The following is a 57,372-nucleotide window of genomic DNA, read 5'->3' as shown; positions in this document are numbered from 1 at the left end:
GTGGAGCTTAGTGAAAAAACTATGGATCAAATAGCTAAAAAACTTCACAAATTAAATTTAGCAGAAAAAAAGAAAATCAGAGATAATGCATATCACAATACTAAAATGCTACTGACTAATTACCATGTTTTGAAAGCGCATTGTGATGTCGTCAATGAACAATTGATTGAAGAGGTAGGTAGTATTTGGAGTGATGATAGATTTGAATTGAGTAGTCTTTTAGAACATAAAGCTAAAACTGCAAAATTGATGATTCATGTAGATCGCTCACTTGAAAAATTTAAAGAACTTGATCCTGCTGGTTACGATATATTAAAAATGAAATATCTGAATAAACTAAGAGTTAGTGATATGGAAATAGCCGTAGAGTATGGCGTTGATAGAAGTGTAATTAGCAAAAGATTTGATAAACATATTAAAAAATTATCAATAATTTTATTTGGTATGGAAGTGATTGTATCTGAAATGTAATGCACATTTCATGCCCCCGTGGTGCACATTTTCCATGTTATTATGATAGCGTGAAATAAGTAGGTCATCCGCAAACGAAAGAACACTCCAATTTTCTGATGCATGAATCTTCCTTTTAACGTACTAGCGGATGATCACTTATTTACGGCACTCACAGGCTAACAACTAAAAAATTAAAAATAAGGATGGTGAATACTCTCCCTCATAGAGTTTATTTCATTCTTGCTTGTGGGTGTTTTACATATTCCGGGTGCATATAGTCATCGCTTATGCGGTGGCTTTTTATATTGCAAGAAAAGGGGAATGTTATGTTTAGTTGGATTCTAAAGTTTTTGGATAGACAGTGGATTTCTAGAACTATGGCAGGTTTTGGTAAGGTTAAAAGTAAGTAACCGTCATTCTTGGCAGTTGTTTTAGTTTAGTTAGAAAGGTGGTGATGGAAAATGAGTGGATTAAATCTAAGACAACAGGCTTTTGCTGATGAGTACATCATCACAGGGAATGCCTATCAATCAGCTTTGAAAGCTGGATACAAAGAAAACTACGCGAAGAATGCTCAAGAGAAATTGGTGGAAAAAGGTGGAAAGGTATCTGAGTACATCAAATACAAATTAAAAGAGATTCAAATTGAGCGCCATCTAACGATGGAAGAAGCACTAGCAATCACAGCTTCAATCGCAAAGGGCGAACCTCAGTCGTTCGTCGTTAGGCAAAGAGATCCTGAAACTAAAGAAATAATTTCTGAGGAAATAAGCGAGTATTCAGCAGGATTTAAGGAACGGAACCAGGCACTAGAACACTTTTATAAAATCAATGCAGCATTCGTTGATAAGCAGCAAGTAGAAATTTCAGAAGCCCCGACCTTTGTTGATGATATCAGTGGTGATGATGATGGTTAAAAAACTATCTGATCTGCTGCCTAAACGATTTCATTCAGTTTGGAGAGCGACCCTCAACTCAGATATCCTAAATGTAATCTGCAAAGGTGGTCGTGGGTCAGGTAAGTCATCCGACATCGCTCATATTATTACCCAGTTATTAATGCGCTATGGTGTAAATGCGGTAGGTATTCGTTATGTAGACAATACGCTCGAACAATCGCTCTACGAACAAATGAAGTGGGCAATTGAGCAACAGGGAGTGACACATCTATTCAAATTTAATAAGTCGCCGTTAAGAATCACTTACATCCCTCGTGGCAATTATATGATTTTTAGAGGTGCGCAGAATCCTGAACGGATTAAATCATTGAAGGACGCTAGGTTCCCGTTTGCTATTGGTTGGATTGAGGAATTAGCTGAATTCAAAAATGAAGATGAAGTAACGACTATCACTAACTCTCTACTACGTGGAGAATTAGAGGATGGTCTTTTTTATAAGTTCTTTTACAGTTATAATCCGCCAAAAAGAAAACAATCGTGGGTGAATAAGAAGTATGAGACAAGCTTTCAGCCTGACAATACATTCGTTCATCATTCTACGTATAGAGATAACCCTTATATATCTAAAGAGTTTCTCAGCGAAGTAGATGCGACTAGAGAACGAAATCCTAGACGTGCTGAATGGGAATATGACGGCAAGGCAATTGGTTCAGGAGTGGTACCGTTTGACAATTTACAAGTAGAAGCAGGATCAATCACAGATGAGATGGCCGCTAACTTTGATAATATCCGAAACGCTGTCGATTTTGGGTATGCAACGGACCCGCTGGCTTTTGTCCGTTGGCATTATGACAAGAAAAAGAATGGCATCTATGCGATTGATGAGATATACGGCGTTAAAATCAGTAACCGAGAGTTTGCTAAGAAATTAAATGATAAAGGTTACCAGTCAGACAGGATGTTTGCCGATTCAGCTGAGCCTAAATCTATCGCGGAGCTAGCAAATGAACACGGTATTAAAAAGATAACTGGCGTAAAAAAAGGACCCGACTCAGTGGAATACGGTGAAGAATGGTTGGATGATTTAGATTTCATCTGTATCGATCCATTACGGACGCCGAATATTGCACGAGAGTTTGAAAACATCGATTATCAGACAGACAAAGACGGCAATCCTAAACCTCGACTTGAGGATAAGGACAATCACACTATCGATGCTACACGTTATGCGTTTAGTGAGGATATGAAAAAACAACCAGAACCGATAAACGTTAAGAAAACAATAGATACATTCAAGAAATTAGGATTAGGTAGGTGATAAAATGGAAAAGAAGCTTTTAAACGGTTCAAGGTTTGATGAAGAAGCAAACAAAGTCTATCGGTTACCAGTAAATAAATTGCCAAAAAGAATGATGGCAACGACGGATGGATATGTAGAAGAAGTGATTGACTTTGAAAATGAAGATATGCTCGATATGATCGTTAAGTTCATCCGTCACCACAAAGAAAAGCAAGTTCCAAGGTTACAGGAGTTAAAGCGGTATTCGTTAGCACAAAATAATATTAAATTTACTGAGGATAAAAGTGCAGATCGAGCAGACAATAAGATTGCTAACGATTGGGCAAGTTTTATTGTTAATTTTAAAAAAGGCGTGTTACTAGGAAATCCTTTAAAATACAGCGGCGAGAAAACAATCGCTAACAAAATTAATGAGTTTGCTAGTCAGTCGAATGAAGATTATCACAATCAATTGATGATGGATGACTTACTTGTATTAGGTCGAGCTTATGAGTACGTCGGTCGTGATGAATACGGAAAAGAAACCCTGATTAAGTTTAATCCAGAAGGAACGTTTATCATCTATGATACAACTAAAAATGCAAATTCTATCTGCGGAGTTAATCATTACGACGTAGAGTATAAAGACGAAACGACAAGCTACATCGATATTTATGCTAACGATGGATTTCTTTATCAGTTTGAAACTAAAGACCAAGATTACGACAATCTAACTCTTTATGATCACGATCAAACCTATTTTAATACCGTTCAAATTAACGAATGGGTAAATAATGAGGAACGATTGGGAGACTTTGAAAAAGTTTTGGATAATATTGATGCTTATGATTTGTCTCAATCATCTATGGCCAACTTTCAACAGGATTCATCAGAGGCTTATTTGGTAATAAAAGGCAATCCAGAAACGGCAGCAGATGAAGAGGGAGAAAATACTAAGCTAGAAGTCCTTAATGCGATGATAAAGGCAAGAGTATTAGTTTTGGGAGATAAAAAGCATTATGGCGAGGGACAAACAGGGAGTGAACCAGATGCTTACTATCTAAAAAAAGAATACGATACAGCTGGAACAGAAGCGTATAATGACAGATTAGTATCTGACATGTTGCGCTTTACATCGTTAATTGACTTCACAGACGAAAATATGGGTGGCAATCAATCTGGTATTGGGTTTAGGTTTAAAGGCTGGGGAAATGATAACGATCGCAAGAACAAAGAACGCATGATTAAAAAAGCTATTATGCGGCGGCTAAGATTGCTGACTCATTCCTGGTCACTAAAAGACAATTTGAATAAACCGCAAGACTTTGCTGACAAAGTAAAGTCTATTTTTATGTCTGCAGATAAGAAACAAGAGTCACTGTATGACAAAGTAAATGAGATTGAAATCCTATTTACTCCTAATGTTCCACAATCTGATGAGGAGATCATGAAAGTTATTGCTGGCATGGTCGGGATTGTATCAGATGAAACATTGTGTGAAATGGCTGCTAAATTGACTGGAGTTCCAGCAGAAACAGAAATTAAACGAATCAAGAAAGAAACTGATGATAGTGTTAATCGGGTCTATGATGGAGAACCTGAAAAAGAGGTTGATGTGAACGATGACGAAGAACAACCAGATTAATTATTGGAAAGATCGAGAAGAAAAAAATATTAATGCTCGTAAAAAAACTGATAAACAAATTGCGAAAGAGATTGAAAACCTATATGCTGATACACTTACAGAAATACAAAAGGAAATTGATGGTTTTTTAGGAAGGTATGCGAGCAAAGAAGGCATATCAATGCAAGATGCTAGAAAAAGAGTTTCTGAAATGGATGTCAAAGCATTTGAAACAAAGGCTAAGAAGTATGTCAAGGAAAAAGACTTCTCGCCTCAAGCGAATCGAGAATTGAAAATTTATAACCTTAAAATGAAACTGAATCGCTTAGAGCTCTTGCGCTCTAACTTATTACTGGAATTAACAGCCTCTAGTGATACGTTGCAGAAAATATTTGAAGAATACCTATCATCGGAAGCAAGAAGCGAATTTGACAGACAATCAGGGATTCTGGGAAATGTCACTGGAGACTACAAAAGCAAAATTGATTCCATAGTCAATGGGTCATACAAAAACGCATACTTTAGTGATCGTATTTGGGGAATTATCCAAGTTGATTTGAGAACGACCTTAGAAAAACTTTTGTTAAAAGCAATTGTACAAGGTTCAAACCCTCGTGAAATAGCTAGGCAATTGAGGAAACCTTTTGATGTTGCTAAAAATCAAGCAGAGCGTTTGGCTCGAACTGAATTAGCAAGAGTCCAATCCGAAGTGCAGAAACAATCCTATACGTCTAACAAGATAGATAAGTTCGTTTTTATTAGGGAAGCAACAGCTTGTCCAATTTGTAAAGCTGTATCAACAGAACCGATATCTATTGATAAGTTTGAAGTTGGAGTGAACGTGGCACCAATACATCCTAATTGCCGATGTAGCACAGCGCCGTATTTTAATCGGGATGAATTCGAGAAGTATTTGGAGGGTAAAGGATTATGATGAACCTTTCAGCTGCAAGACAAGAAAAAGAACGAGGTGTGTCAGTAGAAGCTATCGTTGAAGATTTACAAACAGTTGAACTTGAGCAGATAGCTGTTGTAGGAATTAATAAAAACGATGAACTGGTGATTGGTTACTCTCTAGACAATAGATTAGAACAAATAGGTATTCTCGACGCACTAAAATCTAAGTTAATTGATGGAATACATTATGAACAAGATTAAGTCTGCCTGATCAGTAGGTTTTTTATTGTAAGAAAAGAAAGAAGGAAATTTAAATGAAATTCGAACAGATTTTGCCATTCTTAAAAGAAGGAAAAAAAGTATTCCGCACAGGTTGGAACGGAAGAGGAATGTTTATAGTTCGCCAAAAAGGGTATCCAGAAGGTATCTCTTGTAACAGGCAGACTGCTGAAGCTTGGGATTTATCAGAAGGTGATTTATTTAAAGTCAATCCGTATTTACAAATCAAAAATGCCGATGGAACTCATGCGATGTGGGTGCCAAGTATTGGAGATATATTTGCAGAAGATTGGGAAATCAAATCTTAGTAATTTAACTTTTGTTATGTCCAAGCATTGATGACATTAAAAGCTATGGAAGTGCAAGCATTTATCCACGTTAAAAGATATGGGAAAGGAACGATTATCATGAAAAGAAAGAAATTAGGAATGAACTTGCAGTTTTTTGCGGAAGATACAGGATCTAACGGTGGTGGTGATAATCCGGATAACACCAATAACGGCGAAATTGTTGAAAAAGCAAAAGATGAGCAAGAGACGAACGAATCTGATAAAAAATATTCGGATGAGGACGTCAACAAAATCATTGATGCTAAATTTGCTAAATGGAAGGCAGAACAGCAAAAAGAACAGGATGAGGCAAAGAAATTAGCTGAAATGGACGACAAAGAAAAAACGGATTACGAGAAACAGAAATTGCAAGAAGAAGTCGATAATCTAAGAAGAGAGAAGACACTAGCAGAAATGGCAAAAACAGCTACTTCTATGCTTGCTGACAAAGGTGTTCAAGCTAGCGAGGGTATTCTTTCGTTTGTTGTCAAAGAAAGCGCAGAAGCCACATCAGAGAGCGTAAAAGCGTTTGTTGAATTAATCGATGCAGAACGAGAAGTCATTAAAGCGGACTTTGAAAAACGTTTAGGGTCTAAATTGCCGATGGATGGGACGAGTAATATGTCTGATGTTGGAGGATATGGGAAAAAGTTAGCTCAAAAAACAAATAATGACACAACAAAGCAAACTTATTTTAAAAATTAGGAGGCAGAATGATGGAAAAAAGAATATTTGGAACAAAAAGACAGATTTTGGCAGATGTAAACAATACAAAAAGTTTATCTGTCGTAGTGGGCTCTAAAGATGTTACAGAATTGAACGCCGTAGGGAAAAAATATATCCCTGCGGGTACTCCAGTAGGAGGTGGTGATCCTTTTGGTGATGAGCAAGCAGTAGTTACAGTTACTAATACAGCAGAAAGTGCAGCGAATGCAAAAGGAGTATTGTTGCACGATGTAGTTTTCGATAATGATTCTTCTACAGCAAATGGTACTTTACTTTACTTCGGAACTGTAAATGAATATCGCTTAGAAGACGGGTTAACAGTAGTAGAAGAAGCAAAAGCGGCGTTAAATGGAAAAGTATACTTTGTTAAACGTAATAAATAAGGGGGAATTATAAAATGAAAGTAAAAATCCATGAAGAGACACTAATGAAAATGAATTTACAAATGTTTGCTACTTTTAATATTTTTGATCTTGTGCAAGCGCCGAATGTAGCAACATATTGGGCTGAAAAAGTTAATGCAGCTCAACCGTATTTAGGAGAAGAACTTTTCCCAGCGGATAAACAACTAGGTATGAAGCTAGCTTGGTTGAAAGGTAAAACAGGTTCGCCAGTAGCATTGAGACCATCAGCGTTTGATGCGGACGTTATTCCGCGAGGTCGTGAAGGATTCCAAGAATTAATCGAAAAAATGATTTTCTTCAAAGAATCGTATTATATCGATGAAGAGTTACGTCAAGAATTAAATATGGTGAATCAAACAAATAATGCTGCTTATCGTGATGTATTATTAAACCGAGTATTCGATGATATAGCTGACTTGTTACGAGGTGCAGCTGTACGTCGAGAAATTATGCGTATGCAGATGTTGACAACTGGGTCTATCAAAATTGATGAGAATGGGCAATCATATGACATTGATTATGAAATTCCAGATGAACACAAAGGGAATGCCGCGGTAGCTTGGTCTGATTCTGAAAAATCTGATCCAGTAGAAGATATCGAGAAAGCTATCGCAGTAATGCAAGAAGATGGAGTTAGCCCTGCAAGAGCGATTATGAATAGCAAAACTTTCCGCAGTTTACGCCAGAATGCTTCTATCAAGGCTACTATCTTAGGTAACAATGCCAACGCTCAAGCAGCTAAACTATCCAAACAATCTCTATTAGATTATATCTCAGAAGAACTGAACCTTGAAATTGTTATTTACGATAAAGTTTACACTACAGAATCAGGAACGCATAAGTTTGTACCTGATGAAACATTTGTGCTATTACCTGCTCAAACTTTAGGGAAAACTTGGTTTGGTACAACGCCTGAAGAATCTGACTTAATGGCTGGAACTAGCTCGACAGTATCAATTGTAGATACAGGAGTTGCGATTACAACGATGAAGAAATCAGATCCTGTTAATGTAGAAACTAAAGTGTCTATGATTTCTTTACCATCATTCGAGCAAGCTTCATCAGTTTTCATTTTGAATACTAATATCGCTGGAAATGACATAAAAAAGAACGCTAGAACAAAAGGTTAGTCAATGACTAGCCTTTTTATTTTTGAAAGGAGGCAGTCATGAGTGATCAAGATATTTTAGAAGAAGTCAAACGAACCCTTGAAATTGTAGATACTGATTTAGATAGTCAGCTGACGGATTTTATAAAGCGAACAAATCAGCAATTGAATGTCCGTTTAGGCTTCTTAGAAGCTGTTCCTGACGTTTTATCTTATATCGTAGTTGAATGTACTATTAAACGATTCAACCGCAAAGGGAATGAAGGAATGAACTCCTACGGCCAAGAAGGAGAAACAATTAACTACGGAAAACTTTTGGATGAATTTCAAGACGATATCGATGCTTGGAAATCAAAAGAAGAAGCCAAAAAAAATGTCTCTCCCAGAAAGGGAGTGGCACGATTTATATGAGATATGATGAAAAAGTTGAGTTCCGCATAGAGAAAAAAGAGTATGATTTGAAGCAAGGTAAAGAAATTACAAGAGTTACTGAGTTTAAAGAGAGACGAGCCAATGTTACTGATGCATCACAAGAGGTTATGCAGGTTGCTTTTGGGGATTGGAGAAAAGGTACTAAGGTCATTCGACTACTAAGTCAAATACCTTTTAATCCTACACATGTGATCTATCAGAACAGAAAGTATAAAGTAGCCATGAAGAGACAACCGAGTCGCAAATCTGCTTTTGTTGTGGAAGAGGTGAGTAGCTAGTGGGCAAATCAAAGACTATCATCGGAGCCGCAGAGTTCAAAAAAGCTCTTAAAAGAAATGCAACGTTAGATGATTTGAAAAATGTTGTGAGAATGAATGGTACTGAATTGACTCGTGAAGCCGAGGTGAACGCTCCAGTCGATACTTCAACGCTTGAAAGGTCGATAACTCAAACCATCAAGGACAATGGTCTAACTAGCGTTACCGAGCCGCATACTGAATACGATGGATACGTTGAGTGGGGAACTCGTTACATGAAAGCTCAACCATACATTGGACCAGCTTTTAAACAGCAAATTAAGAAATACAAAAGCGATATGCAGAGGTTAGTCAAATGAATGATCAATATATTTTTGATAAGGCATATACACTAATTCAACAACTTGGGATTGACATATACACATACAAACAGATGAATGATGTAGACTATCCGTTTATAGAGATGAGTAATACTGACACTGACCGTTTAATCACGAAGAGTGGGAGTATTCAAACGATTAGTTTATCTATAGATATTTGGGGGCTAGCCTCTGAAAGAAAAAATATAACGACAATAAAATCTATGATTATTGATATATTGATTCGTAATTTTCAAGTTAAAGAATCAGAAATAGAAGATCGAATACTAACAGATACAAGCACAACTGATACCCTGTTGCATGGGGTTTTAGTTGTGCCTATTTATTTAAATTAGGGGGAATTTCAATGGCAACAGCAATTAAAGGTATTAATGTATTTTTACTATTTAGAAAATTAGTAGAAGCTGAAACGGTCGAAGCGAAACGTTTAGCTTTTCAAACGGAACATAGTCGTACCATCGAAGGTGATTCCAGTAATACAATCACCAAAGACGGTAATGTGAACGTCCCAGGAGTTGCGACAGTCGAAATGGATGTTACTTCGGTTTTGGCGGAAGGAGACACCTTGCAAGACGAATTAGAGAAGGCTGTAATCGATGGAAGTCTATACGAAATTTGGGAAATCACTAAAACGGAGACGACTGACGAGGACCTGACGAAAGCGGCCGAAACAAAAAAATATCCAGCGACATATTACCAAGGATACATTACTTCGACTGAATCGACATTCGGTGCTGAAGATTTAACAGAATTATCTATTGGATTAGCAATCAATGGTACTGGAGCAAAAGGAATGGCTACCGTTACTGATGAACAATCACAAGTTATTCAATACTCATTCCGTGATACAGGTAAATATGTTCCTGAAACTGGCGGGGAAGCTAAAACGGAAAAAAAATAAATTAAGGAATGGGGCAGAAATTATCTGCTCCATTTTATTTAGGAGGAATACACATGGAATTAAAAATCAATGGACAAGACACTGAGATTGTTTTCGGGTTAGCGTTTAATCGTGAGATAGACATGATTTACAGAATTGAGGGACAAGGTTTAACTTTTGGGGCTGGACTAGATACGTTATTACCTCAATTGTATTCTGAAAGTGCTACAGCACTTCAAGAAGTAATTTATCACGGAACAGCACACATCAAAAAAGGACGTCCTAGTGGCCATCAGGTCGATAAATTCATCGAAGAATCAGAGAATATGGATGAACTATTCAAGCAAGTTTTAACAGAGCTAGGAGAATCTAATGTAGCAAAAAAGAAACTAGCGATGTGGAAGAAACAACTTCAAATAAACGATTAACACATGACGAAATTGTTTTAAATATTATCAGATACTTAAACATTCTTGATTTCGACAGAATCAACAGAATGACTGTATGGGAATATTCAATCCTCATGGAAGGCAAGAAACTACAGAAAATGGACGAAATGGAAAATCTCCATCTATTAGCCTATAAGATTCAAGTGGCTAAAAACACTAAAAAGCAAGGGGATAAATTAGTTCCAGCTTATCCTACATTTTACGACTTTTATGATAAGAAGCTAATAGAAACTGGCGTATCTAGTAAATCTTTAGATGTTGATGAATCTGAAATAGAAATGTACAAGCTCCTATCTAAAATGTGAGGAAGGAGGTAAATAATGTCTCAATCATACAGTATACAAGCTGTTTTATCTGCGGTAGATAAAGATTTCACTAGTAAAATGAACAACGCTGTTGGTACAACAGACAAACTAGACGATGGAATGAAAAAAACAAACACTAGCATCTTGGATATTGCCAAAGGTGTTGGTGTTTTTAAATTGGTAGATATTGGTGTATCTGCTATCACCAATTCTTTAGGTGGTGCCATAAAAAGATTTGACACGCTGAATCAATATCCAACTGTTCTACAATCCTTGGGAGCAAGCGCAGAAGAAGCAGATAGTGGGATGCAGATTCTTTCAGATGGCATAGATGGCTTACCATCGACTTTAGATGAAGTAACAGGAACAGCTCAACAAATGTTTTTGGTTTTTCGTGATGCGGACAAGGCTTCTGAAAGTACAATCGCATTGAATAATGCGTTACTGGCTAGCGGATCTAGTGGAGATAAGGCAGCTCGAGGAACAGAGCAATACTTAAAAATGTTGCGTTCAGGGAAAGTTGACATGGATGTTTGGGGTACACTCCAGGACACTATGGGAATTGGACTAGATAAGACAGCTAAATCTATGCTCGGAGCTGGAGCTTCTACTCAGGACCTTTATAAAGCATTACAAAGTGGAGAAATAAGTGTTACTCAATTTAACGATGAAATAATTAAATTGAATGGTGGTGTTGGCGGATTTGCTGAGCTGGCTAGAGCTAACTCAAAAGGTATTGGAACATCTTTTAAAAACATGGGAAATGCTGTTACAAAAGGTGTAGCTAATGTTATCAAAGCGCTCGATCAATTTGTAAAAGATGCTGGTATTAACGCAGACGGTATTATGGGTATTTTTGACAAAATGAAAGAGGGTATAAATACCTCGTTTAAATTCGTTATTAGCTCGATTGAAGTTGTAACTCCCTATTTTGCGCAATTTATTAAAGTAATAGGTAGTTTAAAACCTTTGTTACCACCACTGACAGTAGCAATAACTGGCGTAGGAACGGCTATCGGTACGATGAAAGTGATCAACACTATTACACCGATGATAACAAAAATGAGCGAATCCGTAAAAATTGCTTCGAATGTATTTCAAACGTACACCGTTGCAACAAAAGCAGGGATGGCATCGACTAAAGCATACCAAGCTGCAACAGTCGGTGGTAACTTAGCGATAAAAACTAGCACAGTATTATTCGGGGCTCTTACAGGTAAAATAAGTCTTGCTACTGGGGCTCAAATGTTGGCAACTAAAGCAACCATCGGTTTCAAAGCGGCTGCTAGCGGATTGTACGCCGCATTAGGACCAGTTGGAATTGCAATGGGAATTGTTGCTGCTGCAGGAGCTGCACTAGTCTGGATGAATAACGAAAATACTAAAGCATCAAAAGAATTAAAGCAAGCGCAAGTTGACATGAAAGAATCTTTAGAAGAGTCCGTTACATCTTACGACAAAGGCATAGAGAAAACCAAAGCCCAAAGCGAAATGAATCGTCAGTTGAAAGACGAAGTTGTAGATTTAGCTGTACAAGAAAACAAATCTGCTGAAACAAAAGAACTTTTGAAAACGAAAGTTGACGAATTAAACAGCAAGGTTCAAGGGCTTGGCTTAGCCTACAATGAAGAAGCTGACGGCATTACAATGAGCAATGAACAACTGGAAAAGCGTCTTGAACTGCAAGAAAAACAAGAAATGGGTAATGCTGCGGAAGAACGTTTGATAGAGTTACAGCAAAAAAGAGTTGAAGCTACAGAAAACTTGAAAAAAGCTGAGGAAGCGAAACAGGAAGTAGATAATAAGTTCATCACTTGGGGCAATGAAATTAAAAACACGGAAGAAGCTTTGACTACTGCCAAAGAGAACCGGAATAATATTGAAGAGCAAATTGCACAAGCGACTATCACAAGAGACAATGGACTGAAGGCAAGCGCTGAAGAATTAAGCTATGTGCAAGCTCAAATGGTTGAACAACAAAAGGTGAGTTATACCGACCTAACAGAATCTCAAAAGACTGCATTTGATGCGATGCAAACACAATATGATGCATTGAGGGAGAAGACTACTAGTGCATTTGATGCCATTGAGCAAAAGCAAGCTATAAGCTTAGAGCAGATGATAGAAAACTTGAATAAAAATGCCGAAGCTGTGCAACAGTGGTCGTCCAACGTTGCAATTTTAGCTGAACGAGGTGTTGATCAAGGGTTGATTGCTCAATTGGAGAAAATGGGTCCTGCAGGAGCTCAACAGGCAGCAGAGTTGGTTAATCGTAGTGATGAGGAATTAAAAACACTTAGCGATACTTATTCTAATAGTGTCAAAGCTGCTAATGATGCGATGGTAAGAACTGCTGGAGAAGGATCGCAACCCTTTGTAGATGAGATGAGTAAAACAGTTGATAAAGCATCAATTGGAGCTAAACAAAAGTTTGAAACAAGTGATTTATTCACATTAGGTGGAAGGATTACAGGAACTCTAAAAGATGACATTGAAAAAAATTCTACCCAAGTCGAGGAAGCTTCGAAAGGCCTAGTTAATAAAGCTGTAAGCCCATTAAAAGACTTGCAACCAAAACTTTATCAATCTGGAAAAGAAGCCCCTAATGGGTTAGCACAAGGAATAAGCGAAAATACTGATGTTGCCGGCAAAGCTTCCGAGAAGATGGGGAACACAGTAGATGAGCAATTAAGAAGTTCGCTTGGAATCCATTCCCCTTCACGGGTGATGGCAGATAACGGAAAATTTATTACAACAGGTTTAGCACAGGGGATTGAAAACGGTCAAAATGAGCCAATTCGCAATATTAGGACTATTGCGGATCGCCTTAAAAATGAATTAAACGGATTGCCTAATGAAATGAATACGATTGGTAATTATGCGATGGCAGGCTTTGCAGATGGAATAAATCAAGGTGGAGAACAGGCAATAGAGAATGCAAATAGAATTGCAAATGATGTTGCAAACACAATGAGATCAGCATTAGATATCCATTCCCCTTCTCGAGTAATGATGAAAATCGGAGGTTTTGTTGGAGAAGGTTTAGCTATTGGAATGGAAAAGAGCGCTAAGTTAGTAGGAAAAGCAAGTATCTTACTTTCGGATGCATCTATGAATATATCATCTGGAGCTATCGGACAACAAACTAGCCAACTTACCGGAGAAAGTAGTCAGAGTTTAAATATAACAGTCGAATCGATTTTAGATGGAAAAATTTTAGCAAGAGAAACTGCATATTTTATGGCAGCAGAATTACAGGGTATTAGCAATAAAAAGAACGCAGCGTTAGGGAGGAGGATTTGATGTATAACTTTGTTGATACTATCGAAATCCCTAATATAAATGATATTCCAAAGGAAGCGATGAATTTTAATGGGAAATTTTTAGAAGAGATAATCCCTGGTTATCGCACATTATCAGTTTCTGGGCGAGAGCTCGCTACTACAGAAATCCAAAGCTATCAGCTAGGAATAAGAGACGGGAAAAGACAGGTTTACTCTCGCATACCAGAGAGAGAGCTTACAATTAAATATGCTCTGATTGCTAATACTGAATCTGACTTTCGTGACTTATTCAATCGACTGAACATCACATTATTTAGTGAAAAAGATGTTGAAATTTGGTTTAACGATGAACCTGAAATGTTATGGAGTGGTAGTAAATCTAAAGTATCAAGTGTACCAGATGGTACTAATAAAATCATAAGCACGTTTTCTATCACTCTTAATGACCCGTATAAATATACTAGGTCAGATGCAACAAGTGTCACATGGGGCTCTGAAACCATCACGTTTAAAGCTAACTATTTAATGGGGAACACTGGGTCTGGTGCTGTCGACATGCCTATTGTTATTGAAGGCGGGGCTTATTGGGGATCAACTATGATAACATTCCAAAATAGTTCTTATCTGATGGGGGATGACGGAACAGAATCTAAACCTATTGAAATTTATCCAACGGTTGAGGGACTAAAAGTTAAACCCGAAATACTATTAAAAGGTACTGGACGTGACGTGTGGATCAAAACTCGCAACGACACCATAAATTTAGGTGATTTCGATGATGCTGATATTTTTATTGATACGAAAAAATTTAATATTACAAAAAATGGTAACCCGATGATTAGACCAATGAATGATTTTTATATTTACCCGAACGAACCTTTGTTTGTCCAAGCGAAGGATAGTGACTTTACTCTTACTATAAGGTATTCAAATAGATTTTTATAAGGAGGTTATCACCTTGCTAATGTCAATGGACTTAAATCGGGAGTACACAGCTATTTTAGATAATGCTTACAATGTCAGCTACGAAAAAATTGAAAATCAGATAGGTAATATTGAATTCACGATGCCATTAGATGATCCAAAGAATGATTCGTTGCAAGAATTATTATGGGTAGAACTAACCGATAATGAAGATGAATACATTGGTCTATATCGAGTGATGCCGTCAACAATTCAAAAAGATGCCAGTAACAATAAAATAATCTATACTGCAACTCACGCCCTAGGGACACTACTCGACAGTGTCCTTTTTGGCTACCATGAATTAGTGAATCGCAAAACTGTTGATGTGATTAATTATGTTTTAGGGAAGCAAACAACAAAGCATTGGGTGCTGAAGAATTGTGAGTTTACACGGTATTTCAGCTATGCGTGGGAGAATGAAAATGGATTAGCGGATGCTTTGTTTTCTATTCCTGCTGCATTTGACGAAGACTATGTTTGGGAATGGGACACACAAGTTTATCCATTTGAACTATCACTTGTTAGACCACAAACAGAAGTAGTTGCTCGAATTCAAGAAGGGTACAATATGCAAGGTTTTGAGATCGAAAAAGATCCGAATAATCTTGTCAACCGGGTTTATCCTTTAGGATCGGGCGAAGGAATTAACCAGATAAATATAAAATCAGTCAATAATGGTATTTCATATGTTGAAGACAAGGATTCCATAGAAAAATATGGCTTAGTCGAATATGTTTGGGTGGACCAACGATTTACTATTCCACAGGCTTTGAAAGATAATGCTCTCAACATGTTGGAAAAATGGTCGATTCCTAAAGTCAGTTGGTCCGTAAACGCTGCTGACTTAACAAAACTAACAGATGACCCACTAATCGTAGACAAACTCCGTAAGGGTGGAGTTACAATGATTAATACAAATGATTTTGGCTCCGTTAACTTAAGAATTAAGAAAGAAGCTAAAAGTGATGTGTTCGGCGCCCCGCAAAATTTGCAATTAGATTTGGGCAATCTTAAAGATGATATCACGACTACGATGTCGGATTTAGGGCGTAAACAACAGATCAATGAGACATACTCACAAGGTGCTACAAACATTTTAAATTATAGCTATCAAGATAATTGCGAGTCAGCATATCCAGCGATTATAGAGTTTTACTTGGATGACGATGTATTTCATGTGAACACGGTTGAATTGACGTTTAAAACGAAAAGATATCGAGGATACACTAAAGCAGTCAAAGGCGGAGGGGCAAGAGTACAGTCTACTTCTGCTGGTGGTGCTAGCACTCAAACGAGTACTGCTGGTGGCGGGAGCATAGCCACAAGTGGAGCTGGTGGCGGTAGCGTGGCGACTAGCTCTGTAAATGGCCAGAGCACTCAGACAAGCAGCGCTGGAGGTAACCATAGGCATTTGATGTTCGCAAGAAGTTCCACGGCTGGACCAATCTCAGAAAATACATTGAGGTATGAGGCAGCAAGAGGTCAAATAGTAGAATTCAGGGGTATCAACGGTAATTTGTATACAAGAGAAGAGAGCGGTAATCATTCCCATAACGTAACTACTCCAGCCCACTCGCATAACGTAAGTATTCCAGCACATACTCACAATGTAAGCATTCCAAGCCATACTCACAATGTAACTATTCCAGCACATACGCATCAAGTCACGTTACCAGACCATACACATCCTCTCGAATGGGGGATATACGAAGCTCCGAATAGTGCAAGCAGTGTTGATATCATTGTAGATGGGAAAACACTTACGCAACATGAGACAAGCCAACAACGACTTAATTTAGTGGACCATCTACGAAAAACAACCTCTGGGAAAATATCCAGAGGTAATCATACAATACAGATTAAACCAAACAGACTTGCGAGAATCGAAGCGCAAGTTATTTGTCGTGTATTTATTCAATCACAACTAGGAGGTCAATTTTAATGAAAGCTTTAGTAGTTACTTTGAAGAATGGTGTTCATGTACAGATGTATTTTGAAAAAGAATCAGAAGCAAAGGAAGTCCGGAACAAAATATTTAAAAGTAAAAGCGAGTTTTGTGAAATGATCGATACTGCAACTGTAAGAGTGAGTGAGGTTGCTCTGATCGAAATCGTTAATGCTGAATTGGAGGGAATAGAATGAAAATTAAAGTGAAAAAAATAGATGGAGAAGCATTTACTGCAGAAACAAATAAAACTTTAGATGAGATTTTTGAAGAACTGTCTAACACTTCGGAAAATAGCTTTATCTTACTTGGGGAACACATCGAACAAAAAATGACAATCCAATCAATTGAAAAAGAATAGAGGTGATTTAAATGGCAGTTGAACAAATCAAAGAAACAGACACACTAAACCAAGGACGCGTAAAAATTAATGCTGTTTTAGATCAATCAAACGCATCATCAGAAAAGGTAGATGCTTACAAGACTGAACTGACAGAAGGTGTAAAACAAGCAAAAGAGATAGCTGAGAATGCTGGTAATCAAGCTAAGGAAATAGCCGAAGAAGCTGGAGAAAACGCCAATAAAAAAGCGGACCAAGCAATTGCTGATTCAAAAACAGCCGTTGATACGTCAAATCGGGCAATTGGTACTGCCAATCAAAACAAACAAGATTTCGATGCGCTAAGAAATGAATTTGAGGACGTAGTTGCTGAATCTGGGGATAGCACTCCAGAAATTGTACAGGCAAGAACTGACACACAAGGAATCAAACAAACCACGTTACAAGCTCGATTAATCAAAGATTTTGGGGATCGATTGACTTCAGCTGATGCCGTACAAATGTTTAGCGGTCCAATAAATACTTCTAAAACTATGGATTTTTCTGGTAAAACTACTGGCAATAAATCTAGCAATCCCCATGTTGCTTACGCAGATAACTCTTCAACGAGTTTAAAAACACCTACTGCTAGTTGGACAGAAATGAATCAGGAAGAATACAACAAAGTAGCTGGTCGTGATGATACGGGTGTTTCTACTGAATCGATGAGAAATGGTATTGTTCCGCAACAGAGATACGAGTTTGACATATTAGAAACGGTTAAGCAATTGGCACCAAATATATTTGATGGTTTAGACATTGGCGAATCAGTTAAATTCGTGAAAGATAATTTTATCTCCTTTAGCTTAAATACAAGAAGCAAAGCCAGCTCCTCTGGTAACAAAGTTTTAAAAGTAGCTACCTATTTAGAATCAGCCAATACCTATACTACACAAATCCAACAAAACGCAGCTGATTATACTGATTTTAAGATTGACATCAATGATAGTAACTTTATCAGTAGTGATGGGAAATTGAATGTCCTGGTTTACACAGATAGTGCCAATGGTGTTACTGCATCTTTAGTTGATACGGATTATATAGGTACACAATTAACGATTTCTTTGAATCCTTTGACTGTGCTAGAAACGTCTGGATTCGTGAAAAAAAGTTATGTTGAATCAGAGGTATCGAATCTGGCTACTAAAACCGAATTAGATGAACATACAGAAAACGATGATAATCCGCATAATGTGTCAAAATCTCAAATAGGATTAGGCCTGGTTGAAAATTACAGTGTAGCTACACAAGAAGAAGCTGAAATTGGGGAAGTATCCAACAAATATATGACGCCAGTTCGCGTTTTCCAAGCAATTTCAGAGTGGATTAAAGGAAAATTTGTTGGAAAAGTAGGAGATGAAGATGTTGGCGGTGTTAAAAACTTTACTAGCATTCCTCAAATTAACAATATTCCAATTGCAGTCGATAGAGGGGTAGCCTATAAAGAAATAACACTCAATACGTCAACAAATGCAAATATAAAAAGTGGCTTTATTAGACTTTGGCGTGTAGGTAACCTAGTAAATGTCGGTGTCTATCTAAGTTTATCTGGTCCAGTCAGATGGGCAAACCTTGCACCTTTCCCAAAAGGGTTTGTTCCGCAAAGTCCCGGAAGTTTTGGTGTTCCGTTAGGATCGAATGGCGGAGAACAACTTGCAGCTACACTTTATGGCGGATCTGGGAACTTCAGACTTTTAACTGCCGGTTCGTTACCTTCTTCTGGATATGATTTTCAAGGTACGGGAATTTATTACACAGAATCAGACTTTCCCAGTTAAGCCTCTGGATGTACCAGAGGTCTTTTATAAGTCTGCACTGGATGAATTAAAAAATAAAATTAATCCCAATTTAATTTCCATCGGTTATCAGACGGACAATCACTATGATTTGTGGTATTGGGTGCAACATGTGGCAGACGGAATATCTAAGGTAAATAATTTAGCCTATTTACAAGATTCTGTCGATGTCATAATCGCCGGAGGGGACAATGTACAAAGTGGGAGAATTGGAAAAGAACTAAACGTGACTATCATGAATCAATGGTTGTCTTTCTTTTTCGCTGGCAATCAAGCTGACCGCTTTGCATTAAGAGGGAATCACGATGATGGCTCGCAAAAACCTAGTGATTTTAACAAAGTAAAACCAGCTTTAAGTGATGTTATCACTGCGGATGATTTTAAATCCATGTATAGAACAAAAGCATGTAATTACGGTGAAGTGAGAGATGGAGATAGTCTATATGGCTACAAAGATTATACAAAACACAAAATCAGAATTATATTTTTAGACTCGATTGATAATCCAACAATAGTTGATTCTACAGGCAAACTGAAATATTACGGTATGGGCACCATGGGATTTAGAGAAAGGCAGCTAAAATGGATAGCACAAGAAGCGCTAGGTAATTGCCCAGATGATTATCATGTAGTGATGCTTAGTCACGTCCCAATTGATGGTTCTCAAAATGAGGCGAACTCAATAAATCATAAGAGTTTGATAAAAATAATTAAAGCGTTTAATGATCGAACATCAGTAAAACTTGTAAGTGATAGTACTAGTGTTTACCAAGAAGATTTCGGCGTAAATTTTGCGGTAGACTTTTCGAATCGCAAAACGAGTAATTTTGTAGGATACATTGCCGGACACAATCATACAGAAAAAATGACTTTAGTTGAGGGGTTTAATGTAATCATTTGTCGCCAAGCTGTTTTCGAAGATTGGCAACCAGAAACGTCATTGGGCACAGCCAAAGAAGATGCTTTACAAGTGATACAGATTGATACAAATAATCGAAAAATTATTATTTTAGGATGCGGAAGAGCGACAAACAGAGAATTTAGTTACTAAGAGAGTAGGTGGACAAATGAATGATGTGAAACTCGAAGAATTACAGGACATTTTCGATGATCGCTATATAAAAAAAGAAGATTTAGAAAAGCAGGTAAATGAAGTTGCCAGTAAAAAGTACGCAAGTAAACAAGATTTATTAGAAGCAATTGGAAAAATTGAAGCAATGCAAGTTGAACAGACAAGGAACACTGAAATGCTAAACAAAATCTATGAGATTGTTATCTCGATACAAGAAGACCAAAGCCAACAAAAAGCAAAGCTTGCTCTTTTAGCAACGGACGTAGAGATTGCAAAGAAGGTTTTGTTTAGACAAGTTTGGGAATCGTTACCTCGCATTGTGAGGGTCTTTGTGATATCGATTAGCATATTTCTACTGTTGATTATCTTTTCGGCGCTGATAGGCGAGACTGCTAATCAATTTATGCAAACGAACGGTTTGTATGTGGCGGTAGCTACTGCAACAATAAGTTATCTATTTTCTAGAAAGGAGTGAACAATATGAGCTATTGCCAATGGTGGAATCCCTGGTGTAAAGGGAAACGAGCAGTAAAAAATGTTTTAAACGATCAAGTATTAAGAATTCTGGAAGAACAGAAAAAAGAAGAACAGAAAAAAGAAGAACAGAATATCAAAAAAACGAAAGAGGAAGCTTAGCGGCTTTCTCTTTTTTAGGAGGAAAAAGAATGGACAGTATATTAGCATCAGCTACAACAATTGTTGCGTTTGTATTAGCGGCGACGCAACTAGTAAAGAAGTACACGGGAACTGATAATAAGTGGTTACCATTAATCAATTTGGGCTTAGGAGTAGCACTTGGCATTGGCTGGAGCCTTTCGTATGACCCAGAAAATTTAATTAACTTTATTTGGGGCGGCGCTATAGCTGGTTTGGCAGCAGGTGGGTTTTATGATTTAGGAGCAAGCAATTTAAAGAAGGGCAGTGAAGAGGATGGAGATTAAACGCCAGATTAGGTCTACTCCACAAGTAGGCTATGCACCTTACAGGCAAATCCATCCCCACAGCACTGGAAATCCTAACTCCACCGCACAGAATGAAGCGGACTTTATGAGCCGAAAAGATTTGAATAGCGGGTTCTACACTCACGTAGTTGGGAATGGACAAGTCATCCAAACAGCTGAAGTAGGATGTGGGGCTTATGATGTTGGTGGTGGGTGGAATTACGAAACGTATGCTGCAGTTGAGTTAATCCAAAGTCATGCCACGAGAGCAGAATTTGAACGAGATTATCGTTTATATGTGGAGTTGCTTCGACAATTAGCTAAAGAAGCAGGCATACCACTAACTTTAGATACCAAGGATTTAACGGGAATTAAAACTCACATGTTTTGCACTTACAATCAGCCGAATAATGGAAGTGACCACATTGACCCGTACCCTTATTTAAACCGGTGGGGAGTTACTGTCAATCAGTTTGAAAGTGATTTAGCGAATGGATTCAGCAGCGATTCAGCGGATAGCAATAGACCAACACAAAAATTAGAAGAGGATGATATTATGTATATTTATGAAGTGACACGCAGACAAGGAAATACGGAAATTTGGTTTATGAACGGAGCAACAAGATGGTACTTACCAACAGATGAAGCAGTAGCGACTGCAGAAGCACAATTGAAAAAATATGGTCGTTCTACCGCTCGTATGCGCTTTAACTATGATAATTTCCAATTGAAACAGTTAGAGAAAGCTTCAAAAGAAGTTAAATAATTCTTTTTCTTTGCAAAATATGACAAGAGTTTATATACTTATCTTACCCTAATAACGAGACTTTTTTATAATCTCCCTTTTCCCATCTCTTTTGAGTTGGGATTTTTTTGTTTATATGGGAGTAATTTGGGAGAGTTATGAATGGTAGCTGAACGGGCACATCGAACGGTAACTGCTAAAATAAATTATAAGTTTAAAGGGTATCGTTTGCTAAATTTAAAAAATGAATTGATAATAATTGATATACAATGTAAACTAATGATATAGATAACATTATTGTTATAAAGGAGGGATACTATGTGGAATGCTAATAAAGTCGCTAATTGGTTTCTTGTAAGGCATTCATCTGAAATGCAACGAGATGAAGCTGTCGACGAGAATTTGACTCAAATGAAATTACACAAGCTCATGTATTATGCGCAAGGAGTGAATTTAGCTGTTTTCTCTAATAGATTATTTGATGAAGATCTTTTAGCTTGGAAACATGGTCCTGTCGTCAGAAGTGTATACGATCGTTTTCAAGGTTTGAAGGAATTAGATGTAACTGTAGATGATGAGCAACTAGAAAATTATGAAGAAATCGCAAATGATAGCAATAGTAGAATGGTCTTAGAAGCGGTTTACGAGCAGTATGGTGGTTTTTCTGCTGGACAATTAAGAAATATGACACACAGTGAAAAACCATGGATAGAAGCCCGAGATAGTGGTGAAGATTCACCAATCTTAGATGACGATACTATCGAACAATACTTTAAGGAAAATATTGTAGAAGTCTAGTCATGGCTAAGATAGATTTTAAAAAAAAGGTAGAACAATACGAAAATAAAGTAACTAATATTGTCCTAAGAAAAGCTGAAGAACCTATATTTATAACTTTTAACTTTAGTTTTCTTACTGATAATTCTTCTTATAATTTACATTGCGATTCGTGCACTCATGATCATAGGCATCACTTGATTGAACGGTTATTGAATTTATCGAATAAAGATTTAGTATCATTAACCGCTAAGACGAATAAAAACTGGGGACTAGAGAAGTTAAAAAAAGACGACTTCGGACGTAACGATAAAATAAAAAACTTGAAGATTTCCTCTAAGTTTGAATCTTCAAAAAGAAGCGATTTAGCAGGCGATGGGTATTGGATATTTAGGCTTTGTCCCAATAATAATCCGTTTGAAAGTAGAATAATAGGTAAGATGATTGATGACATTTTTTATGTCATGTTCATTGATTACAATCACGAACTATATGCTAAGCGTAAGTAATACCGCCCCTAATTAGTCAACATTTTTGACAACACCATCCAACCACTATAGAATAAAAAAGAACGTGCCTACCAACACGTTCAGCATAATCATCGTGCCGCCTCTACATGGGGCGGTTTTCGTACCTTTAGCTCAGTTGGTCAGAGCAGACGGCTCATAACCGTCCGGTCGCAGGTTCGAGTCCTGCAAGGTACATAAAAGTAAGCGTGTATATTCTTTGCACAGACGAACTTATTAGTATATACTAATATTATTCTAATAAAGTAGTGTTAAGAATACTCCTTGCAAAATGCCGTCCATACTATCGGGCGGTATTTTATTTTTGATGAAAAACTGCTAATAAGTTGTACTATTAGTAGGTATTATATGCGTGTCCACTGTGCAAGAGTAATTCAGTATTCCGTCTCTAACGAGGCGTTTTTTTGTGCAAAGAAAAAGCCCTAACGATTGCGGGGGCTTGATTTATTATATTATTCTTATATCGACATCGTTTGTAGCAAAACTTTTGTAAAACTTAATTAATTCCGATTTAGAAAGTGCGTTTTTTAATTTTTTGCTAGGGACAGCTATATTTAAAGTAATGCTTTTGATATTATTATTAGTACAAAACTCTACCAACTTAGACATATAAAATGTTGCAATCCCATTTTTTCTCAATTCTTGATTAGTACCAATATGCTGTAGATAAAGAGTTGAATTGCCATTATCGTTATCAGGGAAAGCTCTGGACGAATGTTTCCGGATATAGAAATCCATTGTAAAAATAGATTCGTGACTATTTTGGTCATATAGGAAAAATTTCACACTATCTTTATCGGGTTTGATATGGCACCCTATACCTATTAACGACCTATCACCAAGACTGTCAGAAAAACAAAATTTAATATCTCTATCTTTTAAAATGCTAGGCACACCAAAGTTAGTTATCGCTTCTTTTGTAATCAAAAAAACACATCCCTTCTCTATATATTATAAACTATTTTGTACTAAAAGAGCAATCCTATCCTCAATATCTATACTCAACACCAGTAACCTATACAACTCTGCAGCATCCATCAAACTATCAAACTCCCATCGAGCCGCACCATCATCGCTAACCAATCCTACTACATTACCATCTAATATAATTATCTGATCCATATAAAAACCCCCTTACGATAATATACGCAAGGAGGGGAAAGAATTATTTTAATCTCGCCAATCTAATAGAGTCCAACCTTTGTATGACTTTACTGGACGCTTTCTTTTACCTTGTTCTGATGCCTTTATTTTAACGATACCATCAAAAGCTTGTCTTACAGAGCTACCATCGAACAACTCAAGGTTTTGGCGTATAAAGTCTTTAAGATTGATTGTTTCGTAGATTTTACCTATTGGTGATTTTATTTTCCAGTATTTTGCGTTCGGATGTTTATCTCCTTGATGTTCAGCAAAATACTTTTCTTTTTCTAGCAACCACTTTTCATTTGTTTTGTCATAAGTGCCAGTGAGTTGTAGCTGTTGCCGATGTTCTTTACCACAAGAATGAGAGCAGCAAACTTTTTCACTACTAGGCGGCTCCGCAAATGATTTACCGCATACAACACATTGTTTAATATTCTGTTTAGAATCTGCGTAACATTTTCTAGAGCAAAATTTGCTCCCTTTACGCTTAACTTCTTTTCCGCAAAATTCGCATTTAGAGGTCATTATATCTGTTTCTCCTTTTTGTTTCACGCTTAAAATCTATAGTAAAAGGTTGTTAACGCTATCCAAAACAAGTTTTACCAATATCACGAAATATAAAAAACAGGCTATCCAAAATCTTTCTTTGTAAAATTTGGATTTTGTTATAAAAAGAGATAACAACAGAATGATGAAAGCTAAAATTATTATGTGCTTACCCGAAATTACAATGTCATTCATGTTTGTTGCTCTCCGCTGATTTATCTAAAAAGTCATTCATGAAAAATGTGTAAGCAATAAGCATCTTGTTATAATCAGTGATTTTTCTTTTTTCAGTATCCCAATCCTCTAAAGTCCTAACCGGGATATTGTATACTCGAGAAAATGCTGCCCGGCTGATTTTTCGTGACTCTCTAATTTCTTTTAGTGATGTTGTAGCCAACTCGTAGATAGATGTCAAGATGTTTCCGAGCTGTTCACTTGGGTAGTTATCCATCCATTCTTGCCATCCGCGTTCCGCGATGTACATTTCCACATTGCTATACTCTTGAGCCTCCGCATAAAGTGTTGCAAACAAATCGTATTTCATATTATTACCTCTTTCTGGTTTAAGTAAGAGAGGGAAGGAGATTCCCTCCAAATTATTTTATGATATAAGCAACCGTTCCGTCTTCGATGACTAGTTCATCATCATCTAATACATAATCATCGATACTATCAGACCAACTTTTGCCATTGCCTACCACAATGTAACAATGCTTGTGGTAACCAATCCATTCTTCAACGTGCTCGATAATGCTTGAGTTATAAGTGCTAACTCCTGGGAACTCAGCCATTTCGTTATACTCTTCAGTTCCGTATTCCGGAAATGCTCTTTCGTCCTCTCTGTCATGATTATGCTTGCTATCAGAGATAACATCTCCGACTTTATATTCTTTTTCCTCGAAACGGATACCAGCAGCTGAGTGATCCCACTCAAAGTCTTCCATAAGTTCTTTTAATTCGTCTATTGTTAAGTTCATTTTGATAATCTCCTTTTTCTCTCTTACTTGACTACATACATATAATACCACGCTTCGCGTGGTATGTAAAGTGTTTTGCGTAAAATAATTAAAACTTTTTGAAAATAAAAATCCCTACTATTAAAGTAGGGATCAAGCTATACTTGCCATAGGTTTTAAAACAAACTCACGAACGAAGCTATCAGGGTTTTTGACTGCAAATTTCTCGATCACGAATTGTTTACGATTATTATAGTGCCCAAAGGTAGCAAGTTCGAATTTTCCATCCTCAAGAAATAGGATTAGATTAGCGAGCTCCTTTCTGCCAACTAGACAATTGATATCAGCGGAAGGGGTATGCAGTGTAAAACGCACTAGCATATCGGGAAACGACTTTATAACCCTAATTTTATCAACGATGCCTACATAGCTACTCTTTTGCATAATATTCGCCCTCCTCGGTGTTTAAGTAAAATATAAACTTTTCCAATCCAACTTCATTTATCAATCGTTGACCGCTACCCCATAAGAAGTGTTGGAACTCTTCATACGATAATAATCCAGCCTCATAGTCATCGATTAAGTTCATATGCTGTTCCATTTCCTAAAATCAAACAACTCTACGTTGCGAATCTCATCATAATGTACTTTTGTGTCATTGATGATATAACCTAACTCATCAAATCCTTCGATAAAACCTATAGTATCATCAAAATATTTACCTTCGGTATCTTTAATTTCAAGTTGGACAGTCACTTGCCGATCATTTTTAAAAGCAAATTCGCATATTTGTCCAATTTCTCCCTCGGTCATTTTTCTTCTTTGCGGGACTACTTTGCGTAGACGTTTATTTTCTCGCGATACGCTTGCCGTATGTTCGGCCAAAAAGAAACCTTGCCATTTTTTCATCCCTCTATCTTCGTATTCTCGGAAATAAGGATCTGATAAATCAATATGATCTGTCATGATAAACACCATCCTTTTAATGTATGACTATTATACGAATATATGTTCTGTTTGTCCAGAAAGAGATACTTAACTGATTGTCGGAAATTCTCTTGTGCCAAAATTTGTGCCAAAATATTATAAAAAGGGATCTGTTTGGATATACACAAAATAAGTATAGACAAAGAGTATCTATCTATTTACAACTATATAATAGGTAGTATTAGTTAGTCGAGAACGTAAAAAACACCTTTCAAACGTTGATTTGATAGGTGTTTTTTTGTTTTCACACTATTAGTACAGAAGTTGTTTCACTAGATACGGAAAAACTACCAAAAATTTAAAAATGTTTTTAAATGACTATTGTAATTTAACTAGTATATATTATATAATTATGATGTTACAAAGAAAGGATTGTGAGAAAATGAAAAAGGTTAGTTTAGTATTATTAGGTTTATCATTGCTTTTTGTTGGTGGAGCAACAAGTGCAAGTGCAAATGCAGATGAAGGAGAAATCACAGCTGTACCCTATGGGGAATTAAAAAGTGTGGACAATTTGCAAAATGATGATTTAGAGTCAGAAGAGACAATTACACAAAATGAACGTGCTGTTGCAATAGCTCCGACTGTTACTTATCGTACGCATATTCAAAATATTGGGTGGCAAGGTTGGAAGAAAAATGCTCAAGTGGCAGGAACATCTGGTCAAGCAAAAAGATTAGAAGCAATTGAATTGAAAGTAAAGGATTCACCTTACAGTGGTGATATTCAATACAGTACACACATTCAAAATATTGGATGGCAGGGCTGGAAAAAGAACGGTCAAGTATCTGGAACTTCTGGTCAAGCTAAACGTTTAGAAGCAATTAGAATCAAGTTAACAGGGGAATTAGGAAGAAGATATGATGTCTTTTATCGTGTCCATGCACAAAACTTCGGTTGGATGGGATGGGAAAAAGGTGGAATTCCTGCTGGAACATCAAAATTTGCTTATCGTTTAGAAGCAATCGAAGTAAAACTTGTGCCAAAGAAAAATTATTTTACAATAAACAAATCGGCTAAAACTTCATATAGAGATAACACAAAAGTTGCTGGTGAATTAGATGCTAAAAAATTAAAAGTTCCAAATAAATATTTAGATAATGGTCTAAAACTATTCAAAAATTCTAAATCGGTCATAAACTTTGCAGAAAAAGAATTGAACGATGCTAATCGTAAAACAATTGGTTATCAAACATATCAATTAAGAAGAAATCTTAAAACAATCGGTTATACCGTTGATTTTTATTATCCATATTAACAATTAAAAAGAACGAGCTTGGGACGTAAGTCCCAAGAAACATAAAATAGAAGACCGAAAATCGTAAAAAATGATTTTCAGTCTTCTATTTTTTATGCCCAATCCCCACTACGGAAAATCGGAACTCGTGTGCCATCTTCTCTAATGCCGTCTATATCCATTTGATCTGATCCCACCATGAAATCAACATGAGTATGACAGCGGTTTAAACCTGCTGCTATTAATTCTTCCTCAGTCATTTCAGTTCCGCCTTGTAAGTTAAAAGCATAGGCGGAGCCAAACGCTAAATGATTTGAAGCATTTTCGTCAAATAGAGTATTGTAGAAAATAATACCTGATTGAGAAATAGGGGACGGGTCTGGAACCAACGCTACTTCGCCTAAATGACGTGCGCCTTCGTCTGTTTCAAGTAATTTCGCTAATACATCTTCTCCTTGTTCGGCAGAAAAATCAATGACTTTACCGTCTTTAAATGTAAATTTCATACCAGAGATAGTTGTTCCGGCATAACTTAATGGTTTAGTGCTAGAAACAACACCATCAACATGACGGCTGTCAGGAGCGGTGAAAACTTCTTCTGTTGGCATATTAGCCATAAATTTTTCACCACGAACGTTATCGCTACCGGCACCTTCCCATAAATGATTTTTGGGCAAACCAATCACTAAGTCTGTACCTGGTGCTGTGTAGTGTAATGCTTTAAATTGTTCTTTATTTAACGCGTCTGCTTTTGTAGCTAACTTGTTATCATGGGCTTGCCAAGCGGCAACAGGGTCTGCCTCGTAAACACGAGTAGTTTTAAATATCTGATCCCAGAGTGCATCGACTTGTTGCTCACTGTCTTTCAAGTCTGGGAAGACTTTAGCTGCCCATTCTTTACCTGCGGCGGCAACAACTGTCCAGCTGACTTTATTCGCTTGTGTAGCCTTTCTTAAATTAACTAACGCTTTGCCAGAAGCAGATTGGAAAGCAGCTACACGATCTGGATCTACTCCAGCTAAAGTATCAGGATTAGATGAGACAACACTGATTCGGCTGGCTCCTTTGTTGACCCAGTCATCCGTTTGGTCTATTTTATGTTGAGGAATACTTTCCAAGTACTTTTCGTCTGCATGTAATAAAAATTCACGTTGAATGATATCGTCATTCCATTGAACGATTACTTCACCAGCCCCTAATTTATATGCTTCTTCTGTAATCAATCGAGCCAAAGGTGCTTGATCAACATTAATTTGTAAAACGATACTTTGTCCCTTTTTAACATTTACACCAGTTGCGACAATTAATCTCGCATATTTTTTTAATATCTCATTAAAATTTGGTAATGTCATAGAATAACCTCCTAGTTTTCATTCATGTAACCGTTCATATCATAACACGTAGAGTTCGTGAACTCAAACAAACGAGCAAGTCTAACAGCTTATTTAATTCTGAAAAAAAGCTCTTGAAAGTCCCGTCTAATCAAATTAATAAAATAATATAAATTGAAGTACTAGAATTTTGCAGATTAAACAAATCGTGTTACAATAACTGTAGTATTGATATGGAAGCGTTGTAAAGGATAGGTAGAGGGGATTGAAAGATTATGGCAAGAAAAAAAACAATTACTAAAGATCAGATTTTAAATGCTGCATACGAAGTAGTGGCCACTGAAGGCTTTTCGAAATTCACCGCACGAAACATTGCAACCAAAATGAAATGCTCAACACAACCTATTTATTTAGAATTTAAAAATATGGATGATTTAAAAGAAGAATTATTTGAAAAGATTCACGAATATTTAGCAAAAGAAGTATTTCCTGTCACTCATACAGACAATACTATTGTGGACTTAGCGTTAAATTACATTCACTTTGCTAAAAACGAAAGTAAATTATACCGCGCATTATATTTAGAAGAATATGGTGGTGGAAAAAGAATGCAGGAGTTTTCTTATAGCTATTTTTCTAATGCGGTCAAAAAAGACCCTGACTACGAAAAATTAAATGACACAGAAATCAATTCTCTTCACATGGGAACTTGGATCGTTGCAACGGGAATTGCGGCGTTGATGACTTCGGGGATCATTCGTCCAAGTGATCAACAAATTGAACAGTTGATGAAAGATGCAATCGAGCAGATTTTAGAGCGCGATGAACCGATTGATATCGATAGTTAAGAGCAATTAAACGAAAAGGCTGAAAGCAAACTCATTGACGTTGCTTTCAGCCTTTTCTTGTTTAATTATCGTTATTTCTAATAATCATTTTACAGCTTCTGCTAATTTTTTAGCAAAAGCTTCAAGATTTTGAATATCTTCTTCTTCAGCAGCTAGATCGACTTTTACGCTATCTGCTCCTTTGGTTGCGCCAATTTTTGTGAAAACAGCGTCGAAGTCATCCACTGATTTACAGAACTCATCGTAAAAAGTGTCGCCTGATCCGCAAACACCGTAAGTTTTTCCAGCTAGATTGATTTCTTGTAGTTCTTCGTAGAAATCTACTATTTCGTCTGGTAATTCGCCATCACCATATGTATATGTCGCAACGACACATATATCCGCCTCTTCAAAATCTTCAGGATCAACTTGTGTACATTCATTGATTTCAACTTCAATATTTAAATTTTCAAGAGCTTCAGCAACGATATCTGCGATTTCTTCTGTATTTCCAGTCATGCTTGCATAAACGATTTTAGCTAAGGTCATTAGATTTCCTCCTTCAAATAATACCACCTTGATTATATCAGAAAAACGAAGGCTGTGTAAATTACAAAATGAAGTTTTAAAATGGATAAATTATCTACATTTCAACGTTTTTGATGGTTAGAAGATTAAAAAAGAATGAAATCTATTTTTAACAACTACTTTTCAGTGAAATTTTCATAAATTATGATAAAATACTCTTATATGAAGATTTTTTAGCTTCAAGAGCTAGCCGTTATGCTTTGCTTCGATCTTATCGATTCATAAGAGCTAACACTTTAAAAAATGAAGGTATCGGAAAAGATAAAAAATAATTTTGGTAAAGAGCATTGCATTTATTTTTTCTATTTTCTGTCAATGCTGGCCAAGCTCTTTCAGCTTTTATATTTTAGGAGGACGAAATTGAATGATTACACTAAAATCACCAAGAGAAATTGAAATGATGGATGAGTCTGGAGAATTATTGGCAGACGTTCATCGTCATTTACGCACGTTTATCAAACCAGGAGTTACGAGTTGGGACATTGAAGTGTTCGTTAGAAACTTTATTGAAAGTCATGGCGGCATTGCTGCTCAAATCGGTTTTGAAGACTATAAATATGCAACATGCTGTAGTATCAATGATGAAATCTGTCATGGCTTTCCTCGTAAAAAACCATTAAAAGATGGCGATTTGATCAAAGTAGACATGTGCATTGATTTAAAAGGCGCTATGTCAGATTCCTGCTGGGCTTATGTAGTCGGCAAGTCAACACCAGAATTAGATCACTTAATGGAAGTAACAAGAAAAGCCTTGTATCTAGGGATCGAGCAAGCGCAAGTTGGCAATCGTATCGGTGATATTGGACATGCAATCCAAACGTATGTTGAAAGTGAACATTTATCTGTCGTAAGAGATTTCGTGGGTCACGGTATTGGTCCGACTATTCATGAAAGTCCAGTTATTCCTCATTATGGTGAAGCGGGTAAAGGATTACGTTTAAAAGAAGGAATGGTCATTACGATCGAGCCGATGGTCAACACTGGAACGTGGCGTATGAAAATGGATCCAAATGGCTGGACAGCGTATACTTTAGATGGTGGAATCAGTTGCCAATTTGAACATACACTGGCTATTACGAAAGATGGACCAAAAATTTTAACTTCTCAAGGAGAAGAACTGACTTATTAATCAATTAGAGGAGAATGGTATGAAACTGGTAGACAAAGTAAAGAGGAATGAAAAATTAATGCGTTTCATTGAAACAACACAACATCGCATGATTGATTCAGAGATTGGAAATACGTCGGTCGTTGTGGCTTACTATTTACTTTTGTCCCTGTTTCCTCTATTGATTGCGGTAGGAAACCTCCTGCCGTACTTACATATTGATCCAAACGAAGTGCTACCCTATATCGCTGAAGCAATTCCAAAGGCTATATTTGAGGACTTAAAACCAGCAATCCAATCCTTGCTGACACAACGCTCAGGTGGCTTACTGTCGATTTCTGCTTTAGCCGCTTTATGGAGTGCGAGTCAAAGTATTAATGCACTGCAAACGGCAATGAATAAAGCGTTTGGTGTTGAACAACGCAAAAACTTTATCATTGTTCGTATCATGTCTTTACTTGTGATTCTCTTATTTATGATAGCGATCGTTGGTGTTGTTGGGGTATTGGGCTTAGGGAAAACGATTTTAGATTTACTGCAGCCAATAGTTCATTTTTCAACTGATTTTATTGATACCTTTCAAGCCTTGAAGTGGCCGATCACATCATTGGTCCTATTGGTTATTATGTGTTTGATTTATCGCGTTGTTCCTAATGCAAAATTGACATTTCGTTCGATCATACCAGGGGCTATTTTTGCAACGGCGGGCTGGATGTTATTGTCACAAGCGTTTGGTTTATATATCAAATACTTCAGTTCAAAAATCGCCAGTTATCAAATTATAGGAAGCTTTATTATCTTAATGTTGTGGCTGAATTTTGCAGCCACAATCATCATTCTAGGTGGTATTATCAATGCAGTCGTTAAAGAGTACCTCTCGAATGAAAAAATTCAACACCGCTATGGTTTGATCAATCGACTAGTGGACAAAGCAAAAGAAAAATTAAAGAAGTAGACCGAACGTTTTCGATTCAAATAAACAAGTAGAATTTTTCGTTTTTCTACCCAGTGGAAACACCTGTTCCAACTTGTAAATGTAGAATGATTCGGTATAATATACGATGTACATTAAGAAAGTAGGTTCATCATGTCGATGTTTATTTATGAAATTGTTATCCGTCTATTTCTGACGTTTATCTTATCTTTGATCACGACGCCGATCGTTAAATTATTGGCGTTTAGAATAGGAGCATATGATGCTCCCGGTGAAAGAAGAGTGAATACTAAGAATATGCCAACAGCGGGTGGATTAGGTATTTATTTTGTTTTTTCATTTTCTTGTTTAGTCATGTTTCAGTCTATTATACCAATCAATTATATCTGGCCAATCATTTTGGGAGCTGGTATCGTTGTTGCAACGGGCTTGCTCGACGATATTTATGAATTATCCCCAAAGAAAAAAACACTAGGAATTATACTTGGTGCATTAGTTATCTATTTTGTGGCAGAGATTCGGATCGATGCCGTAACATTACCTTTCCTAGGTCACATAGATTTACGTTGGTTTAGTTTACCATTGACATTGTTTTGGATATTTGCAATTACGAATGCGGTTAATTTAATTGATGGGTTAGATGGACTGGCTTCGGGGGTTTCGATCATTAGCTTAGCAACAATTGGCGTCATCGGTTATTTTTTCCTTCATGCGAAAACAGTATATATCCCAATCGTGATTTTTATTTTAGTCGCGAGTATTGCAGGTTTTTTTCCGTACAATTTTTATCCAGCTAAGATATTTTTAGGTGACACTGGCGCTTTATTTTTGGGCTTTATGATCGCAGTCATGTCTTTGCAAGGATTGAAAAATGCGACGTTTATTACGGTGATCACACCTATGATAATTTTAGGTGTACCCATTACAGATACTGTTTACGCGATTATTCGTCGCTTAATGAATAAGCGACCGATTTCATCAGCAGACAAGATGCACTTACACCATCGTTTACTTTCACTCGGGTTTACCCACAAAGGTGCGGTAATGACGATTTATGGGTTAGCACTGGTGTTCTCTTTTGTAGCGCTATTATTTAGTTATGCAAGTAATGTTGCATCCATTTTGTTGATTGTTTTTAGCGCAATTGGTCTAGAATTATTTATAGAAATGATTGGATTAGTTGGCGAAAATCATCAACCATTGATGTACATTTTACGCATGTTTGGAAATCGTGAATTTCGTCATCAGCAATTAGAAAAAAGACTAGGCAAACATTCTAAAAAAAAGTAATAGCTCCATGACAATAGTTGCTGGATTCATAAGCTGTGTTATAATTTCCTAATTGAGCAAAAAAGAGGGCGGGATAGAACAGTGACAGTTTTGCTCTGTTCTCCTACGAAGTTCGTTAAATAATGAAAAAACCTGTGGGATATGACGTTTTATACAGAATGAAAAACTGCTAATAATTGAGTAGTAAAGCGTTGGTAACAATAGTTCCTTGACTTTGGGTTACGACAGGCTAAGTTAAAAAACGACTGGTTTGATTAATTTGATTTTAAATGAGGTGCAAAAAATATGAATGATAGAATAACGATTTCCATTGTTACTCATAATAGCCGTCATATTTTTGATGTGCTTGATAATTTAAAAACTGAATTGGGCCTAGAGTCAAACTATGATATACATATTTTTGACAATGCTTCTGAGCAAAGCTATATAGAGAAACTTGAACAGTATGGTTCATTTATTCTGTTACATAGAGCTGAGGAAAATAATGGTTTTGGTTATGGACATAATCAGATTTTAAAAAAGGTTGCTACGCGTTATGCGGTCATTTTTAATCCAGATGTTTTGATTACAAAAAAGGCTTTGGACGAAATGATTCAGCGTATCAAAGCAGAGGAACAATTGGCTGCTGTTTGTCCTAAAGTCTTAAATTCAGATGGAACAACGCAGTATTTAGTCCGTCAAAAATTAGATGTCTTTGATTATATGCTACGATTTGTTCCATTTCAATCAGTCAAAAAGCTATTTGATAAGCGTTTAAGTTATTATGAATGTCGCAACTTACCTGATGATCGTACCTCCTATATAAAAATGGGTTCTGGTTGTTTTATGGTGATCGATATCGATAAATTTAAACAGGTCGGCGGTTTTGATGAGCGCTTTTTCATGTATTTTGAAGACAATGATCTTTGTTTGAGTTTTGGCAAAGCTGGATATAACATTTTATACACCCCTTTTGAAACCGTGATTCACTTGTATGAGAAGGGTGCGCATAAAAATAAAGATTTATTTAAGATATTTTTACACTCAATGATAAAATTTTTCAACAAATGGGGCTGGAGGTTTTTCTAGTGGAGAATAAGTTGGTCATTACGATGGTTTTATATCAAACTAAATTCTCAGAAACACCTAGCTATGACTATATAAAAAGAATGATATCAGAAAAAAAATCAGTGTATTTATTTATTTACGATAATAGTCAAAACGAGCAAGCGGATACATTGTTCTCGTTTCAAAATGTTCGTTACGTTCACGATGGAACGAATCCAGGATTGGCTAAAGCATATAACGCAGGAAGGCACTGTCTTAATGAAGTGCAGGGCGACTTGTTGTTATTGCTAGATCAAGATACTTTGCTTGATGAGTATTACCTTGAACGTCTACTTAGTTTATCTCTAGATCCTGAGGTTGGAGCGTATGTTCCAATTGTCAGCTCTCATGGCAGACAAATTTCTCCGGTTTTTTCTGATAAATATATCGGAGGTCGATCTGAACTGCCAAAAGCCGGTACCTATTCAGAAAAAATTATGAGCATTAATTCTGGAACTGTACTTCCTGAGGCAACACTGAGTAGTATTGGTTCCTTTAACTTGGATTTTCCGTTGGACTTTTTAGATCATTGGCTTTTTTGGAAGATCCATCAATTAGATAAAAAAATCAGTGTGTTGAATAATCATCTAACGCATGATCTATCTGTGTTGGACTACCAAACAATCAACAGTAAACGTTATGAATCGATTATTAGCGGAGAAACGCTATTTTATAAGAAGTATGATCAAGAGCAATTTTACAACCACAGAAGACATTTGCTTTTAAGAACGGTCAAGCAATTTTTGCGGGTCAAGAATCGTAAAATTTGGCGACGAACATTTTTAGAATATCGATTGCTAATGAAAGGAAAATAGATGATTTCAGTTTGCATTGCCACTTACAATGGAGAAAAATATTTAGAAGAACAGCTCGATAGTATTTTACCTCAATTGGCTTCTCAAGATGAGCTAATTATATCTGATGATGGATCTAAAGATGCAACATTGGCTATTATCAAACGATATAGAGCACAAGATTCGCGGGTAAAATTTTTTAACGGACCAGGAAAAGGCGTGATTGCGAATTTTGAATTTGCTATCAATCAAAGTCAGGGCGAATTCATTTTTTTGGCAGATCAAGATGATGTTTGGCAGCCTGAAAAAGTTCAAATAACCTTAGAATTTTTTCACACGCATCCTAAAATAGAGTTAGTAATCAGTGATTTGGTGATCGTGAACGAACAGTTGGATGTAATCGAACCTTCTTATTTTGAGTACCGAAACGTTAAATTAGGCTTTCTTCATAATATTGTCAAAAATAAATATATCGGTGCAGGTATGGCATTTCGCAGTGAGTTAAAGACAAGAATATTGCCCATTCCTGCTAAGGTCCCGATGCATGACATGTGGATCGGTTTGATTGCAGCTTATGGAAATAAAAGTGCATTGATAGCACAACCGCTTACTTTATATCGTAGGCATAGCGATAATGCGAGTGAAATCAATACAAAAGCCAGCTTTTATCAGCAACTGAAATGGCGGTGTGCTATTAGTTACGTGCTCTTCAGAAGGATATTTTTAAATTCATAGTCAACTGCTATTTTACAGTTTTGTAAAATATTCTTAAAATGAATGACAATCATAGCTAATAATGCAATAATAACAGTTAGTAAATAACAATAAAATAAATTAGTATAAGGAGTTTTTTCATGAAAGGGATCATCTTAGCTGGAGGAAGTGGAACCAGATTATATCCATTAACGAAAGCCACATCAAAACAATTAATGCCTATCTATGACAAACCAATGATCTACTACCCAATGTCAACCTTGATGTTAGCAGGTATCAAAGAAATTCTGATTATCTCGACACCGGATGATACACCTCGCTTTGAAAGTTTGTTCGGCGACGGGAAAGATCTAGGGATTCATATTGAATATGCGGTTCAGGAAAGTCCTGATGGATTAGCACAAGCATTCATTATTGGTGAAGAATTCATTGGCGATGATAGTGTGTGTTTAGTTTTAGGTGATAATATTTATTATGGTGGTGGTTTATCGAATATGTTGCAGCGTGCAGCGTCAAAAGAAAACGGAGCCACTGTTTTCGGATACCATGTGAATGACCCAGAACGTTTTGGTGTAGTTGAATTTGATAATCAGATGACTGCTCTTTCAATTGAAGAAAAACCTGAGAAACCAAAATCAAATTACGCTGTTACTGGTTTGTATTTTTATGATAACGAAGTAATCGAAATCGCTAAAAATATCAAACCATCTGATCGTGGTGAATTAGAAATCACAGATGTAAATAAAGTATATTTAGAAAAAAATAAATTGTCTGTTGAAGTGATGGGACGTGGGTTTGCATGGTTAGACACAGGAACTCATGAATCCCTATTAGAAGCGTCAACTTTTATTGAAACAATCGAGAAACGCCAAAACTTAAAAGTAGCTTGTTTGGAAGAAATTGCTTATCGAATGGGATACATCACAAGAGAGCAATTGATTGAACTGGCACAACCATTGAAGAAGAATGGGTATGGACAATATTTACTAAGATTGGCAGAAACAGATTAGGAGCGATTAGAATGAACGTTATTGACACAAAATTGCAAGATGTAAAAATCATTGAGATGGACGTATTTGGCGATCACCGCGGCTTTTTTACTGAAAGCTATTCTAAAGAAAAATTTGCTGAAAAAGGATTAGATTTTGACTTTGTACAAGACAACCATTCTCTTTCAAGCGAAGCGGGCGTATTACGTGGCTTGCATTTTCAAAAAGGTGAAGCAGCTCAAACAAAACTAATTCGTGTTGTAACAGGTGCGGTTTTAGATGTGATCGTTGACATCCGCAAAGGTAGTCCAACATATGGACAATGGGAAGGATATATTTTATCTGAACATAACCATCGTCAATTATTGGTACCGAAGGGCTATGCCCATGGCTTTGTAACGTTGACTCCAAATGTTAACTTTATGTATAAGTGCGATAATTACTATAATGCACCTGCAGATGGTGGTATTGCCTTTGATGACCCAGATTTAGCGATTGATTGGCCGATAGATATTCAAAAAGCAATTACCTCTGAAAAAGATAAAAATCATCCAACCTTAAAAGAATTTGAATCAGAAAATCCTTTTGTTTACGGTGAAATCTAAAAAAATTTAGGAGAGATCTTGAAGATGAAAAACATCATTGTTACTGGTGGAGCTGGCTTCATTGGATCAAACTTTGTTCATTATGTCGTGAACAATCATCCAGAAGTCCATGTCACGGTATTAGATAAATTAACATATGCAGGAAATAAGAAAAACCTTGAAGGACTACCAACAGATCGTGTTGAATTAGTCGTTGGCGATATCGCGGATGCTGAATTAGTGGATCGCTTGGTTCAAAATACTGATGCAGTAGTTCATTATGCGGCAGAATCTCATAACGATAATTCCCTGAATGATCCGTTTCCATTTGTGCAAACAAATATTATTGGTACGTATACTTTGATTGAAGCTTGTCGAAAACATGATGTACGCTATCATCATGTTTCAACAGACGAAGTTTATGGTGATTTACCTTTACGTGAAGACTTGCCAGGACATGGTGAAGGGGAAGGGGAAAAATTCACAGCAGAAACACCTTATAACCCTTCAAGCCCATATTCATCAACAAAAGCAGGTTCAGACTTATTAGTAAAAGCGTGGGGACGGTCATTTGGCTTAAAAGCAACAATTTCGAACTGTTCAAATAATTACGGACCTTACCAACATATTGAAAAATTTATTCCACGTCAAATTACCAATGTCTTAAGCGGAATTACACCTAAATTATACGGTGCGGGTAAAAATGTTCGTGATTGGATTCATACAAATGATCATTCTTCAGCTATTTGGACGATCCTAACAAAAGGAAAACTTGGTGAAACATACTTGATTGGCGCAGACGGAGAAGAAGATAATAAAGCTGTAATGGAATTAATTTTGGAATTAATGGGTGAACCAAAAGATGCATACGAACACGTAAATGATCGACCAGGTCATGATTTACGTTATGCGATCGATTCTTCAAAATTACGTGAAGAATTAGGCTGGACGCCAGAATTTACTAATTTCCGTGATGGTTTAGCTGATACAATCAAATGGTATACAGAAAATTCAAGTTGGTGGGAAGCAGACAAAGCTGCTGTGGAAGCCAATTATGCGAAAAACGGTCAATAAATCGTGACTGGATTATAGAATCCAGATAAACGGTGTATTCAGTAACTATTCTGCTACACTTCGATTACATCAGATTTTAACCGAGTATGATTACAATAATGAGTTGTTGAGCGTGGAACAAACCTAAAAATTGGTTTTGCTCCACGCTCTAAATACGAATGGATAGTGGATAGAAGCAAAAATAGGTTGATTTTATCCGTTTTCAGTCAAGATAAAATGAGCCCGTCATGCTTTTAAATTTACGAGGAGGAAACAAAAATGATACTTTTAACCGGTGGTAATGGGCAACTTGGTACGGAGTTGCGTCATTTATTGGACGAACAAGGAATGGAATACGTTTCCACAGATTCAAAAGAATTAGATATTACAGATGCAGAGAAAACAATGGCTTATATCACTAATTTGAAGCCTAAATTGATTTATCATTGTGCGGCGTATACAGCTGTGGACAAAGCGGAGGACGAAGGCAAAGAACTAGATGAGAAAATCAATGTAGAGGGGACACGCAACGTAGCCATTGCGGCTAAAGCAGTTGATGCAACCTTGGTTTATATCAGTACAGATTATGTATTTGATGGGACTAAAAAAGATGAAATGTACAAGACTGATGATCAGACAAATCCTCAAAACGAGTATGGTCGGACGAAATTACTAGGGGAACAAATTGTTCAGGATATCCTGGAAAAATATTACATCATCCGTACTTCGTGGGTGTTTGGTCAATATGGACATAATTTTGTCTTCACAATGCAAAAATTAGCGGAAACACGCAATCAATTGACTATTGTTGACGATCAATTCGGCCGTCCGACTTGGACAAGAACATTAGCTGAATTTATGGTTTTTGTTGTAAAAGAAGAAGCTCCTTATGGCGTGTATCATCTTTCAAATGATAATAGTTGCAACTGGTATGAATTTGCTAAAGAAATCTTAAAGAATACAGATGTAGAAGTTCTCCCAGTAGATTCAAGCCAATTTCCACAAAAAGCGACTAGACCAAAGTATTCAGTGATGGATCTTACTAAAACGAAGGCGTTAGGTTTTGAAATTCCGACTTGGGAAAAGGCATTAGAAAGTATGCTTGCCTCCCTTTCAAAATAATAAAAAGAATTTAAGGAATAGAAATGGTTAGGGCATTTCTATTCTTTAGGTATTTTTGTTACTAATTGAGGAGTAAATGAATGAAAAGGGTGGAGTAAGATGGCTGACATTTCTATGGATAAAAAGAAAAAGAATCTATATAAGTGGCTGATAATATTATTGAGTATTGTGTTTGTTGTATTGCTAATTGAGATGTTTGTATTTAATTCTTCCTATTTTAGATACGGAAATGTTAGTGAAGATGTAACGAATGTAACGCTTGAGAATATTAAAAAAACAGGAGAAAATAGCTATAAGCTGATTGATAAAACTGTTCAAGGCAAAATAATTATTCCAAATACTGAAAGTAAGGCGACTAGGCTTTCCTTCATTACATCCGTTGCCGAAGGCCCAGAAGCGAAAATAAAAATAACTAGTCCAGAAACAAATTACGGTGAACGAAAGATTCAACATTCGCTAGAAGTAATTAAACTTACAGATCAAAAGAAGCCGTTAACCCTATCCTTTATTGACGTCGGGGATAGAGAATTTCAAGTTTCAGAAATGAAGAAAACAAATCAGTTTCATTTTAATGTGATTCGCTTTTTTGTTTTGGTATCGTTCGTTATATTTGTTGTCTTGATTGCGAAGGGGACATTTAAAAATCGTTATGAGTATTTTGCTTTCTTAACGATCATTTTGTTTGGTTCATTGCTATCCATACTTATGCCAGTAGGACAAACAATGGATGAACGGGCTCATATTTTGAAGAGTATATCTGTAGCAGAGGGAAATTTATTCTTCGAAAATGGAGATAAACTGGAATTACCTGCAGGGTTTGAATCGATGTATAAGGAAGAACCTTACACTGCCTATGAAGAGTTCAGAGATATGTATAATAAAAATACAACCAAAGAAACCTCAGTAACAATAGAAGAGAAAAAAGAGACCTCTGCAGTAACCTACCCCTTTCTCTCCTATATATTTAGCGGAATCGGGATAAAAGTAGCGATGTTGTTTCAGCTACCCATGATTTTTTATGTATGGTTTGCTAGAATCTTTAATGTAGTAGCATACGGATTGCTAGCGTTTTTTTCAATCAAAAAAATGCCTTATGGTAAGAGGGTAATGGCGTTTTTTGCAGTTCAACCTGTTATGTTATATCTCGCAGCATCAGTTGGGGTAGATGCACTACTAGTGGGCGTGGTCATGTTAGGTTTTGCCCAGATCATGCGAATTCGTTATGAAAAGTCCCATATAAAATTGTCAGAATTTATCTTGATTGCCAGTTGTTTTAGTATGGCGATCATTATCAAAGTTGTATATGCACCTGTGTTAGTTTTATTTTTCTTATTAAGGCGAGAAAATTTTAAAAATAAAAAAGCCCAGTGGATTTTATATAGTACGCTATCTATAATATTATTTATTGTCGCTCTTTTAGTTTACAAGTATTCTGCTGACATGGGAATCAATCAATGGAGACTACCGAACGTTGATTCTGATAAACAAACGGTTGGAATTATAAAAAATCCAATCAGTTATCTTAAAATGCTAACTCTTTTCTTTTCATCAAACTGCATAAGTTACTTATCTGCAACATTTGGCTTAATGGGGTACGTACTCGTGATTAATCCGTTCGTGACTCTTCTAAATATATGTGTATGGGTGTTCTTATGTTTGTTCGATTATCAAGAAATTCAAAAAGAAAAAAATGTTTATTTTACTATAACAGAAAAAATGATTGTTGGTTTTTCTATTTTAAGTATGATTATTCTAAGTGCAACAGCACTTTACATGACATTCACACCAGTGGGAGCCGACAAAGTGGATGGATATCAGGCACGTTATCTAACCCCAATGGCATTTTTAGCCACGTACATGTTGACGTCAAGAAAGTTAGAATCTAAGTATAGCGAACAATCAATGGATAAAATAGCTTTTTTTAGCAGTTTATTGTTGCTTATCTTTGTTTTTATTCAAATTTTAATAAAATACTATTCTTAATAGTTACTAATTGGTAAAGGAGGAGTTACTTTGCGCGTTCTTTTAGTTATTCCTGCATATAATGAAGAATCAAATATATTAAATACAATTACGTCTATTGAATCATTTAAAAAAGAGAATAGTCATCACTATTCCTATACAATTGATTATATCGTAATCAATGACGGTTCAACTGATAAAACACAAGCAATTATAGAAAAAAATGAAATTAATGCGGTTCATTTAGTGATGAATTTGGGGATCGGTGGAGCTGTTCAAACGGGATATAAGTATGCTGAAGAAAACGAGTATGATATTGCGGTTCAATTTGATGGGGATGGACAGCATGATATCAACAGTTTAGACTTAGTCGTACAACCGATAATCAAAAAAGAAGCTGATTTCGTAATTGGTTCGAGGTTTTTACCAAACCAAAAAGCAGATTTCCAAACAACCTTTATGCGTCGTATCGGGATTAGAATTCTTTCTTTTTTGATTTATCTATCGTCAGGGAAAAAAATATATGATGTAACTTCTGGGTATCGTGCTTGCAATAAGGAAATCATCAGCTATTTTTCTAAAAAGTATCCGACGAGTTATCCAGAACCCGAATCAACTGTACATCTGCTTAAAAAGAAATTCAAAATCAAGGAAGTTGCTGTTAATATGATGGAACGATCAGGTGGTCAATCATCGATTCGTTCGTTTACTTCGGTCAAATATATGTTTGAAGTAAGTATTGCAATCATTGTTTCAGGTTTTATGCGGGAGGGAGACTAATGAGCCCAATTTTAAGAGTTGAAATGTTACTATTCTCTTTGCTCTTTTTTGTTTATATTATTCGTTCGATTAATAAAAATATTTTTTTGCTAAAAAATGCGATTAGGTGGTTGTTTATATCGGCGGGTTTGGTGATTTTTGCTCTTTTTCCTAAATTACCAGAATGGTTTGCCAAATTGTTAGGATTTGAAACAACCTCTAATTTTTTAATCATCGCTGCAATCTTTGTTTTGCTGTTTATTGAAATCAAGAATTCTGCGTTGTTATCAAAACAGCAAAACCAACTAAAGCTGTTAATTCAAGAACTTTCAATATTGAAAGATAAAAAGGAGAAAAAATAATGTTATTATTCTTAATATATGTTGTATTATCAACTTCAGGTTTGATTTTAGTGAAATTAGGTTCTCAGGCAAATTCAATTCAAATCACGAATGCTGTTTTTTCTTTTTCAATGTCTTTCACAACAATCATAGGCTTTTTATGTTACATGTTTAGTTTTGTACTGTGGATGGTCATTATCAGCAAATCAGAAGTATCTTATATTGTTCCTATGGGCGTCGCCTTTACCAATATTGCTGTGTTAATAGGTTCTAAACTTATCCTGCAAGAACAAGTCTCCCTTGGAACCGTTATTGGGACATGTGTGATTATTTTAGGGATTGTTATTATTCAAATCGCCAAGTAAAAAGCCTTTAAAATGAACGTTTAGAGTTTAAATCTTAAGAAAATACTTACATAACTTGAAAAAAGTGCGCATATTCTTTAAACTAGTAATGTTATGCAGCTTATTTTAGTAGAAATATAAAAGCGATGGGAATAGGAAAGGAAAAGAGTCAATGATACGAGAAACACTATCCATTTTTAAAAATATTTTTGAAAATAGAAAGCTATTAATACAGTTTTCGTTTAACGATTTTAAATCAAAATATGCAGGTTCTGCACTAGGGATCATCTGGGCATTTATTACGCCTTTAGTAACTGTGTTGACCTATTGGTTTGTTTTTTCGCAAATACGACCTCGGGGAGCTAATGAAGAGTTTCCGTTTATTGTCTATCTCGTTACAGGTTTGATTCCATGGTTCTTTTTCTCGGATTCATTGCTGTCTGCAACCAACGTGTTTAAGGAATACAGCTACCTTGTAAAAAAAGTAGTTTTTAACGTACAAATTCTACCAACATCAAAGATTTTATCTAGCTTATATACACACCTATTCTTTATTGTAATTGGTTTTGGGATTACGTCACTAAGTGGTATTTACCCAACGTTGCAAAGCTTACAGTTGATTTATTATCTATTTTGTCTCATTATCTTTTTGACAGGTGTAACATGGCTGACAGCTTCTACCCAACCGTTTTTACCAGATATTATGCAATTTATTAATGTAGCGATGCAAACAATTATGTGGACCTTGCCAATCTTATGGCAGCCATCTGGTTGGATTGAGCAAGTGCTAAAACTAAATCCGCTATATTATATTATCCAAGGCTATCGTGATTCCTTTACAGGTGGAGCTTGGTTCTGGGAACATTGGCAGTATGGCTTGTATTTCTGGGGCTTTACAATAGTTCTTTTATTAATTGGGTCTACAGTCTTTAGACGTTTGAAACCACATTTTTCAGATGTATTATAAACAGGACCCAGTAGAGCTAAAACATACTGAAATATGTGATCGATAAACACAAGGAGATTAAACAATGTCAGAATATGCAATCGATATACAGAATATAACCAAAACATATAATATGTACAAAAAACCATCTGATCGTTTTAAAGAAGCTCTGAATCCAATGAAAAAAACATATCACGAACTCTTTTATGCGTTAAAAGATGTGACGATGCAAATAGAAAAAGGCGAAATGATCGGATTTGTTGGAGAAAATGGTTCTGGTAAATCAACGATTCTTAAAATAATTACAGGTGTCCTAACACCGACTTCTGGTTCTATGAAAATCAACGGGAAAATTTCAGCATTATTGGAATTAGGCTCAGGATTCAATCCAGAGTATTCTGGTTATGAAAATATTTTTCTAAATGGAATGGTTCTTGGTTTTTCTAGAGAAGAAATGGAAGAACGAGTAGAGGAAGTTATCAAGTTTGCTGATATCGGTGATCATTTGTATCAACCGGTCAAAACATATTCAAGCGGAATGTTTGTCCGTTTAGCTTTTGCTGTAGCTATCAATGTTGATCCTGATATCTTGATCGTAGACGAAGCATTAGCAGTGGGCGATTTAGAATTCCAACTGAAATGTATGGAGAAGTTTACTGAAATCAAAAATTCCGGTAAGACAATTCTTTTTGTTTCTCACGATGTTAATTCTGTTCGTCGTTTTTGTGATCGCACATTTTGGTTGAAAAATGGAGAAGTTGTTGAATACGGAGATACGATGGATGTAACGACAAACTACGAAAACTTCTTGAAGAAAAAATCAATCAAAACGGTTGACCGTGAAAAAACAATCCAAAATGAAGAAACAGTTCCAGATATTATCGAGATCGATAAAGCAACCTTATTGAATTACGCTTTGGAACCATTAGAGATTGTTAATCAAGATGAGAAGGTCATTGTAAAATTAGAGTATACTGTCAAAAATGATGCCATCAAATCACCTGTTTGTGGTGTTGCGATTCGAACAGTCGACAATAATTATGTTTGTGGACTAAATACATTGTTGGATGGCGTCAAAATCCCGTGGAAAAAAGGCAAAAACGTCTTTTATCTTGAATACGGGAAAATGTCTCTTTTGACAGGTGAATATTACTTTGATATTGCCTTCTTTGAAGAACACGCCACAGTACCTTTGGTTTACAAAACGAAATACCTTAACATGTTTATTAGTGGTCGCTATGCAGGCGAAGGCATTGTCATTTTAGATCATGAATGGAAGGATACTATTAAAGATGAAATATGATTTTGAAATGGAAGTTGACGAGAGTACCAGTGTTGGTAAAATCGTTGCCCAAATTAAAGAGAATAGTCGAGTATTAGAATTCGGTCCAGGAAATGGTCGAATGACGAAGTATTTGATCGAAGAGAAAAATTGTTATGTCGCAATCGTTGAACTTGATAAAGAGCTATATAATCACGTCAAAGAGTTTTCTAATGATGGTTTTTATGGCAATATCGATGAAGAAGCTTGGACGAAACATTTTGAAGGGCAAACCTTTGATTATATTATTTTTGCGGATGTGTTAGAGCATTTAATGGATCCTAAAAATGCACTTATGAAAGTGAAACCTTTTTTAAGTGCAGAAGGACAAATCTTGATCACATTCCCAAATATTGCACATAATTCTGTTTTGATCGATCTATTTAATAATAAATTAGATTGGCGTGAAACAGGCTTACTTGATGCAACACATAAGTCTTTCTTCGTTCAAAGCGGCTTTGAAAAACTTTTCGAAGAAATTGGTTTGTTTATTGCCAAAGAGGATTTTACACTCAATGAAGTGGGCTATAATGAACTTGAATCTACCTATGAAGACTTGCCAGTGGAAGTTCGTGCTGCTTTTAAAGCGCGTCCATTTGGGGAAGTCTATCAGTATTTTTACGCACTTTCTGCCCAACCTGTGGCACATCCGATTCGTACAGTGCCTGAAAATTCAAGCTATAGGAAGAATATTCATTTCCTATATGACTGCGGTGAAGAAGAGCAAAAAGAATTTGATGTTCAACTTAATAACGTGTCAGGTGAAAATAAAACATTCACGATCGATATTCCAAAAAATATCAAGTTATTGAAAATTTTCCCAAGCCTGACGGGAGCAGTAATAGATATCGAATTGACGGTTTCCGGAACAGCTATACAGCCTAGTGCGACAAATGCTGTTTACAACAAAGAAGCACGCTATTTTTTCTCTGACATTCAAGTACCTGTCATGGAAGTAGATGGAAAAACAATTGCTGGAAAAACAATGACAATCACAATAGACTACAAATACGAAGGTAATTTTTCTGATACAGTTCATGGACTGATTGATTATGCAATTGAGCAAAAAGCAGGAAATAATCAGGCAAAAAATACAGGATCAATGGTGAGTGGAAAAACAATGACAAAGTATAAAAAAGTATCCATCAGTAAATTTGATTCACTCGTGTCACTGAATATCGATGATATCGTGCGTCATGTTGAAGAGAAGAAGACTGTGATTCGCGGTTGGGCATATTCTAAAGAAGATAAGTTACCTATTGATTTTAATGTATCGGCTGAAGTAGCTATTGAATATTCTGTAACAAAAGAATACCGAAGAGATGTTATCGACATGTTTGAACTAAAAGGCGATCAAGAGTATGGCTTCGTGATTGAGGTGATCGATCCGGACGATCAACCAACTTACCTCTTAAATATTGCAGCTAATAACGGTCGGAAATTACAATATCGCTTAGAAAAACCTAATATGGTTCAACCTGGGAATAAGATTCAACGCGCGCTGCGCTCTGTGCAGACACGTGGACTTATCGGCTCGATGAAATGGTATTTTAAACGTCAAGAACAACAAGAAACACCAGTCGATCCTTCAGCTATTTTAGAAGAAATCAAAACATTTCAATTTCAGCCTAAAATTTCTGTAGCGGTTCCTGTTTATAATGTCGAAGAAAAATGGCTAGATGCCTGTGTGTCTTCCCTTCAAAATCAATACTATGAAAACTGGGAGCTATGTTTAGCCGATGATGCTTCACCAAGTGACTACATCAAGCCTTTACTTAAAAAATATGCGGATGCAGATGATCGCATCAAAGTCATTTATCGTGAAGAAAATGGTCATATCTCAGAAGCAACAAACTCAGCATTAACGATTGCAACGGGTGATTATATCGGATTTATGGATAATGATGATGAATTAGCTCCACAAGCGTTGTACGAAGTAGTTAAAGCTTTAAATGAAGATCAAACAATCGATTTTATCTACACAGATGAAGATAAAATCACGGAGAGTGGCAAGCGTTTCAATGCATTCTATAAATCTAAATGGAATTCTGAGCTGATTTTAAACCATAATTACATTACACATTTCGTTGTGATAAAACGTTCTTTATTGGATAAAACAGGTGGGTTAAAAACAGAATTTAACGGTGCTCAAGATTACGATTTTGTCTTACGTGCTACGGAGAATGCAGAAAATATCGCTCATATCCCAGGTATGATGTACCATTGGCGTGCGATTGAGTCATCAACCGCTTTGAATCCTGAAAGTAAAGGGTACGCCTATGTTGCTGGGCAACGTGCAGTACAAGCAGCAATGGATCGTCGCAATATCAAAGCAACTGTGGAAATTGCTGAATTTTATGGCTCGTATAAAATTAATTATATGTATGATACGATACCTAAAGTATCAATCGTGATTACCAATGACACGACAGATATCAATGATTATCTAAAAAAATTACTTGAGAAAACAATCTACGAAAACTACGAGATCGTCTTGCCGAAATCGATGAAAGAAAAAATTAAGTCATCGAGTAACAAGATCGTTTTTAGTGAAGGGCAAACAAGAGACGAATTGGTTGAATCGACGAATGGTGAATACACAGTTCTTTTGGATGCTGGTCTCGTTCCAACAAAAAGCAACTGGCTTGTTGAGATGATGAATATGGTGCAACAACCGACAGCGGGTATCGTAACAGGGAGAGTAGTAGATTATCGTTATCGTATCGAAAATATTGGTATGTCTATTGATATGGAGAAAAAACGGTTGATTTACCCAGAACAAGGAACACCTGGTAAGAGCTTAGGTTATTATTATCGAATCGCTTTACCAAGAAACGTTCAAGCGGCATCAGAAACCTGTATGATCTTTAGAAAAGCCGATTATCTTGCGGTTTCTGGTATCACTGAAGAGTTGGGTAAAGATGTCATGGGCGTAGATTTATCCTTGAAATTTGCGAAACAGCTAGACAAAAAAATTATCTATTGTTCTTATGCAATCTTCAAAGCAGAAGAAAAAAGTCAAAATTTTGATAAAAAAGGTAATTTCAAAGCGTTAACAGATAAATGGTCTGAACAAGAGTTAGTTGATTGTTATAGAAATCCAAAACGACAGTAAGATCAGATCTTTAAATATAAGGAGAGCCATTGTTCCTGCCACTTTAGTTGCGTAGAGACAACGGATACTACACTTACGTTTCGATTGCAGCAATTGCTAAATGCTAAAGCATTGAAGGTCGGACCTCTAAATACAAGGAGAGCTAAACATGAACGATGAGATAAAAATCATTATTGATAGTATCTATCGAGAGAAACAAACAAATAATTTGACGGTAACTGGCTGGGCTTTGAATACAACTTCAAAGTCCTCTCCAGTTATTTCAATCAACAATCAAGAGCAAGTAACGTCTTATGATATCAAGCGTGTTTTAAGGGAAGATGTCAATCAGATTTATGAGGCAAATCCAGATGTTTTAGCAGGATTTGAACTAAAATTAGATGGTATCCAAAAGAAAAACAAACTGGAAGTTCATTTTGTTTCAGAGGATTCAAAATCAAGTAGAACAGAATGGATAGACTTATCTAAAAAATATCCTTTAATTCCTGGTACTGAAGATAAGATGGCAAGATTGATGACAAAAGTACATAAAGGCATTAGTTATCTAAAAAGAAATGGTATCAAAAGTACGATACAACGAGTAAAAATCGAAAAAATCAGAAACCAATCTTCTTATCCAAGTTGGTTAGAACGAAATGAACAGTTCGATTTTGAGCAAATCAAAGCTGAAATCAGTACCTTTGGCTATCAACCTAAAATTTCGATCGCAATGCCAGTTTATAATGTCGAAGAAAAATGGCTGCGACGCTGTATTGATTCTATTTTGATCCAAGATTATTCAAATTGGGAACTTTGTATGGCGGACGACGCTTCGACAGACCCTAAAGTAAAAGAACTTTTAACAGATTACAGGAATGCAGACGAACGAATCAAGGTTGTTTTCAGACCTGAAAACGGTCATATCAGTGAAGCAACGAACTCTGCATTAGCAATAGCCACTGGAGAATTTGTGGCATTATTAGACAATGATGATGAGCTACCAAGAATTGCTTTTTATGAAATTATCAAAGCTTTGAACGAAAATCCTGAATTGGATTTAATTTACAGCGATGAAGATAAAATCGATATGGAAGGCAATCGTTCAGATCCCTCTTTTAAACCAGATTGGTCGCCTGACTTATTGTTGGGAACAAACTACATTTCTCATCTTGGGGTATACCGTAGAACGATACTTGAAGAAATCGGTGGGTTTAGAAAAGGGTATGAAGGTTCTCAAGATTATGATTTAGTTCTTCGATTCACTGAGAAGACGACAGAAGCTCGAATCAAACATATTCCTAAAGTTCTGTATCACTGGCGTATGTTGCCGACGTCAACTGCTGTTGACCAATCATCAAAAGGGTACGCATTTGAAGCAGGGCTTAGAGCAGTTCAAGACGCTTTAGTTCGTCGTGGAATCAAAGGGCATGCTACTCATGGTCGGGCAAATGGGTTGTACGATGTCTATTACGATATTGAATCAGATGACTTGGTTTCAATCATTATTCCAACTAAGAATGGGTATAAAGATGTCAAACGTTGTGTGTCTTCAATTATTGAAAAAACGACCTATAAAAATTATGAAATCATTATTGCGGACAATGGTAGTACAGATGAAAAAATGAAAGAATTGTATGACTCTTTCGCACAACAACTTGATGCTCGTTTTCGTGTAGTCGTGATTGATATTCCATTTAACTTTTCTAAAATAAATAATATCGCAGCGAAAGAAGCGAGAGGGAAGTATTTCTTATTCTTAAATAATGATACTGAAGTGATCAACGCTGATTGGTTAAAACGAATGGTTTCTTTTGCGCAACAAGAACGAATTGGTTGTGTTGGGGCAAAATTATTATATCCAAATAACACGATTCAACATGCTGGGGTGATTTTAGGATTAGGTGGAATTGCAGGGCATGGACATTATGGCTATCCGCATGGGGATTTAGGTTATTTTGGAAAGCTAGCCTTAAATGTTGATTATCTAGCTGTAACAGCCGCTTGTCTATTAATAAAAAAACAAGATTTTGAAGCAGTTTCTGGTTTTGATGAAGAATTTACAGTGGCATTTAATGATGTCGATCTTTGCTTAAAAGTAAAAGAACTAGGTCGAGATAATGTTTGGTTACATGAAGCGGAACTCTATCATTTTGAATCTCAAACCAGAGGATATGATGATAAAGGGAAAAAGAAAAAACGCTTTGAAAAAGAAAAAGCGATGATGGAACGTAAATGGTCGACTTTGATCGAAAATGATCCGTTTTATAATCCTAATCTTACAAGAGAAATACCTAATTTTTCATATAGAGACTAGACACAGGATCAATAATTTTTGTGACGATGAAATGGAGTTAGAGATGGAATTCAATCAAGTAGAAGAGAAAAAAAGAAACAATCTAAAGCATCAGTTTATTACAATAATAGATAAACTGATCAACGCTCGTTTTTGGCTTGCTTTACTCGTGTTTATTTTGATTTTGATCTTCAAATTACATGGTAGCTCAATCAATATGTGGGATGAATATGTTTCAGATTATACTGAAGGGGCAGATAAACAAGGAGTAATCTTTGGCAAGCCAAGACCAATAAGGTCAGATGAATGGATGGTTCAAACACCTTATAGTCTATCGCAAACGCAAACTGGGTTAAAAAATCATAATGAAATGATAACAATAGATGGCCAAAATATGGTCATTGGGTACAACTCTCCAGCTTTAAATCTAGCAACCCTTGCTAAACCTTTTACTTGGGGCTATGTTCTTCTTGGAAAAGAAAGAGGATTATCATGGTATTGGGGCCTCAAATTGATAGGATTGATGTTATTGTCCTTTGAAATAGGCCTTATTTTAACAAAGAGAAATAAGTACTTAGCGCTTTTAACAAGTGTTTGGATTCCTTTCTCAGCCGCGATTCAATGGTGGTTTGTTTCTCCAGTTGGAGATTTGGTCTTTTTTACTTTTGGTTTTCTGGTTGGGATTTATAATTATTTTTATTATCATGAAAATAAACGTTGGCGGATATTCTTTTCATTGCTTGCAAGTATTTGTGCATCAGGTTTTATTCTGGTATTATATCCAGCCCTTCAAGTGCCGTTTGGGTATCTGATCTTGCTTTTCTTGATTGCATTTTTTATGGACTTTCGTCATAAAGTGAAATTTGATAAATTTGATGCTGTTTCGATTGGTTTAGCTATTTTTATAACAGGCTTGATCGTTACAGTTTCTCTGATTACTTCTTGGGACTCACTTATGGGTGTTTTGCATACAATTTATCCTGGAAATAGAGTATCTGTTGGTGGTGATTTTGCCAAAAAAGATATTTTTCTCTTCTTAACGAATTGGAAGATGCAGTTTCAAGATGTTGTGTACAATAATAATTCAGAATTAAGTAGTTTTTATCACTTCTTTTTCGTTATATTATTGATGTCACCTGTACTATTTTACAAGAAAATCAAGGAAAATAGTTATGGATTCCTCTTATTTATATTCTGTGTATTTAATTTAATATGGATGAGCGTTCGCTTCCCAACTTTTTTTGCGAAGATTACGCTTTGGTCATATGTGCCAGAAGAAAGAGCTTATCTAGCCTTCAGCTTTTCCGCGATTTTACTAAGCATTTGGTTCATTCACTATATTTGGGAACAGAAAAAATTAGCATTGCTGCCTCAAATTTTGATCGTTGGTTTTAATCTTGGCTTGTACTTTTTTGCCTTATATACAGGAAATCTAAGATTGTATTTGAGTAAGCTTGAAATTATCATGATATTAGTATTAGCTGGAGTACTTATTTTTCTTCTGCTCAATAAACGAAAATATCTATTCTCACTAGTATTAGTAGGTGTTGTTCTTTTCACCGGCTGTGGTGTAAATCCTGTGGCTAGGGGCGTAAATGCTGTTTATGAGAAGGAACTTGCGCAATCAGTGATGGAAATAGAGAAGAAAGATCCAAACCAGGTGTGGGCAGGTGAACGTATGATGCATGCCTACTTACCGATGTTAGGTGTTCATACTTTTAATGGAACGGCCTTTACCCCTAATCTGGATTCTTGGAAACCACTTGATCCAACTGGGAAACATGAAGATATTTATAATCGCTACTCTCATATTTATGTTGAAATAGGCAATAACGAGCAACAATTTGAATTGCTGAATGCGGATGCCTTTGTGGTTAGGTTAGGATTGGAAGACTTGAAAAAATACAATATCAAGTATTTAGTAACGTATGAGAATATCGATAAATTTGCCACAGAAACAATTCAGTTGAAACAGTTATACGGACCAGACACAAATGGTGCTTATATTTATCAAGTTATTTACTAATTGAGCGGTCTGTTGAAAGGATGTTAATATGGACAAAATCCTAAATAGAGTAAGTAACCTAGTTTTACTGGTTACTATTGCTGCTTCATATTTAATGTGGGTGGTGGGAATTGGAACAAAAACAACTTCATTTATTTATGAAAACAGTGTGTATCTTTTAGCAGCGGCAATTGTATTCGTTTTGTTGTTAAAAGTTAAAGAACTTACGAAAAATGACTGGATACTTATTCTTTTAGCAGGTGCTATTTTTATATTTTATACAGTGACCTCCTCAATAAGACATAGTAATCGATTTATTAATGTATCAATTCCTTTGATTATTCTTTTTCTACTTTGCTTTAAAAAGGCAAGATTTACCAAGCAAGATTTCGGCTTGCTTGGTGGGATCACAGGTATATCTTTAGGGGTAACACTATATAGGATCTATACAGAATTGCCTAAACTAGTACCAGCAGACGCTATTTGGAAAAATAGCAATAAGTTAGAAGCTATTTGGATCAACACTAACACAATTGGAATGACACTGCTTTTATCTGTGATAATGCTGACGAGTTTAATAAAATCATTCAATGTTGGCTATTTCAAATTGCTTGTTATTCCAATCTATGCTAGTGGATTGATGGCTATTTGGGTCTGTCAGTCAAAAGCTTCATTGGGGGCGTTGGTATTATTTATACTCATCGATAATGTAATCCCTAAAAAATTACTTCAAAACAATTATGTATTACTCTCTTGTTTTAGCCTGATGTTCAGTTTAGGACCAATCGTTTTTTACGCTTTTTCAAAATCTGATACACTTAATTTATTTACGGGAAGAGAAAGAATTTGGGCAGAGTTTTTTGAAAAGTGGTTCTCTAGTAGTCAAAATATGCTGATTGGTATGGAACCTTTTACCGCTTCTTGGAAGTCATTAGGTACGCATAATAGCTATATTTATGTTTTAGGGAACTATGGAATTATTGGCTATATCTTGATTTTTGGCGTACTGTTGTACTTGTTAAGTTCAAATATACGCAAAAAAAGAAATCTTTCATTATTTCAAGTTAGCCTATTTCTAGGATTCTTGGCGATATGTGTCCAGTCTACGATGGAAGAAACATTATTAGCCAACTACTGGATACCTATTGTTTATGCTTTTGTAGGAATTGCACTACAGAAATCGGAAGAGAGCCCTTTAGAATAGGAAAGTTTTATTTAAGGGAGCATCGTTAAGCCAGTTGGTTTGATCATTAGATTGTTGTTTTTTTTTAAGACGCAATATGGTAACATAAAACTTGAAGTTTTGTATGAAAGACAGTATTTTAGTCATAATATATCAACACTTTAAGTCATTAGGAAGGAAGGTAAAAATGTCAACTAAAAATGAATGGAATAATGCAAAGCGAATTGCGATTATTATTGTAGATGTTTTAGTCTTCAATTTTTCTGTATTGGTTGGATTTTGGATTAAATTTGGATTTAACATTCCTTCATATAATTTTGTCTCATATGAAAAGTCTGCTATTTACATTTCGCTATTTTTTATCTTTTTAAATTTGTTATTGGGTGCATATGTTTTTTATAATCGAACGATCAATGACATTATTTTTGTGACTGTCATCGGGCAGTTTCTAACGATTCTGTTCATAATGACGATAACCTTTGCTGGTCGCTGGTTTACGTTTCCAAGGTCAGTACTGATTTATACATTTATTGTCAGTATTGTATTGCTGAGCCTTTGGCGAATTCTAGTATACTTTTTATATTTGAAAGTTAGTTCAATAAAAAAAGTTGTCATTCTAGGGACGGAAGAAAGTGTTGTATCAGCAGCTCAAAATTTCGTTAGTCATAAGAATAAAAAACATCAAGTGACAACGGTTATTGTAGATCATTATTATGATAATTTGACGAAGTTGCTGGATCAAATCGACATTGTCTATATTTCTAGCCACATTGATGAAAATGAAAAATTTAAAATTTATAAACTCGTTACAAAGGCTGAAAAGAAATTGTTTTTAAATACAAGTTTTGAGAATTTGATCATGTTGAAACCTAATATGATGAACTTTGAAGATGAAAGTATCATTGAAGTTTCTGACTTTAGAATAAAAGGGGAAGACAACTTTATTAAACGATTATTTGATATTGTTCTATCGTTTGTTCTACTAGTAATTGCCTCGCCCTTGATGCTAATAGCAGCTATTCTTGTTAAAGTAACTTCTCCAGGTCCAATCATTTACAAGCAAACGAGAATTACATTAAATCAAAAAGAATTTCCTATCTTAAAATTTAGAACCATGTCTGCAACTGCAGAAGCTAAATCAGGTCCGGTATTATCTACAAGTAATGATAGTCGGGTTACAGTTGTGGGTAAATACTTAAGAGCACTAAGAATCGACGAACTACCTCAATTGATCAATGTTATACGTGGAGATATGGCAATTGTTGGTCCAAGACCAGAAAGACCATTTTTCGTTGACCAATTTAATAGTGAAAATCCTCAGTACTATCTAAGACATAATGTACGAGCTGGAATTACTGGATATGCTCAAGTGTATGGAAAATACGCATCAGATTACAATAGTAAGTTGAATTTCGATTTATTATATATTAAGAACTATTCCTTGATGTTGGATTTAAAAATACTATTGCAAACAATCAAAATTTTATTTGATAAGGTATCCTCGCAAGGTGTAGAAGAGGTTGAACGTAGTGAGAAAGATCTTTCTTTTTTAAGCGAAAACAAAATCGATTTATTTAAATGAAACGAGTGAAAAAAATGCAAAAGATAGCTGTTAGTGTATTAATGTCGATCTATGTTAAAGAGAAACCAGAATACTTTATTCAAGCTATGGAAAGTACGATCAACCAAACGGCTCAACCAGAAGAAATTCTGCTAGTCGAAGATGGCCCACTGACGAATGAGTTATATGAAATCATTCAGCAGTACAAAGAAAAGCTTGGGGAACAACTCACAGTGATTTCATTGGAAGAGAACCAAGGGCTTGGTACGGCTTTAGCTATTGGAGTAGAGAAGTGTAGAAATTCTTTGATAGCTCGAATGGACACTGATGATATTATGGTAGAAAATCGTTTAGAAGTACAATATCAAGAGTTTTTGAAGAATGACAAGTTAACGATCTTGGGTTCAAATATTATTGAATTTGAAGGAACTCCTGATAATGAGCTTGCAAGAAAACATATGCCTGAAAGTAATGAAGCAATTAGAACCTATTCAAAACGAAGAAATCCATTTAATCATATGACAATAATGTTCAAAAAAGAGGCAGTCATAGCAGTTGGAAATTATCAGCCTTTGCCAGGATTTGAAGATTATTATTTATGGGTGCGTCTTTTGAAAGAGAATTCAGTAAGTTTAAACTTACAACAGACTCTTGTCTATGCAAGAACAGGGGCTGAAATGTATTCTAGAAGAGGTGGAGTTTCCTACTTGATTCCAGGGCTAAAAGCTAGATGGATTATTTACAAAAAGGGTCTGGGGAAAATCAATGATTTACTATTTGTTTCTTTAGTCCATATAATCATTAGTTTAATGCCGAATAAACTAAGAGGCTCGTTTTATCAAAAACAACTTAGAAATTAAAGATAGAAGTTGCTAAAATAAGAAAATTACTTTCGCTGTTGTGTTATCAGCCATTTTAGAAGGGATTTCCTTGTAAAATATACACTTGTTTATAAGGAATCCTGATTCTAATTTAATAAGTATTTAACGTTTTATTGAATTATTGTGACCATAAAGTTATGAGTAGCTAGAAGCTGTTTTAACTTGTACATAAAATAGTTTAAAGACCAATCTACATACATATGAACATTGAGTTATAACCATACCATATCATTTATACGAAAATTTTTAACAAACTA

The 57,372-nt window shown here is 36.0% G+C and carries 64 protein-coding genes and 1 tRNA gene (1 of these 65 running past the window's edge); 55 read left to right on the top strand and 10 right to left on the bottom strand.

Annotated elements, in window-relative coordinates:
* The 31 genes from AC1PU0_RS12755 to AC1PU0_RS12605 all read left to right on the top strand — a co-directional run.
* Nucleotides 1-471 carry the 3' portion of a hypothetical protein gene (locus AC1PU0_RS12755; protein ID WP_086329251.1) on the top strand. The gene continues 21 nt to the left of window position 1, outside the view, so the window shows 471 of its 492 coding nt (coding positions 22-492); its start codon lies beyond the left edge, outside the window; it ends in the stop codon at nucleotides 469-471.
* Between the two features lie 443 nt (nucleotides 472-914).
* Nucleotides 915-1,370: a terminase small subunit gene (locus AC1PU0_RS12750; protein WP_479998451.1), complete on the top strand. Its 456-nt coding sequence runs from the start codon at nucleotides 915-917 to the stop codon at nucleotides 1,368-1,370.
* Entirely contained in the window at nucleotides 1,357-2,670 is a 1,314-nt protein-coding gene (locus AC1PU0_RS12745; RefSeq protein ID WP_479998813.1) for a PBSX family phage terminase large subunit, read from the top strand. The genes AC1PU0_RS12750 and AC1PU0_RS12745 overlap by 14 nt, the downstream gene beginning before the upstream one ends.
* 4 nt (nucleotides 2,671-2,674) lie before the next feature.
* Entirely contained in the window at nucleotides 2,675-4,276 is a 1,602-nt protein-coding gene (locus AC1PU0_RS12740) for a phage portal protein (protein ID WP_479998450.1), read from the top strand.
* On the top strand, nucleotides 4,254-5,189 hold the full coding sequence (locus tag AC1PU0_RS12735) for a minor capsid protein (RefSeq protein ID WP_206838037.1): 936 nt from the start codon (nucleotides 4,254-4,256) through the stop codon (nucleotides 5,187-5,189). The genes AC1PU0_RS12740 and AC1PU0_RS12735 overlap by 23 nt, the downstream gene beginning before the upstream one ends.
* Nucleotides 5,186-5,413: a hypothetical protein gene (locus AC1PU0_RS12730; protein WP_111248370.1), complete on the top strand. Its 228-nt coding sequence runs from the start codon at nucleotides 5,186-5,188 to the stop codon at nucleotides 5,411-5,413. Before AC1PU0_RS12735 ends, AC1PU0_RS12730 begins: the two co-directional genes overlap by 4 nt.
* A 53-nt stretch (nucleotides 5,414-5,466) precedes the next feature.
* On the top strand, nucleotides 5,467-5,739 hold the full coding sequence (locus AC1PU0_RS12725) for a DUF2829 domain-containing protein (protein ID WP_111248369.1): 273 nt from the start codon (nucleotides 5,467-5,469) through the stop codon (nucleotides 5,737-5,739).
* Between the two features lie 99 nt (nucleotides 5,740-5,838).
* The gene (locus AC1PU0_RS12720) at nucleotides 5,839-6,465 is read left to right on the top strand and encodes a DUF4355 domain-containing protein (protein ID WP_111248380.1); all 627 of its coding nucleotides are present in this window, start codon (nucleotides 5,839-5,841) and stop codon (nucleotides 6,463-6,465) included.
* A gap of 11 nt (nucleotides 6,466-6,476) precedes the next feature.
* Complete coding sequence (locus AC1PU0_RS12715) at nucleotides 6,477-6,869, top strand: hypothetical protein (protein WP_111248368.1); 393 nt, start codon at nucleotides 6,477-6,479, stop codon at nucleotides 6,867-6,869.
* A gap of 14 nt (nucleotides 6,870-6,883) precedes the next feature.
* Nucleotides 6,884-8,020, top strand: coding sequence for a major capsid protein (locus AC1PU0_RS12710; protein WP_111248367.1), 1,137 nt, complete (start codon nucleotides 6,884-6,886; stop codon nucleotides 8,018-8,020).
* 38 nt (nucleotides 8,021-8,058) lie between these two features.
* Nucleotides 8,059-8,409 (top strand): phage head-tail connector protein, encoded by a 351-nt coding sequence (locus AC1PU0_RS12705; protein WP_479998449.1) that lies wholly within the window; start codon nucleotides 8,059-8,061, stop codon nucleotides 8,407-8,409.
* Nucleotides 8,406-8,708, top strand: a complete 303-nt coding sequence (locus AC1PU0_RS12700) for a hypothetical protein (RefSeq protein WP_479998448.1) — start codon at nucleotides 8,406-8,408, stop codon at nucleotides 8,706-8,708. Before AC1PU0_RS12705 ends, AC1PU0_RS12700 begins: the two co-directional genes overlap by 4 nt.
* Entirely contained in the window at nucleotides 8,708-9,046 is a 339-nt protein-coding gene (locus tag AC1PU0_RS12695) for an HK97-gp10 family putative phage morphogenesis protein (RefSeq protein WP_111248364.1), read from the top strand. The genes AC1PU0_RS12700 and AC1PU0_RS12695 overlap by 1 nt, the downstream gene beginning before the upstream one ends.
* Nucleotides 9,043-9,402 (top strand): hypothetical protein, encoded by a 360-nt coding sequence (locus AC1PU0_RS12690; RefSeq protein ID WP_111248363.1) that lies wholly within the window; start codon nucleotides 9,043-9,045, stop codon nucleotides 9,400-9,402. Before AC1PU0_RS12695 ends, AC1PU0_RS12690 begins: the two co-directional genes overlap by 4 nt.
* Nucleotides 9,403-9,413: 11 nt before the next feature.
* On the top strand, nucleotides 9,414-9,968 hold the full coding sequence (locus AC1PU0_RS12685; protein ID WP_111248362.1) for a phage major tail protein, TP901-1 family: 555 nt from the start codon (nucleotides 9,414-9,416) through the stop codon (nucleotides 9,966-9,968).
* Nucleotides 9,969-10,021: 53 nt separating this feature from the next.
* A complete protein-coding gene (locus AC1PU0_RS12680; protein ID WP_181429524.1) occupies nucleotides 10,022-10,375 on the top strand; it encodes a tail assembly chaperone in 354 nt (117 codons plus the stop codon).
* Nucleotides 10,345-10,701 carry a hypothetical protein gene (locus AC1PU0_RS12675; protein ID WP_111248360.1) on the top strand — a complete coding sequence of 119 codons (357 nt, stop codon included), beginning with the start codon at nucleotides 10,345-10,347 and terminating at the stop codon, nucleotides 10,699-10,701. Before AC1PU0_RS12680 ends, AC1PU0_RS12675 begins: the two co-directional genes overlap by 31 nt.
* Before the next feature lie 15 nt (nucleotides 10,702-10,716).
* Entirely contained in the window at nucleotides 10,717-14,004 is a 3,288-nt protein-coding gene (locus AC1PU0_RS12670) for a tape measure protein (RefSeq protein WP_479998447.1), read from the top strand.
* A complete protein-coding gene (locus tag AC1PU0_RS12665; RefSeq protein WP_479998446.1) occupies nucleotides 14,004-14,930 on the top strand; it encodes a distal tail protein Dit in 927 nt (308 codons plus the stop codon). Before AC1PU0_RS12670 ends, AC1PU0_RS12665 begins: the two co-directional genes overlap by 1 nt.
* Before the next feature lie 13 nt (nucleotides 14,931-14,943).
* Nucleotides 14,944-16,893, top strand: a complete 1,950-nt coding sequence (locus AC1PU0_RS12660) for a phage tail spike protein (protein ID WP_479998445.1) — start codon at nucleotides 14,944-14,946, stop codon at nucleotides 16,891-16,893.
* Nucleotides 16,893-17,093 (top strand): hypothetical protein, encoded by a 201-nt coding sequence (locus AC1PU0_RS12655; protein ID WP_479998444.1) that lies wholly within the window; start codon nucleotides 16,893-16,895, stop codon nucleotides 17,091-17,093. The genes AC1PU0_RS12660 and AC1PU0_RS12655 overlap by 1 nt, the downstream gene beginning before the upstream one ends.
* A complete protein-coding gene (locus AC1PU0_RS12650; RefSeq protein WP_430597517.1) occupies nucleotides 17,090-17,257 on the top strand; it encodes a phosphoribosyl-ATP diphosphatase in 168 nt (55 codons plus the stop codon). Before AC1PU0_RS12655 ends, AC1PU0_RS12650 begins: the two co-directional genes overlap by 4 nt.
* An 11-nt stretch (nucleotides 17,258-17,268) precedes the next feature.
* Nucleotides 17,269-19,053: a hypothetical protein gene (locus AC1PU0_RS12645; protein ID WP_479998443.1), complete on the top strand. Its 1,785-nt coding sequence runs from the start codon at nucleotides 17,269-17,271 to the stop codon at nucleotides 19,051-19,053.
* Nucleotides 19,001-20,122 (top strand): metallophosphoesterase family protein, encoded by a 1,122-nt coding sequence (locus AC1PU0_RS12640; RefSeq protein ID WP_479998442.1) that lies wholly within the window; start codon nucleotides 19,001-19,003, stop codon nucleotides 20,120-20,122. The genes AC1PU0_RS12645 and AC1PU0_RS12640 overlap by 53 nt, the downstream gene beginning before the upstream one ends.
* A gap of 16 nt (nucleotides 20,123-20,138) precedes the next feature.
* Nucleotides 20,139-20,618 carry a hypothetical protein gene (locus AC1PU0_RS12635; RefSeq protein ID WP_111248352.1) on the top strand — a complete coding sequence of 160 codons (480 nt, stop codon included), beginning with the start codon at nucleotides 20,139-20,141 and terminating at the stop codon, nucleotides 20,616-20,618.
* 5 nt (nucleotides 20,619-20,623) lie between these two features.
* Nucleotides 20,624-20,779, top strand: coding sequence for a hypothetical protein (locus AC1PU0_RS12630; protein ID WP_181429523.1), 156 nt, complete (start codon nucleotides 20,624-20,626; stop codon nucleotides 20,777-20,779).
* Nucleotides 20,780-20,808: 29 nt separating this feature from the next.
* A complete protein-coding gene (locus AC1PU0_RS12625; RefSeq protein ID WP_111248351.1) occupies nucleotides 20,809-21,084 on the top strand; it encodes a holin in 276 nt (91 codons plus the stop codon).
* On the top strand, nucleotides 21,074-21,850 hold the full coding sequence (locus AC1PU0_RS12620; RefSeq protein ID WP_479998441.1) for a peptidoglycan recognition protein family protein: 777 nt from the start codon (nucleotides 21,074-21,076) through the stop codon (nucleotides 21,848-21,850). Before AC1PU0_RS12625 ends, AC1PU0_RS12620 begins: the two co-directional genes overlap by 11 nt.
* 297 nt (nucleotides 21,851-22,147) lie before the next feature.
* On the top strand, nucleotides 22,148-22,627 hold the full coding sequence (locus tag AC1PU0_RS12615) for a Panacea domain-containing protein (protein ID WP_111248349.1): 480 nt from the start codon (nucleotides 22,148-22,150) through the stop codon (nucleotides 22,625-22,627).
* Nucleotides 22,628-22,629: 2 nt separating this feature from the next.
* Nucleotides 22,630-23,115, top strand: a complete 486-nt coding sequence (locus tag AC1PU0_RS12610) for a hypothetical protein (protein ID WP_206838090.1) — start codon at nucleotides 22,630-22,632, stop codon at nucleotides 23,113-23,115.
* Between the two features lie 121 nt (nucleotides 23,116-23,236).
* Nucleotides 23,237-23,310: transfer RNA gene (locus AC1PU0_RS12605), tRNA-Ile, on the top strand.
* A gap of 270 nt (nucleotides 23,311-23,580) precedes the next feature.
* On the opposite strand, the gene AC1PU0_RS12600 is transcribed toward AC1PU0_RS12605, so the two are convergent.
* The 8 genes from AC1PU0_RS12600 to AC1PU0_RS12565 all read right to left on the bottom strand — a co-directional run bounded on the left by AC1PU0_RS12600 (nucleotide 23,581) and on the right by AC1PU0_RS12565 (nucleotide 26,747).
* Nucleotides 23,581-24,060 carry a GNAT family N-acetyltransferase gene (locus AC1PU0_RS12600; protein ID WP_111248347.1) on the bottom strand — a complete coding sequence of 160 codons (480 nt, stop codon included), beginning with the start codon at nucleotides 24,058-24,060 and terminating at the stop codon, nucleotides 23,581-23,583.
* A gap of 24 nt (nucleotides 24,061-24,084) precedes the next feature.
* Complete coding sequence (locus tag AC1PU0_RS12595) at nucleotides 24,085-24,255, bottom strand: hypothetical protein (protein WP_206838092.1); 171 nt, start codon at nucleotides 24,253-24,255, stop codon at nucleotides 24,085-24,087.
* 48 nt (nucleotides 24,256-24,303) lie between these two features.
* Nucleotides 24,304-24,831 carry a hypothetical protein gene (locus tag AC1PU0_RS12590; RefSeq protein ID WP_206838093.1) on the bottom strand — a complete coding sequence of 176 codons (528 nt, stop codon included), beginning with the start codon at nucleotides 24,829-24,831 and terminating at the stop codon, nucleotides 24,304-24,306.
* Between the two features lie 181 nt (nucleotides 24,832-25,012).
* Nucleotides 25,013-25,369, bottom strand: coding sequence for a helix-turn-helix domain-containing protein (locus AC1PU0_RS12585; RefSeq protein ID WP_206838094.1), 357 nt, complete (start codon nucleotides 25,367-25,369; stop codon nucleotides 25,013-25,015).
* Nucleotides 25,370-25,421: 52 nt separating this feature from the next.
* On the bottom strand, nucleotides 25,422-25,802 hold the full coding sequence (locus AC1PU0_RS12580; protein ID WP_206838096.1) for a hypothetical protein: 381 nt from the start codon (nucleotides 25,800-25,802) through the stop codon (nucleotides 25,422-25,424).
* Nucleotides 25,803-25,934: 132 nt separating this feature from the next.
* Nucleotides 25,935-26,225 carry a hypothetical protein gene (locus AC1PU0_RS12575; protein WP_479998440.1) on the bottom strand — a complete coding sequence of 97 codons (291 nt, stop codon included), beginning with the start codon at nucleotides 26,223-26,225 and terminating at the stop codon, nucleotides 25,935-25,937.
* Nucleotides 26,212-26,370, bottom strand: coding sequence for a hypothetical protein (locus AC1PU0_RS12570; RefSeq protein ID WP_181429519.1), 159 nt, complete (start codon nucleotides 26,368-26,370; stop codon nucleotides 26,212-26,214). The genes AC1PU0_RS12575 and AC1PU0_RS12570 overlap by 14 nt, the downstream gene beginning before the upstream one ends.
* The gene (locus AC1PU0_RS12565) at nucleotides 26,367-26,747 is read right to left on the bottom strand and encodes a hypothetical protein (protein WP_111248342.1); all 381 of its coding nucleotides are present in this window, start codon (nucleotides 26,745-26,747) and stop codon (nucleotides 26,367-26,369) included. The genes AC1PU0_RS12570 and AC1PU0_RS12565 overlap by 4 nt, the downstream gene beginning before the upstream one ends.
* 403 nt (nucleotides 26,748-27,150) lie before the next feature.
* On the opposite strand from AC1PU0_RS12565, the gene AC1PU0_RS12560 reads away from it, so the two are divergent.
* Nucleotides 27,151-28,026, top strand: a complete 876-nt coding sequence (locus tag AC1PU0_RS12560; RefSeq protein ID WP_206849675.1) for a hypothetical protein — start codon at nucleotides 27,151-27,153, stop codon at nucleotides 28,024-28,026.
* Nucleotides 28,027-28,118: 92 nt separating this feature from the next.
* Here AC1PU0_RS12560 and AC1PU0_RS12555 read toward each other — a convergent pair whose 3' ends face one another.
* Complete coding sequence (locus tag AC1PU0_RS12555) at nucleotides 28,119-29,357, bottom strand: aminopeptidase (RefSeq protein ID WP_206849676.1); 1,239 nt, start codon at nucleotides 29,355-29,357, stop codon at nucleotides 28,119-28,121.
* 254 nt (nucleotides 29,358-29,611) lie between these two features.
* Here AC1PU0_RS12555 and AC1PU0_RS12550 point away from each other — a divergent pair, with 254 nt between their 5' ends.
* Nucleotides 29,612-30,184, top strand: a complete 573-nt coding sequence (locus AC1PU0_RS12550) for a TetR/AcrR family transcriptional regulator (RefSeq protein ID WP_111248339.1) — start codon at nucleotides 29,612-29,614, stop codon at nucleotides 30,182-30,184.
* Nucleotides 30,185-30,268: 84 nt separating this feature from the next.
* Here the strand turns inward: AC1PU0_RS12550 and AC1PU0_RS12545 are convergent, their stop codons facing one another.
* Entirely contained in the window at nucleotides 30,269-30,712 is a 444-nt protein-coding gene (locus tag AC1PU0_RS12545) for a flavodoxin (RefSeq protein WP_111248338.1), read from the bottom strand.
* Nucleotides 30,713-31,115: 403 nt separating this feature from the next.
* On the opposite strand from AC1PU0_RS12545, the gene map reads away from it, so the two are divergent.
* The 22 genes from map (at nucleotide 31,116) to AC1PU0_RS12435 (ending at nucleotide 57,094) form a co-directional block, all read left to right on the top strand.
* Entirely contained in the window at nucleotides 31,116-31,880 is a 765-nt protein-coding gene (map, locus tag AC1PU0_RS12540) for a type I methionyl aminopeptidase (RefSeq protein WP_069655402.1), read from the top strand.
* A gap of 19 nt (nucleotides 31,881-31,899) precedes the next feature.
* Nucleotides 31,900-32,814, top strand: a complete 915-nt coding sequence (locus AC1PU0_RS12535) for a YihY/virulence factor BrkB family protein (RefSeq protein WP_069655403.1) — start codon at nucleotides 31,900-31,902, stop codon at nucleotides 32,812-32,814.
* Between the two features lie 132 nt (nucleotides 32,815-32,946).
* Nucleotides 32,947-34,083, top strand: coding sequence for a glycosyltransferase family 4 protein (locus AC1PU0_RS12530; protein WP_069655404.1), 1,137 nt, complete (start codon nucleotides 32,947-32,949; stop codon nucleotides 34,081-34,083).
* Between the two features lie 285 nt (nucleotides 34,084-34,368).
* Nucleotides 34,369-35,151 carry a glycosyltransferase family 2 protein gene (locus AC1PU0_RS12525; RefSeq protein ID WP_206849677.1) on the top strand — a complete coding sequence of 261 codons (783 nt, stop codon included), beginning with the start codon at nucleotides 34,369-34,371 and terminating at the stop codon, nucleotides 35,149-35,151.
* Complete coding sequence (locus AC1PU0_RS12520) at nucleotides 35,151-35,984, top strand: glycosyltransferase (protein WP_206849678.1); 834 nt, start codon at nucleotides 35,151-35,153, stop codon at nucleotides 35,982-35,984. Before AC1PU0_RS12525 ends, AC1PU0_RS12520 begins: the two co-directional genes overlap by 1 nt.
* Nucleotides 35,985-36,698 carry a glycosyltransferase family 2 protein gene (locus AC1PU0_RS12515; RefSeq protein ID WP_206849679.1) on the top strand — a complete coding sequence of 238 codons (714 nt, stop codon included), beginning with the start codon at nucleotides 35,985-35,987 and terminating at the stop codon, nucleotides 36,696-36,698. It begins immediately after the preceding gene.
* Between the two features lie 119 nt (nucleotides 36,699-36,817).
* Nucleotides 36,818-37,687, top strand: a complete 870-nt coding sequence (gene rfbA / locus AC1PU0_RS12510; protein ID WP_069655408.1) for a glucose-1-phosphate thymidylyltransferase RfbA — start codon at nucleotides 36,818-36,820, stop codon at nucleotides 37,685-37,687.
* A gap of 11 nt (nucleotides 37,688-37,698) precedes the next feature.
* The gene (gene rfbC / locus AC1PU0_RS12505) at nucleotides 37,699-38,271 is read left to right on the top strand and encodes a dTDP-4-dehydrorhamnose 3,5-epimerase (RefSeq protein WP_069655409.1); all 573 of its coding nucleotides are present in this window, start codon (nucleotides 37,699-37,701) and stop codon (nucleotides 38,269-38,271) included.
* Nucleotides 38,272-38,295: 24 nt separating this feature from the next.
* Complete coding sequence (gene rfbB / locus AC1PU0_RS12500; protein WP_206849680.1) at nucleotides 38,296-39,324, top strand: dTDP-glucose 4,6-dehydratase; 1,029 nt, start codon at nucleotides 38,296-38,298, stop codon at nucleotides 39,322-39,324.
* A 258-nt stretch (nucleotides 39,325-39,582) separates the two neighbouring features.
* Complete coding sequence (gene rfbD, locus AC1PU0_RS12495; protein ID WP_069655411.1) at nucleotides 39,583-40,425, top strand: dTDP-4-dehydrorhamnose reductase; 843 nt, start codon at nucleotides 39,583-39,585, stop codon at nucleotides 40,423-40,425.
* A gap of 99 nt (nucleotides 40,426-40,524) precedes the next feature.
* The gene (locus tag AC1PU0_RS12490) at nucleotides 40,525-42,408 is read left to right on the top strand and encodes a DUF2142 domain-containing protein (RefSeq protein ID WP_206849681.1); all 1,884 of its coding nucleotides are present in this window, start codon (nucleotides 40,525-40,527) and stop codon (nucleotides 42,406-42,408) included.
* Between the two features lie 30 nt (nucleotides 42,409-42,438).
* On the top strand, nucleotides 42,439-43,167 hold the full coding sequence (locus AC1PU0_RS12485) for a glycosyltransferase family 2 protein (protein ID WP_206849682.1): 729 nt from the start codon (nucleotides 42,439-42,441) through the stop codon (nucleotides 43,165-43,167).
* Complete coding sequence (locus AC1PU0_RS12480) at nucleotides 43,167-43,508, top strand: DUF2304 domain-containing protein (RefSeq protein ID WP_206849683.1); 342 nt, start codon at nucleotides 43,167-43,169, stop codon at nucleotides 43,506-43,508. Before AC1PU0_RS12485 ends, AC1PU0_RS12480 begins: the two co-directional genes overlap by 1 nt.
* Nucleotides 43,508-43,852, top strand: coding sequence for a hypothetical protein (locus AC1PU0_RS12475; RefSeq protein ID WP_069655415.1), 345 nt, complete (start codon nucleotides 43,508-43,510; stop codon nucleotides 43,850-43,852). The genes AC1PU0_RS12480 and AC1PU0_RS12475 overlap by 1 nt, the downstream gene beginning before the upstream one ends.
* Nucleotides 43,853-44,003: 151 nt before the next feature.
* Nucleotides 44,004-44,798: an ABC transporter permease gene (locus AC1PU0_RS12470; RefSeq protein ID WP_111248333.1), complete on the top strand. Its 795-nt coding sequence runs from the start codon at nucleotides 44,004-44,006 to the stop codon at nucleotides 44,796-44,798.
* A 64-nt stretch (nucleotides 44,799-44,862) separates the two neighbouring features.
* Nucleotides 44,863-46,080 (top strand): ABC transporter ATP-binding protein, encoded by a 1,218-nt coding sequence (locus AC1PU0_RS12465; RefSeq protein WP_206849685.1) that lies wholly within the window; start codon nucleotides 44,863-44,865, stop codon nucleotides 46,078-46,080.
* Nucleotides 46,070-49,213, top strand: coding sequence for a glycosyltransferase (locus tag AC1PU0_RS12460; RefSeq protein ID WP_206849687.1), 3,144 nt, complete (start codon nucleotides 46,070-46,072; stop codon nucleotides 49,211-49,213). Before AC1PU0_RS12465 ends, AC1PU0_RS12460 begins: the two co-directional genes overlap by 11 nt.
* A 148-nt stretch (nucleotides 49,214-49,361) precedes the next feature.
* Complete coding sequence (locus AC1PU0_RS12455; protein ID WP_206849688.1) at nucleotides 49,362-51,506, top strand: glycosyltransferase family 2 protein; 2,145 nt, start codon at nucleotides 49,362-49,364, stop codon at nucleotides 51,504-51,506.
* A 43-nt stretch (nucleotides 51,507-51,549) separates the two neighbouring features.
* Nucleotides 51,550-53,511 carry a DUF7657 domain-containing protein gene (locus tag AC1PU0_RS12450; protein ID WP_479998439.1) on the top strand — a complete coding sequence of 654 codons (1,962 nt, stop codon included), beginning with the start codon at nucleotides 51,550-51,552 and terminating at the stop codon, nucleotides 53,509-53,511.
* 28 nt (nucleotides 53,512-53,539) lie between these two features.
* Nucleotides 53,540-54,694, top strand: a complete 1,155-nt coding sequence (locus tag AC1PU0_RS12445) for an EpaQ family protein (protein WP_206849690.1) — start codon at nucleotides 53,540-53,542, stop codon at nucleotides 54,692-54,694.
* 166 nt (nucleotides 54,695-54,860) lie between these two features.
* The gene (locus tag AC1PU0_RS12440; RefSeq protein WP_206849691.1) at nucleotides 54,861-56,255 is read left to right on the top strand and encodes a sugar transferase; all 1,395 of its coding nucleotides are present in this window, start codon (nucleotides 54,861-54,863) and stop codon (nucleotides 56,253-56,255) included.
* Between the two features lie 14 nt (nucleotides 56,256-56,269).
* The gene (locus tag AC1PU0_RS12435; protein ID WP_111248327.1) at nucleotides 56,270-57,094 is read left to right on the top strand and encodes a glycosyltransferase; all 825 of its coding nucleotides are present in this window, start codon (nucleotides 56,270-56,272) and stop codon (nucleotides 57,092-57,094) included.
* Nucleotides 57,095-57,372: the final 278 nt, after the last annotated feature.

This window comes from Enterococcus sp. XAF26B05_ASV22 (assembly GCF_056727285.1).
Note: the sequence above shows the minus strand (reverse complement) of the source record. Positions and strands in the feature narration are given on the sequence as shown.

Bases quoted from the DNA above. Each gene is read 5' to 3' on its own strand.
- AC1PU0_RS12625 (WP_111248351.1), top strand. From the start codon at position 20,809: ATGGACAGTATATTAGCATCAGCTACAACAATTGTTGCGTTTGTATTA.
- AC1PU0_RS12610 (WP_206838090.1), top strand. From the start codon at position 22,630: ATGGCTAAGATAGATTTTAAAAAAAAGGTAGAACAATACGAAAATAAA.
- AC1PU0_RS12630 (WP_181429523.1), top strand. From the start codon at position 20,624: ATGAGCTATTGCCAATGGTGGAATCCCTGGTGTAAAGGGAAACGAGCA.
- AC1PU0_RS12595 (WP_206838092.1), bottom strand. From the start codon at position 24,255: ATGGATCAGATAATTATATTAGATGGTAATGTAGTAGGATTGGTTAGC.
- AC1PU0_RS12555 (WP_206849676.1), bottom strand. From the start codon at position 29,357: ATGACATTACCAAATTTTAATGAGATATTAAAAAAATATGCGAGATTA.
- AC1PU0_RS12565 (WP_111248342.1), bottom strand. From the start codon at position 26,747: ATGACAGATCATATTGATTTATCAGATCCTTATTTCCGAGAATACGAA.
- AC1PU0_RS12730 (WP_111248370.1), top strand. From the start codon at position 5,186: ATGATGAACCTTTCAGCTGCAAGACAAGAAAAAGAACGAGGTGTGTCA.
- AC1PU0_RS12635 (WP_111248352.1), top strand. From the start codon at position 20,139: ATGAATGATGTGAAACTCGAAGAATTACAGGACATTTTCGATGATCGC.
- AC1PU0_RS12470 (WP_111248333.1), top strand. From the start codon at position 44,004: ATGATACGAGAAACACTATCCATTTTTAAAAATATTTTTGAAAATAGA.
- AC1PU0_RS12670 (WP_479998447.1), top strand. From the start codon at position 10,717: ATGTCTCAATCATACAGTATACAAGCTGTTTTATCTGCGGTAGATAAA.
- AC1PU0_RS12460 (WP_206849687.1), top strand. From the start codon at position 46,070: ATGAAATATGATTTTGAAATGGAAGTTGACGAGAGTACCAGTGTTGGT.
- AC1PU0_RS12570 (WP_181429519.1), bottom strand. From the start codon at position 26,370: ATGAACTTAATCGATGACTATGAGGCTGGATTATTATCGTATGAAGAG.
- AC1PU0_RS12710 (WP_111248367.1), top strand. From the start codon at position 6,884: ATGAAAGTAAAAATCCATGAAGAGACACTAATGAAAATGAATTTACAA.
- AC1PU0_RS12535 (WP_069655403.1), top strand. From the start codon at position 31,900: ATGAAACTGGTAGACAAAGTAAAGAGGAATGAAAAATTAATGCGTTTC.
- AC1PU0_RS12725 (WP_111248369.1), top strand. From the start codon at position 5,467: ATGAAATTCGAACAGATTTTGCCATTCTTAAAAGAAGGAAAAAAAGTA.
- AC1PU0_RS12545 (WP_111248338.1), bottom strand. From the start codon at position 30,712: ATGACCTTAGCTAAAATCGTTTATGCAAGCATGACTGGAAATACAGAA.
- AC1PU0_RS12690 (WP_111248363.1), top strand. From the start codon at position 9,043: ATGAATGATCAATATATTTTTGATAAGGCATATACACTAATTCAACAA.
- AC1PU0_RS12455 (WP_206849688.1), top strand. From the start codon at position 49,362: ATGAACGATGAGATAAAAATCATTATTGATAGTATCTATCGAGAGAAA.
- AC1PU0_RS12475 (WP_069655415.1), top strand. From the start codon at position 43,508: ATGTTATTATTCTTAATATATGTTGTATTATCAACTTCAGGTTTGATT.
- AC1PU0_RS12740 (WP_479998450.1), top strand. From the start codon at position 2,675: ATGGAAAAGAAGCTTTTAAACGGTTCAAGGTTTGATGAAGAAGCAAAC.
- AC1PU0_RS12445 (WP_206849690.1), top strand. From the start codon at position 53,540: ATGGACAAAATCCTAAATAGAGTAAGTAACCTAGTTTTACTGGTTACT.
- AC1PU0_RS12450 (WP_479998439.1), top strand. From the start codon at position 51,550: ATGGAATTCAATCAAGTAGAAGAGAAAAAAAGAAACAATCTAAAGCAT.
- AC1PU0_RS12435 (WP_111248327.1), top strand. From the start codon at position 56,270: ATGCAAAAGATAGCTGTTAGTGTATTAATGTCGATCTATGTTAAAGAG.
- AC1PU0_RS12720 (WP_111248380.1), top strand. From the start codon at position 5,839: ATGAAAAGAAAGAAATTAGGAATGAACTTGCAGTTTTTTGCGGAAGAT.
- AC1PU0_RS12530 (WP_069655404.1), top strand. From the start codon at position 32,947: ATGTCGATGTTTATTTATGAAATTGTTATCCGTCTATTTCTGACGTTT.
- rfbA (WP_069655408.1), top strand. From the start codon at position 36,818: ATGAAAGGGATCATCTTAGCTGGAGGAAGTGGAACCAGATTATATCCA.
- AC1PU0_RS12440 (WP_206849691.1), top strand. From the start codon at position 54,861: ATGTCAACTAAAAATGAATGGAATAATGCAAAGCGAATTGCGATTATT.
- AC1PU0_RS12645 (WP_479998443.1), top strand. From the start codon at position 17,269: ATGGCAGTTGAACAAATCAAAGAAACAGACACACTAAACCAAGGACGC.
- AC1PU0_RS12480 (WP_206849683.1), top strand. From the start codon at position 43,167: ATGAGCCCAATTTTAAGAGTTGAAATGTTACTATTCTCTTTGCTCTTT.
- AC1PU0_RS12665 (WP_479998446.1), top strand. From the start codon at position 14,004: ATGTATAACTTTGTTGATACTATCGAAATCCCTAATATAAATGATATT.
- AC1PU0_RS12735 (WP_206838037.1), top strand. From the start codon at position 4,254: ATGACGAAGAACAACCAGATTAATTATTGGAAAGATCGAGAAGAAAAA.
- AC1PU0_RS12615 (WP_111248349.1), top strand. From the start codon at position 22,148: ATGTGGAATGCTAATAAAGTCGCTAATTGGTTTCTTGTAAGGCATTCA.
- AC1PU0_RS12750 (WP_479998451.1), top strand. From the start codon at position 915: ATGAGTGGATTAAATCTAAGACAACAGGCTTTTGCTGATGAGTACATC.
- AC1PU0_RS12680 (WP_181429524.1), top strand. From the start codon at position 10,022: ATGGAATTAAAAATCAATGGACAAGACACTGAGATTGTTTTCGGGTTA.
- AC1PU0_RS12640 (WP_479998442.1), top strand. From the start codon at position 19,001: ATGATTTTCAAGGTACGGGAATTTATTACACAGAATCAGACTTTCCCA.
- AC1PU0_RS12515 (WP_206849679.1), top strand. From the start codon at position 35,985: ATGATTTCAGTTTGCATTGCCACTTACAATGGAGAAAAATATTTAGAA.
- AC1PU0_RS12585 (WP_206838094.1), bottom strand. From the start codon at position 25,369: ATGAAATACGATTTGTTTGCAACACTTTATGCGGAGGCTCAAGAGTAT.
- AC1PU0_RS12715 (WP_111248368.1), top strand. From the start codon at position 6,477: ATGGAAAAAAGAATATTTGGAACAAAAAGACAGATTTTGGCAGATGTA.
- AC1PU0_RS12575 (WP_479998440.1), bottom strand. From the start codon at position 26,225: ATGCAAAAGAGTAGCTATGTAGGCATCGTTGATAAAATTAGGGTTATA.
- AC1PU0_RS12685 (WP_111248362.1), top strand. From the start codon at position 9,414: ATGGCAACAGCAATTAAAGGTATTAATGTATTTTTACTATTTAGAAAA.
- AC1PU0_RS12580 (WP_206838096.1), bottom strand. From the start codon at position 25,802: ATGAACTTAACAATAGACGAATTAAAAGAACTTATGGAAGACTTTGAG.
- AC1PU0_RS12560 (WP_206849675.1), top strand. From the start codon at position 27,151: ATGAAAAAGGTTAGTTTAGTATTATTAGGTTTATCATTGCTTTTTGTT.
- map (WP_069655402.1), top strand. From the start codon at position 31,116: ATGATTACACTAAAATCACCAAGAGAAATTGAAATGATGGATGAGTCT.
- rfbB (WP_206849680.1), top strand. From the start codon at position 38,296: ATGAAAAACATCATTGTTACTGGTGGAGCTGGCTTCATTGGATCAAAC.
- AC1PU0_RS12490 (WP_206849681.1), top strand. From the start codon at position 40,525: ATGGCTGACATTTCTATGGATAAAAAGAAAAAGAATCTATATAAGTGG.
- rfbC (WP_069655409.1), top strand. From the start codon at position 37,699: ATGAACGTTATTGACACAAAATTGCAAGATGTAAAAATCATTGAGATG.
- AC1PU0_RS12465 (WP_206849685.1), top strand. From the start codon at position 44,863: ATGTCAGAATATGCAATCGATATACAGAATATAACCAAAACATATAAT.
- AC1PU0_RS12700 (WP_479998448.1), top strand. From the start codon at position 8,406: ATGAGATATGATGAAAAAGTTGAGTTCCGCATAGAGAAAAAAGAGTAT.
- AC1PU0_RS12745 (WP_479998813.1), top strand. From the start codon at position 1,357: ATGATGATGGTTAAAAAACTATCTGATCTGCTGCCTAAACGATTTCAT.
- AC1PU0_RS12620 (WP_479998441.1), top strand. From the start codon at position 21,074: ATGGAGATTAAACGCCAGATTAGGTCTACTCCACAAGTAGGCTATGCA.
- AC1PU0_RS12650 (WP_430597517.1), top strand. From the start codon at position 17,090: ATGAAAATTAAAGTGAAAAAAATAGATGGAGAAGCATTTACTGCAGAA.
- AC1PU0_RS12525 (WP_206849677.1), top strand. From the start codon at position 34,369: ATGAATGATAGAATAACGATTTCCATTGTTACTCATAATAGCCGTCAT.
- AC1PU0_RS12705 (WP_479998449.1), top strand. From the start codon at position 8,059: ATGAGTGATCAAGATATTTTAGAAGAAGTCAAACGAACCCTTGAAATT.
- AC1PU0_RS12655 (WP_479998444.1), top strand. From the start codon at position 16,893: ATGAAAGCTTTAGTAGTTACTTTGAAGAATGGTGTTCATGTACAGATG.
- AC1PU0_RS12550 (WP_111248339.1), top strand. From the start codon at position 29,612: ATGGCAAGAAAAAAAACAATTACTAAAGATCAGATTTTAAATGCTGCA.
- rfbD (WP_069655411.1), top strand. From the start codon at position 39,583: ATGATACTTTTAACCGGTGGTAATGGGCAACTTGGTACGGAGTTGCGT.